The organism is Albidovulum inexpectatum (assembly GCF_002927635.1).
GTDB classification, from domain to species: Bacteria; Pseudomonadota; Alphaproteobacteria; order Rhodobacterales; family Rhodobacteraceae; genus Albidovulum; species Albidovulum inexpectatum.
The window spans coordinates 227,370-283,804 of record NZ_PRDS01000004.1 but is presented as its reverse complement, the minus strand read 5'-3'; the positions used below and the strand labels follow the sequence as shown (position 1 = coordinate 283,804).

At 67.5% G+C, this 56,435-nt stretch carries 52 protein-coding genes (1 of these 52 only partly in view); 39 read left to right on the top strand and 13 right to left on the bottom strand.

The genetic code is table 11. The features are described from left to right. From LV82_RS08405 to LV82_RS08390, 4 genes are all read right to left on the bottom strand, one after another. Window positions 1-742 carry the 5' portion of a taurine ABC transporter substrate-binding protein gene (locus LV82_RS08405; protein ID WP_211289185.1) on the bottom strand. Its footprint begins 251 nt before the window's first position, so the window shows 742 of its 993 coding nt (coding positions 1-742); it begins with the start codon at window positions 740-742; the stop codon falls past the left edge of the window. Between the two features lie 82 nt (window positions 743-824). After that, on the bottom strand, window positions 825-1,571 hold the full coding sequence (gene cuyB, locus LV82_RS08400; protein WP_104070732.1) for a cysteate racemase: 747 nt from the start codon (window positions 1,569-1,571) through the stop codon (window positions 825-827). Next, entirely contained in the window at window positions 1,568-2,776 is a 1,209-nt protein-coding gene (locus LV82_RS08395; RefSeq protein ID WP_104070730.1) for a DegT/DnrJ/EryC1/StrS family aminotransferase, read from the bottom strand. The genes cuyB and LV82_RS08395 overlap by 4 nt, the downstream gene beginning before the upstream one ends. Next, a complete protein-coding gene (locus LV82_RS08390; RefSeq protein WP_425427743.1) occupies window positions 2,773-3,804 on the bottom strand; it encodes a LacI family DNA-binding transcriptional regulator in 1,032 nt (343 codons plus the stop codon). The genes LV82_RS08395 and LV82_RS08390 overlap by 4 nt, the downstream gene beginning before the upstream one ends. Before the next feature lie 153 nt (window positions 3,805-3,957). On the opposite strand from LV82_RS08390, the gene LV82_RS08385 reads away from it, so the two are divergent. The 10 genes from LV82_RS08385 to LV82_RS08340 all read left to right on the top strand — a co-directional run bounded on the left by LV82_RS08385 (window position 3,958) and on the right by LV82_RS08340 (window position 12,457). Then, window positions 3,958-4,149, top strand: coding sequence for a hypothetical protein (locus LV82_RS08385; protein WP_104070727.1), 192 nt, complete (start codon window positions 3,958-3,960; stop codon window positions 4,147-4,149). Between the two features lie 18 nt (window positions 4,150-4,167). Then, window positions 4,168-5,316 carry a TRAP transporter substrate-binding protein gene (locus tag LV82_RS08380; protein WP_104070725.1) on the top strand — a complete coding sequence of 383 codons (1,149 nt, stop codon included), beginning with the start codon at window positions 4,168-4,170 and terminating at the stop codon, window positions 5,314-5,316. A gap of 101 nt (window positions 5,317-5,417) precedes the next feature. Next, complete coding sequence (locus tag LV82_RS08375; RefSeq protein WP_104070724.1) at window positions 5,418-5,933, top strand: TRAP transporter small permease; 516 nt, start codon at window positions 5,418-5,420, stop codon at window positions 5,931-5,933. A 9-nt stretch (window positions 5,934-5,942) separates the two neighbouring features. Then, window positions 5,943-7,274, top strand: a complete 1,332-nt coding sequence (locus tag LV82_RS08370) for a TRAP transporter large permease (RefSeq protein ID WP_104070722.1) — start codon at window positions 5,943-5,945, stop codon at window positions 7,272-7,274. A gap of 9 nt (window positions 7,275-7,283) precedes the next feature. Further along, entirely contained in the window at window positions 7,284-8,591 is a 1,308-nt protein-coding gene (gene hisD, locus LV82_RS08365) for a histidinol dehydrogenase (protein WP_104070721.1), read from the top strand. Between the two features lies 1 nt (window position 8,592). Continuing rightward, window positions 8,593-9,354, top strand: coding sequence for an SDR family NAD(P)-dependent oxidoreductase (locus LV82_RS08360; protein WP_104070719.1), 762 nt, complete (start codon window positions 8,593-8,595; stop codon window positions 9,352-9,354). Then, window positions 9,351-10,355, top strand: coding sequence for a zinc-dependent alcohol dehydrogenase (locus LV82_RS08355; RefSeq protein WP_104070718.1), 1,005 nt, complete (start codon window positions 9,351-9,353; stop codon window positions 10,353-10,355). The genes LV82_RS08360 and LV82_RS08355 overlap by 4 nt, the downstream gene beginning before the upstream one ends. Before the next feature lie 117 nt (window positions 10,356-10,472). Then, the gene (locus tag LV82_RS08350) at window positions 10,473-11,513 is read left to right on the top strand and encodes a YeiH family protein (protein ID WP_104070716.1); all 1,041 of its coding nucleotides are present in this window, start codon (window positions 10,473-10,475) and stop codon (window positions 11,511-11,513) included. Between the two features lie 17 nt (window positions 11,514-11,530). Next, a complete protein-coding gene (locus LV82_RS08345) occupies window positions 11,531-11,938 on the top strand; it encodes a universal stress protein (RefSeq protein ID WP_104070715.1) in 408 nt (135 codons plus the stop codon). Window positions 11,939-12,028: 90 nt separating this feature from the next. Beyond that, window positions 12,029-12,457, top strand: a complete 429-nt coding sequence (locus LV82_RS08340) for a thermonuclease family protein (RefSeq protein ID WP_170063385.1) — start codon at window positions 12,029-12,031, stop codon at window positions 12,455-12,457. Here LV82_RS08340 and modC read toward each other — a convergent pair. Genes modC through modA form a run of 3 tightly spaced genes read right to left on the bottom strand, consistent with a single transcriptional unit; the run spans window position 12,454 to window position 14,992 of the window. Then, entirely contained in the window at window positions 12,454-13,542 is a 1,089-nt protein-coding gene (modC, locus tag LV82_RS08335) for a molybdenum ABC transporter ATP-binding protein (protein WP_104070712.1), read from the bottom strand. The genes LV82_RS08340 and modC overlap by 4 nt on opposite strands. Next, entirely contained in the window at window positions 13,539-14,204 is a 666-nt protein-coding gene (modB, locus tag LV82_RS08330; protein WP_104070710.1) for a molybdate ABC transporter permease subunit, read from the bottom strand. Before modB ends, modC begins: the two co-directional genes overlap by 4 nt. Continuing rightward, a complete protein-coding gene (gene modA, locus LV82_RS08325) occupies window positions 14,204-14,992 on the bottom strand; it encodes a molybdate ABC transporter substrate-binding protein (RefSeq protein WP_104070709.1) in 789 nt (262 codons plus the stop codon). Before modA ends, modB begins: the two co-directional genes overlap by 1 nt. Window positions 14,993-15,212: 220 nt before the next feature. Here modA and LV82_RS08320 point away from each other — a divergent pair, with 220 nt between their 5' ends. The 3 genes from LV82_RS08320 (at window position 15,213) to LV82_RS08310 (ending at window position 19,759) form a co-directional block, all read left to right on the top strand. Further along, entirely contained in the window at window positions 15,213-16,334 is a 1,122-nt protein-coding gene (locus LV82_RS08320) for a metallophosphoesterase family protein (protein ID WP_245873124.1), read from the top strand. 1 nt (window position 16,335) lies between these two features. Then, window positions 16,336-18,957 (top strand): AAA family ATPase, encoded by a 2,622-nt coding sequence (locus LV82_RS08315; protein WP_104070706.1) that lies wholly within the window; start codon window positions 16,336-16,338, stop codon window positions 18,955-18,957. A 136-nt stretch (window positions 18,958-19,093) separates the two neighbouring features. Continuing rightward, complete coding sequence (locus LV82_RS08310) at window positions 19,094-19,759, top strand: L,D-transpeptidase (protein WP_104070704.1); 666 nt, start codon at window positions 19,094-19,096, stop codon at window positions 19,757-19,759. Window positions 19,760-19,764: 5 nt separating this feature from the next. On the opposite strand, the gene LV82_RS08305 is transcribed toward LV82_RS08310, so the two are convergent. Genes LV82_RS08305 through LV82_RS08290 form a run of 3 tightly spaced genes read right to left on the bottom strand, consistent with a single transcriptional unit; the run spans window position 19,765 to window position 24,941 of the window. Next, window positions 19,765-20,103, bottom strand: a complete 339-nt coding sequence (locus LV82_RS08305; protein ID WP_245873123.1) for a hypothetical protein — start codon at window positions 20,101-20,103, stop codon at window positions 19,765-19,767. Beyond that, on the bottom strand, window positions 20,100-23,399 hold the full coding sequence (locus LV82_RS08295; RefSeq protein ID WP_342750179.1) for a YbcC family protein: 3,300 nt from the start codon (window positions 23,397-23,399) through the stop codon (window positions 20,100-20,102). Before LV82_RS08295 ends, LV82_RS08305 begins: the two co-directional genes overlap by 4 nt. 24 nt (window positions 23,400-23,423) lie before the next feature. Next, window positions 23,424-24,941, bottom strand: a complete 1,518-nt coding sequence (locus LV82_RS08290; protein WP_104070703.1) for a proton-conducting transporter transmembrane domain-containing protein — start codon at window positions 24,939-24,941, stop codon at window positions 23,424-23,426. 100 nt (window positions 24,942-25,041) lie between these two features. Here LV82_RS08290 and LV82_RS08285 point away from each other — a divergent pair, with 100 nt between their 5' ends. The 11 genes from LV82_RS08285 (at window position 25,042) to LV82_RS08235 (ending at window position 36,931) form a co-directional block, all read left to right on the top strand. Continuing rightward, entirely contained in the window at window positions 25,042-25,920 is an 879-nt protein-coding gene (locus LV82_RS08285; protein ID WP_104070701.1) for a LysR family transcriptional regulator, read from the top strand. Between the two features lie 75 nt (window positions 25,921-25,995). Continuing rightward, a complete protein-coding gene (locus tag LV82_RS08280; RefSeq protein WP_104070700.1) occupies window positions 25,996-27,195 on the top strand; it encodes a pyridoxal phosphate-dependent aminotransferase in 1,200 nt (399 codons plus the stop codon). A gap of 75 nt (window positions 27,196-27,270) precedes the next feature. Next, window positions 27,271-28,050 carry a DeoR/GlpR family DNA-binding transcription regulator gene (locus tag LV82_RS08275; protein ID WP_104070698.1) on the top strand — a complete coding sequence of 260 codons (780 nt, stop codon included), beginning with the start codon at window positions 27,271-27,273 and terminating at the stop codon, window positions 28,048-28,050. Between the two features lie 191 nt (window positions 28,051-28,241). After that, entirely contained in the window at window positions 28,242-28,790 is a 549-nt protein-coding gene (locus LV82_RS08270; RefSeq protein ID WP_170063384.1) for a TRAP transporter small permease, read from the top strand. 9 nt (window positions 28,791-28,799) lie between these two features. Continuing rightward, window positions 28,800-30,386, top strand: a complete 1,587-nt coding sequence (locus tag LV82_RS08265) for a TRAP transporter large permease (RefSeq protein ID WP_104070695.1) — start codon at window positions 28,800-28,802, stop codon at window positions 30,384-30,386. A 29-nt stretch (window positions 30,387-30,415) separates the two neighbouring features. Next, a complete protein-coding gene (locus tag LV82_RS08260; RefSeq protein ID WP_245873122.1) occupies window positions 30,416-31,477 on the top strand; it encodes a TRAP transporter substrate-binding protein in 1,062 nt (353 codons plus the stop codon). Window positions 31,478-31,542: 65 nt separating this feature from the next. Continuing rightward, complete coding sequence (locus LV82_RS08255; protein ID WP_104070692.1) at window positions 31,543-32,433, top strand: PfkB family carbohydrate kinase; 891 nt, start codon at window positions 31,543-31,545, stop codon at window positions 32,431-32,433. Beyond that, the gene (locus LV82_RS08250) at window positions 32,424-33,455 is read left to right on the top strand and encodes a tagatose 1,6-diphosphate aldolase (protein WP_104070691.1); all 1,032 of its coding nucleotides are present in this window, start codon (window positions 32,424-32,426) and stop codon (window positions 33,453-33,455) included. The genes LV82_RS08255 and LV82_RS08250 overlap by 10 nt, the downstream gene beginning before the upstream one ends. A 1-nt stretch (window position 33,456) precedes the next feature. Beyond that, window positions 33,457-34,839 (top strand): L-fucose/L-arabinose isomerase family protein, encoded by a 1,383-nt coding sequence (locus LV82_RS08245; RefSeq protein ID WP_104070690.1) that lies wholly within the window; start codon window positions 33,457-33,459, stop codon window positions 34,837-34,839. A 2-nt stretch (window positions 34,840-34,841) separates the two neighbouring features. Next, on the top strand, window positions 34,842-35,933 hold the full coding sequence (locus LV82_RS08240; protein ID WP_211289184.1) for a Gfo/Idh/MocA family protein: 1,092 nt from the start codon (window positions 34,842-34,844) through the stop codon (window positions 35,931-35,933). After that, a complete protein-coding gene (locus LV82_RS08235) occupies window positions 35,933-36,931 on the top strand; it encodes an aldose epimerase family protein (protein ID WP_104070688.1) in 999 nt (332 codons plus the stop codon). The genes LV82_RS08240 and LV82_RS08235 overlap by 1 nt, the downstream gene beginning before the upstream one ends. Before the next feature lie 23 nt (window positions 36,932-36,954). Here LV82_RS08235 and LV82_RS08230 read toward each other — a convergent pair whose 3' ends face one another. After that, the gene (locus LV82_RS08230) at window positions 36,955-37,620 is read right to left on the bottom strand and encodes a DUF3047 domain-containing protein (protein ID WP_245873121.1); all 666 of its coding nucleotides are present in this window, start codon (window positions 37,618-37,620) and stop codon (window positions 36,955-36,957) included. 148 nt (window positions 37,621-37,768) lie between these two features. After that, window positions 37,769-38,479: a GntR family transcriptional regulator gene (locus LV82_RS08225; RefSeq protein ID WP_104070685.1), complete on the bottom strand. Its 711-nt coding sequence runs from the start codon at window positions 38,477-38,479 to the stop codon at window positions 37,769-37,771. A 129-nt stretch (window positions 38,480-38,608) separates the two neighbouring features. Between LV82_RS08225 and LV82_RS08220 the strand changes: the two genes are divergently transcribed. The 7 genes from LV82_RS08220 to LV82_RS08190 all read left to right on the top strand — a co-directional run bounded on the left by LV82_RS08220 (window position 38,609) and on the right by LV82_RS08190 (window position 46,650). Continuing rightward, window positions 38,609-38,899 carry a UxaA family hydrolase gene (locus tag LV82_RS08220; RefSeq protein ID WP_104070684.1) on the top strand — a complete coding sequence of 97 codons (291 nt, stop codon included), beginning with the start codon at window positions 38,609-38,611 and terminating at the stop codon, window positions 38,897-38,899. A 13-nt stretch (window positions 38,900-38,912) separates the two neighbouring features. Beyond that, window positions 38,913-40,094, top strand: coding sequence for a UxaA family hydrolase (locus LV82_RS08215; protein WP_104070682.1), 1,182 nt, complete (start codon window positions 38,913-38,915; stop codon window positions 40,092-40,094). Between the two features lie 7 nt (window positions 40,095-40,101). Further along, window positions 40,102-41,040 carry a hydroxyacid dehydrogenase gene (locus tag LV82_RS08210; RefSeq protein WP_104070680.1) on the top strand — a complete coding sequence of 313 codons (939 nt, stop codon included), beginning with the start codon at window positions 40,102-40,104 and terminating at the stop codon, window positions 41,038-41,040. Beyond that, the gene (locus LV82_RS08205) at window positions 41,027-42,037 is read left to right on the top strand and encodes an Ldh family oxidoreductase (RefSeq protein ID WP_211289183.1); all 1,011 of its coding nucleotides are present in this window, start codon (window positions 41,027-41,029) and stop codon (window positions 42,035-42,037) included. The genes LV82_RS08210 and LV82_RS08205 overlap by 14 nt, the downstream gene beginning before the upstream one ends. 46 nt (window positions 42,038-42,083) lie before the next feature. Continuing rightward, complete coding sequence (locus LV82_RS08200) at window positions 42,084-43,031, top strand: Bug family tripartite tricarboxylate transporter substrate binding protein (RefSeq protein WP_104070679.1); 948 nt, start codon at window positions 42,084-42,086, stop codon at window positions 43,029-43,031. A gap of 96 nt (window positions 43,032-43,127) precedes the next feature. Next, window positions 43,128-45,098 carry a tripartite tricarboxylate transporter permease gene (locus LV82_RS08195; protein WP_104070677.1) on the top strand — a complete coding sequence of 657 codons (1,971 nt, stop codon included), beginning with the start codon at window positions 43,128-43,130 and terminating at the stop codon, window positions 45,096-45,098. Window positions 45,099-45,393: 295 nt separating this feature from the next. Next, window positions 45,394-46,650 carry a DEAD/DEAH box helicase gene (locus tag LV82_RS08190; RefSeq protein WP_104070836.1) on the top strand — a complete coding sequence of 419 codons (1,257 nt, stop codon included), beginning with the start codon at window positions 45,394-45,396 and terminating at the stop codon, window positions 46,648-46,650. A 97-nt stretch (window positions 46,651-46,747) separates the two neighbouring features. Here the strand turns inward: LV82_RS08190 and LV82_RS08185 are convergent, their stop codons facing one another. Then, window positions 46,748-47,593, bottom strand: a complete 846-nt coding sequence (locus LV82_RS08185; protein WP_104070676.1) for a fumarylacetoacetate hydrolase family protein — start codon at window positions 47,591-47,593, stop codon at window positions 46,748-46,750. A 157-nt stretch (window positions 47,594-47,750) separates the two neighbouring features. On the opposite strand from LV82_RS08185, the gene LV82_RS08180 reads away from it, so the two are divergent. The 8 genes from LV82_RS08180 (at window position 47,751) to LV82_RS08145 (ending at window position 56,435) form a co-directional block, all read left to right on the top strand. Further along, on the top strand, window positions 47,751-48,416 hold the full coding sequence (locus tag LV82_RS08180) for a Crp/Fnr family transcriptional regulator (RefSeq protein ID WP_104070674.1): 666 nt from the start codon (window positions 47,751-47,753) through the stop codon (window positions 48,414-48,416). 153 nt (window positions 48,417-48,569) lie between these two features. Further along, complete coding sequence (locus LV82_RS08175) at window positions 48,570-49,001, top strand: YeeE/YedE family protein (RefSeq protein ID WP_104070671.1); 432 nt, start codon at window positions 48,570-48,572, stop codon at window positions 48,999-49,001. A gap of 3 nt (window positions 49,002-49,004) precedes the next feature. Continuing rightward, complete coding sequence (locus tag LV82_RS08170; protein WP_104070670.1) at window positions 49,005-49,442, top strand: DUF6691 family protein; 438 nt, start codon at window positions 49,005-49,007, stop codon at window positions 49,440-49,442. A 100-nt stretch (window positions 49,443-49,542) separates the two neighbouring features. Then, entirely contained in the window at window positions 49,543-50,424 is an 882-nt protein-coding gene (locus LV82_RS08165) for an MBL fold metallo-hydrolase (RefSeq protein WP_170063388.1), read from the top strand. Between the two features lie 36 nt (window positions 50,425-50,460). After that, the gene (locus LV82_RS08160) at window positions 50,461-52,140 is read left to right on the top strand and encodes a bifunctional protein tyrosine phosphatase family protein/NAD(P)/FAD-dependent oxidoreductase (protein WP_104070666.1); all 1,680 of its coding nucleotides are present in this window, start codon (window positions 50,461-50,463) and stop codon (window positions 52,138-52,140) included. 72 nt (window positions 52,141-52,212) lie between these two features. Then, window positions 52,213-53,949: a SulP family inorganic anion transporter gene (locus tag LV82_RS08155; protein ID WP_104070665.1), complete on the top strand. Its 1,737-nt coding sequence runs from the start codon at window positions 52,213-52,215 to the stop codon at window positions 53,947-53,949. A 288-nt stretch (window positions 53,950-54,237) separates the two neighbouring features. Continuing rightward, window positions 54,238-55,119 carry a TRAP transporter small permease gene (locus LV82_RS15130; protein WP_245873120.1) on the top strand — a complete coding sequence of 294 codons (882 nt, stop codon included), beginning with the start codon at window positions 54,238-54,240 and terminating at the stop codon, window positions 55,117-55,119. Beyond that, on the top strand, window positions 55,116-56,435 hold the full coding sequence (locus LV82_RS08145) for a TRAP transporter large permease (RefSeq protein WP_104070663.1): 1,320 nt from the start codon (window positions 55,116-55,118) through the stop codon (window positions 56,433-56,435). The genes LV82_RS15130 and LV82_RS08145 overlap by 4 nt, the downstream gene beginning before the upstream one ends.

Sequence of the window (56,435 nt, the reverse complement as noted above, 5' to 3'; positions counted from 1 at the left end):
TCCAGGCGGCGGGGTCATCAAGATACATCTTGTTCACCCGGTCGATCTCGCGCAGGAAGGCAACGATCTTGTCCTTGTTTTCCATGCCGAATTCGCGGTTGATGACCCAGGCGTCAAAGGTGGGATAGCCCCATTTCGCGGTCTCGTCGGCGCCCAGGATCAGCTTGCCGGTCTGCAGGATCTGCGACTGGACCGGCTGCCAGATCCACGCCGCGTCGATCACGCCCTGTTCCCAGGCGGCAGCGATCTGGTCGGGCGGCATGCTCATGATCGTGACGTCGCTTTCGGCGATGCCCTCGTGCTTGAGTGCACCCATCAGCGAATAGTGCGCGGTCGAACCGACAGGCACGGCAACGCGCTTGCCCTTCAGGTCAGCAATGCTTTCGATGCCCGAACCGTCATGCGCGATCAGCGATTCGGCCTTTCCGATGATGTCCGAAAAGGCGATCATCTGCAGGTCCACCCCCTGCGTGGCGGCGATTGCCAGCGGCGAGGAGCCGAGTTCCGACAGCACGACATCGCCCGAGGCCATGGCCGCGATCACGTCGGTCCCGGCCGCGAACTTGCGCCATTCGATATCCCAACCCGTGGCCTCTTCCAGCGCGTCCGAACTTGCCAGCAGCTGCATCGGCGTGGGGTTGCCGAAATGGCCGATGATGATCGTTTCGGCGCCGACGGTCCCGGCCACCAGGCCGCTGGCCAGGATGCCGCCGGTGAGGCCCCGCAAGACTATTCCGATCATGGTTTTCCTCCTCTGTTGTGATGGGCGCGGATTTTCTGGCGCCCTTGTGGCCGATGCCCCGGACCGGGACACCGGAATTTCTTCAGACTTCGCAGCCCGCATCCGAAGCGTGCGACGAAGGTGACGCAGGGGCAAGCGCGAAAGCGACGATTCCGCCGACCAGCGCGTCCAGCGTGTCGATCAGCGGGCCGCCCGGCGGCGCGGGTTCCATCGCCAGCGAAAGCTCGGTGCAGGCCACCAGGCTGACCCGCGCGCCGGACCGTTCCACCGATGCCCGGGCCGCGTCCAGCGCCTGGCGTTCGGTGTCGGTCACGCCGGCGCGCTTGATCGCGCGGATCGCCTGCAGCAGCCCGTCCTGCGCCTGTGGGTCGGGATGGACCGCGTGCAATCCCCGCGCGGCCAGCGCGGCGTCGAACACGCCCGTCAGCCGCACGGCCGGAGAGGCAAGGATGCCCACCGTGGCGCCCGGCCCAGCCGCGCGCAGGGCGGCATCGACGGACAGTTCGATCATGTCGATCAGGGGGATCGTGACCGCCCGGCGGATCGCCGGGGCATAGTGATGGGCGGTGTTGCAGGGCATGGCCAGCGCCATGGCGCCCGCCTGCTGCAACCCGCGCGCCATGGCGACAAGGACGGGCTCGGGGCTCGGGCCGGTGCCCTCGATCAGCGCGGCGATGCGCGATGGGACCTGCGGGTTCATGTCCACGAACAGGGGGATGTGATCGCCGTCATCGCGCGCCGGAACGGCGCGGATCAGCCGCTGCATCAGCAGGACGGTCGCCTCGGGGCCCATCCCGCCCAGGATGCCGATGCGGCGCGGAGCGGTCATGCACGCGCCCCGGCGGCCAGCGCCGTCGCTTCTTCGACCAGGATCTCGCCGATCGTCTGGCAATCGGCGACCGAGAAGGTCAGCGGAATGCGCATGTCGAACAGGGTGGACAGGATCTTGTCGGTGCGCGTCAGCGACTGGGGGGACAGATAGCGCCAGCTGCGCCAGGTCGAGGTATAGCCCGCCGGTTCGGCCGCGCCGAACCACTTGAGCTCGACCCCACGCGCGGCGGTGGCGTCCACGAAGCTTCGCGCGGCATCCGCATCGATGCCCGGCAGGCGGAACTGGATCGAGCTGCCGACCCGCAAGGCCTTGTCGGGACGGTCGGGCAGGGCAATCGCGGGGCAGGTGCGCAGGATGGCCTCCAGCGCCGCATGGCGTTCGTTCCATCGCGCGATATTGTCGTTCAGCCGCGCCAGTTGCGGTCGCAGGATCGCCGCGCGCAGATTGTCCATCCGGGCCGAGAGGTTGGGCATCTCGTATCGGGCATCGGCGAACGCCTCGGGCTCGGGCGGGGTGCCGTGGCGGTCATACAGCATGTACGACCCCGACAGGATGATGGCGCGCGCCATGATCCGCGGATCGTCGGTGACAAGAAGGCCGCCCTCGCCGGAATTCAGGTGCTTGTAGGTCTGGGTGCTGAAACAGCCGATCGTGCCGAAACTGCCGCTGAGCCGTCCGTCCCACCGCGCGCCCATCGTGTGCGCGCAGTCTTCGACGACCGTCAATCCGTGAGAGGTGGCGACGTCCATCACCCGATCCATGTCGGGAAGATGGCCGCGCATCAGCGACAGCATCAGCACCCGCGCGCCGCTGGCCGTGGCCTTGCGCGCAAGATCATCAAGGTCGATCACCAGGTCCGGCGTGATATCGACCAGAACGGGTTCGGCCCCGACCGCGTGGATCGCGCCCGGAACGGGGGCCAGCGTGAAGGCATTGGTCAGCACCCGGTCGCCCGGGCGCACGCCAAGCGCGCGCAGCGCGATCTGCAGCGCCGCGCCGCCAGAGGTCGTCGCCAGACAATGGCGGGCGCCCTGCCATGCGGCATATTCGCGCTCCAACAGGGCGGCGTGGGGCTCTTCGCCCGCGACCATGTTGTAGCGGTGCAGTCGGCCGGAACGCAGCACCTCGGTCGCTGCGGCGATCGCGTCTTCGGGGATCGGCTCCTGCTGGGTGAAGTTGCCCGAAAAGGTCTTGCCGTTCATGGTGCCGCCCCCAACGATTCGCGCCATAGGATCGAGGCTTTGAGCTCGACCGGCGGCACCGGGTCCTGCCCGTCACGCAGTTTCATCAGGATCTCGGCCGCGCCGCGGCCCATCTGGCGATGCGGCACATGCACGGTCGTCAGGCCGGGTGTCACGATCTCGGCCAGGTCGATATCGTCGAAGCCCGTGATCGAGACATCGCCGGGCACGTTCAGGCCCATCGCCCGCGCCTGACGCAGCGCGCCGGCCGCCAGAACGTCGTTGCCGCAGACGACGACCGTGGGCCGGGGGCGCCTTTGCATCAGCTGCGCGAAGCCGGCCGCGCCCGCGTCGATGGAATAGCGCGCCTCGACGGTCGTCAGGTTGTCGGCCGCAATTCCGGCCCGTTGCATGGATTCGGCCACGCCTTCGGCGCGCAGGCGGGCGCGGTCATTGCCATAGCGGACGCCCGAAAGCAGCCCCACATGCCGGTGTCCCAGCCGGATCACCTGCTCCATCAGCGCCATCATCGCCTTGCGGTTGTCGAAGCCGATCGAGGGATGGGGCTGCGAGGGATCGTGGCTCCAGGTCACGACATAGGGCACGCCGCGCCGCTGCAGCAGACGATAGCTGTCCTCGGGCCGGTCATGGCCGATCAGCATCACGCCATCGACGCCACGCGCGGCCAGGTTGCGGATCTGCTCCTGCTCGAGCCCCGGATCGTAGGACGAGCTGGCCACCAGCAGGGTGATCCCGTGCCGGCCCATCTCCTCCTGAAAGGCCTGAAGACCACGGGCAAAGATCGCGTTGTCCATCGTGGGGATCACCGCGCCGAAGGTGTCGGTCCGCCGCGCCGCCAGGGCGCGCGCGCCGAAATTCGGCGCATAGCCCAGTTCGCGCACGACGCGCATCACCCGCTCGCGCGTCTGCCTGGTCACGCGGTGCGGTTCGTTCAGACAGCGCGACACCGTGGCCGAGGACACCCGGGCCGCCCGCGCGACATCCGCAAGGGTCGGGACATGTCCAGAGCGTTGCGTGTCGTCGGCCATCGTCATGCCCCTTTCCCTGGCAGCCGGTCGGATCGGCGGTCGTGCCATGGGTAACATACATCATAAACGGAGGTCATGAAAGCGCTTGCATGACGCGATGTAAGCGCTTACAAGTAACAATGTTCGAATCGTGGCGCAGGAGGAGGCGCAACGATGTTCCTGGCAGCAGCAGCAATCCTGGCCTTGGCGTTCATCGCGAACGTCGTTTTCGGCGCATTCACCGGCATCGCCCTGCTGTCCGACGTGACCGAGATGCTGGTGCTGTTCGCCGCCTCGGTCCTTTTCGTGATCGAAATTCTCAGGCGCGAAGCCGCCGAACAGGAAAAAAGCGGCCGCGATCAATGATCTTCAGGGAGGAAGACAATGGATATCAAGCGTGACGAGCTGGAATCGGCGGAACGCCGCAATTTCTTCAAGCTCGTGGGGGCGGGCGGCTTTACCGCGGCGATGGTCGCGGGTGCGGCCGGCATGCTGTGGTCGGACGAGGCCGTGGCCCAGACCCAGCAGGAAGAGCGTGAGCGCGAGAAGGCCGCCGAATACACGATGACCATCGCCACGGCCTATGTGCTGGGCGCCTCGCGCAGCTATCCGATCATGCAGCTGGACCTGAAGGAAAACATCCAGAACGCGACGGATGGCAAGGTCTATGTCAAGCTGGCGCCGGGCGGACAGCTGGGCGCGGGCGGCGCGCTGGCTCAGGCCGTGCAGACGGGCACCATCCAGTGCGCGCAGCATTCACTGTCGAATTTCGCGCCCTTTGCCAGCGCGGTCGATCTGATCAACCTTCCCTATTTCTGCGGCTCGAACCAGCGTTTCGTGAACCTGGTGACCTCGGATGCCTGGAAAAACGAAGTGCACCCCAAGATCGAGGCCTCGGGCTTCAAGGCGCTGTTCTATGTCGTCATCGATCCGCGCGTCGTCGCGGTGCGCAAGGGCGGGCCGGGCCCGGTCATTCTGCCTTCGGACCTGAAGGGCGTGAAGTTCCGCGTGCCGGGCAGCCAGATGCTGCAGCAATATTACCGCATGGTGGGCGCCAACCCGACGCCGGTTGCCTGGGGTGAAACGCCCTCGGCCATCAAGCAGGGCGTGGCGGATGCGCTGGACCCGTCTGTCGGCGCGCTCTATGTCTTTGGTTTCAAGGATATCCTGAGCCACGTCACCTTTACCCAGGCGGTGCCCGACAGCCAGGTCTATTCGGTCAACCTGGAATGGTTCAACGCGCTGCCCGCCGATGTGCAAGAGGCCATCATGTGGGCGGGCGAGATGACCTTCCACCAGAACCTGGCCAAGGTGCCGTCGGCGCGGACCTTTGCGATGGCCGAGCTGCGCAAGGCGGGGGTCGAGTTCCACTCGCTGACCGAAGAGCAGCTGGCCGTGTGGAAGGAAACCGGCGGCTATCAGCGTCCCGAATGGGACCAGTTCAAGGTCGATCTGGCCGGTTCGATGGACGCCTTTGCCCGCCTGGAAGAGGCCGCGGGCACGCAGTCGAAATACTACGTGCACGACGCCTGAGCGAACGTCCTGCCGGGGCGCGGCGATGGTGCCCCGGCGCATCTTGAACAGGATGACGTCAATGATCGTGCGGTCCGCGTGGCCGCGCGGGGGAGGAAGTCATGCCGGAATGGCTGCGCAAGCTGGATCAGAACGCCGAACGCTGGGCGCTGCTGGTCTTCTATACCATGCTGGTCGGCACGATGTTCATCGAGGTCCTGCGGCGCGAGCTTCTGGCCTATTCCTCGATCTGGGGCGAAGAGATCGTGCGCTATTCCTTCATCTATCTTGCCTGGATCGGCGCGGCTGCGGCGGTCAAGGAACGCGGCCATATCCGCATCGACGTGATCCTGCATTACCTGGGCCGGCGGGCCAAGGCGCTGGTCTATATGCTTGGCGATATCGTGATGTTCGTCGTCGCGGTGATCGCCCTGTATTTCTCGTTCGAGACCGTTCTGGTGTCGGCCAAATTCGGGTCGGTCACCCACGGTCTGCGCATCAGCCAGGTCTGGTTCCTGTCCGCCGTGCCGATCGGCTTTGCGCTGGTCATCATCCGTCTTGTCCAGTCGTTCCTTCGGGATCTGGCCGACCTGCGCGCAGGCCGGCCGGTCTATGAAGGCGACAAGCTTTTCGACTGAGGGTCCGCCATGCTCTGGAACCAGCTTCAGAACCACACGGTCGATCTTGGCTGGGACTTCTACGGCCCGGTCCTGCTGTTCGTCGTGCTTGTGGCGCTGGCGGTGCCGGTCTGGGCGGCGATCGGGGCGGCGGCGATCCTGATGCTGGTCTGGTCTGGCGCGCTGCCGCTTGGCCTGGTGGGCGAGAGCCTGTTTCACGGCATCGACCATTTCGCGCTGACGGCGGTGCCGCTGTTCATCCTGACGGGCGACGTGCTGGTGCGCACGGGGCTGAGCCGCAAGTTCCTGGACGTGGCCGAGGCGCTGACCCAGTTCGCGCGCGGCGGCTTCGGTTCGGCCACGGTGCTGGTCTGCGGCATGTTCGCGGCGATCTCGGGCTCGGACGCGGCGGGCGCGGCGGCGGTGGGCCGCATGACGATCGACCGGCTGGTGGAATCGGGCTATCCGCGCCCCTATGCCTGCGCGCTGGTCGCGGCGGGCGCCTGTACGGGCATCCTGATCCCGCCCTCGATCGCCTATATCATCGTGGGACTTGTCCTGGGCATCTCGGCCTCGACGCTGTTCATGGCGGCCTTCATTCCCGGCCTTGCCATTCTTGTCTCGATCCTGATCACCAACATCATCATGAACCGGCTGTATGGCTGGGAGGGCGGCGGCAATATCTCGCTGTCCGAATACGGCACAAGGCTGTGGCGCGCGCTGAAATCGGGCTGGTATGCCTTCATCGTGCCGGGGATCATCTTCTATGGCATCTTCTCGGGCCGGCTGACCCCGACCGAGGCCGGCGCGACGGCGGTTGTCGTGACGATCATCATCGGCTTCATCCTGGGCACGCTGAAACTGTCGGACTTTCCGGCGATGCTGGTCAGCTCGGCCAAGGTAAACGGGGTGATCCTGCCGATCATCGCGTTTTCGCTGCCGCTGGCGCAGGCGCTGGCCATCATGGGGGTTCCGCAGGGCTTCGTGACCGCGGCGACATCGGTCAGCGACGAACCCTGGGTCCTGATCCTGATGATGATCCTGATCCTGATCGCCGCCGGCTGCGTGATGGAGACGACGCCAAACATCGTCATCCTGGCCCCGATCCTGAAGCCGCTTGCCGACAATATCGGCATGAACGAGATCCAGTTCTGCGTGATGCTGATCACCGCGCTTGGCGTGGGCTTCATCACGCCGCCGCTGGGGCTGAACCTGTTCGTCGTCTCGGGGCTGACCGGGGAATCGATTCTCAAGATCGCGTGGCGCGCGATCCCCTTCGTCTTCTTCATGCTGATCGTGACGTTGCTGATCGCCTATGTGCCCGCGATCTCGACCGTCCTTCTGCCCGACATCTACAAGTAGGAGCGCCCGATGGCCCGCGAATACCTCAAGAAAGCGCAAAAGCATTCCACCACCGATGCCTCGGAAACCCAGCGCATCGTGCGCGAGATCCTCGATGACATCGAGGCCCGCGGCGACGCGGCGGCGATGGACTACGCCCGCAAGTTCGACAAGTATGACGGCCCCATCCTGCTGGGGGCCGAGGATATCGAACGCGCCGCCGCCCAGGTGCCCCGGCAGCTGCGCCGGGATATCGAGTTCAGCCATGCCAATGTGAAGAAGTTCGCCGAGGCGCAGAAGGCCACGGTGAAGGACTTCCAGATCGAGGTCATCCCCGGCCTGACCGCGGGGCAAAAGGCGATCCCGGTCACGACGGCCGGCTGCTATGTGCCCGGCGGTCGCTACAGTCACATCGCCAGCGCCATCATGACCGTCACCACGGCCAAGGTCGCGGGATGCGAGAACATCATCGCCTGTTCGCCGCCCCGGCCCGGCATCGGGATCGCGCCGGCCATCGTCTATGCCGCCCATGTCTGCGGCGCCGACCGCATCCTTGCCATGGGCGGGGTGCAGGGCGTGGCCGCGATGACCTTCGGCCTGTTCGGCCTGCCAAAGGCCAATATCCTGGTCGGCCCGGGCAACCAGTTCGTGGCCGAGGCCAAGCGGATGCTGTTCGGCCGCGTGGGCATCGACATGTTCGCCGGCCCGACCGACAGCCTGATCCTGGCCGACCGGACGGCCGATCCGATTATCGTGGCGGCCGATCTGGTGGGCCAGGCCGAACATGGCTACAACTCGCCGGTCTGGCTGGTCACCGACCACCGGCCACTGGCCGAAGAGGTCCTGCGGCTGGTGCCCGGCCTGATCGATGACCTGCCCGAGCTGAACCGCGAAAACGCCCGCGCCGCCTGGCGCGACTATGCCGAAGTCATCCTGTGCGAGGGGCGCGAGGAAATGGCCGCCACCGCCGACGAATACGCCCCCGAACACCTGACGGTGATGGCGGCGGACCTGGACTGGTGGCTGAACCGGCTGAAATGCTATGGTTCGCTGTTCCTGGGCGAGGAAACCACCGTCGCCTTTGGCGACAAGGCTTCGGGCACGAACCACGTTCTGCCCACTTCGGGCGCGGCGAGCTACACCGGCGGGCTGTCGGTCCACAAGTTCATGAAGATCGTCACCTGGCAGCGGGCCACGCCCGAAGGGATGAAGCCCGTTGCCGAGGCGACCGCGCGCATCTCGCGCTTCGAGGGGATGGAGGGCCATGCCCGCACGGCCGACATCCGGCTGCGCAAGTATTTCCCGGACGAGGATTTCGTGCTGGCGGTCGAGGGCTGACATGGCACGCGTGGCGGAGCTGTTCGACGTCTCGGGGCGGGTCGCCTGCGTCACGGGCGCCAGTTCGGGGCTGGGGCGGCGCGCGGCGCTGGTTCTGGCGCAGAACGGCGCCCGCGTCGTGGGCGTGGCCCGCAGGGCCGAGGCGCTGGAGGACTGGCGCGCCGAGGCAGGCGAGGGAACGGCGGCGATCGCGGGCGACGTGGCCGACCGCGAGGGCCTGGACGATCTGGCGCGGCGCATCGCCGAACCCTTTGGCCCGCCTGACATCGTGATCCATGCCGCGGGACTCAACACGCGTGAAAAGGCCGACGAGGTCACGCCGCAGGGATGGGACCGTACGATCGCGCTGAACCTGACGGCACCGTTCTTCCTTAGTCAGAAGCTGGTGCCGGCCATGCGCAAGCGCGGCTGGGGCCGGATCGTGACCTTTGCCTCGCTGCAATCCTTCCGCGCCTTTCCCGGCGGGGTGGCCTATGGCGCCTCGAAAGGCGGGATCGCTCAGCTGACCCGCGCCATGGCCGAAGCGTGGTCGCGCGATGGCATCAACGCAAACGCGATCGCGCCGGGCTTTTTCCGCACGGAACTGACCGCGCCGGTCTTTTCCGACCCCGACCTGGCCGCCCGCAATGCCGCGCAGACCTGCATCGGCCGCAATGGCGAACCCCAGGATCTGGACGGGCCGATCCTGTTCCTGTGCTCGCCGGCTTCGAACTATGTCACGGGCCATGTGCTGATGCTGGATGGGGGGTTCACCGCGAAATGAAGGCACTGGTCTATACCGCACCGCACCATCTGGAGATGCGCGAGATGCCCGATCCGGCCCCGCGCCCGGGTGAGGTACTGGTCGCGGTCGAAAGCGTGGGTATCTGCGGCTCGGACATGCATGCCTGGGCGGGCCATGACGAACGCCGCCCCGCGCCGCTGATCCTGGGCCACGAGGTCGCGGGCCGCATCCTGACCGGTGCGCGCGCGGGCAGCCGGGTGGCGGTGAATCCGCTGGTCACCTGCGGCACCTGCCGGGCCTGCCGCGAAGGGCGCGACAATCTGTGCCCGGAACGCCAGATCATCTCGATGCCCCCGCGCGAAGGCGGCTTTGCCCAGCTTCTGGCCATGCCCGAAGGCAATCTGGTCGATGTGCCCGATCATCTGTCCTTCGACCAGGCCGCGCTGGCCGAGCCGATCGCCTGCGGCTGGCACGCAGCGCGGATCGCGCGCGCCCATCCCGCCGGCGCCGCGGCTGATGCCCGCGCGCTGGTCCTTGGCGGCGGGGCGATCGGGCTGGGCGCGGCCTTGTGCCTTGCCGCGCAGGGCGTGGCCGACATCCTGATGGTCGAGCCCAACCCCGCGCGCCGCGCCGTCCTGCAAGAGCGTTGCGGCCAGCGCGCCGTCACGCCGGACGATCCGGCCGCGCAGGGGCCGTTCGATATCGTCGTCGATGGCGTCGGAATCGCTGGGACGCGCGCGCAGGCTTCGCGCGTGGCGCGGCCGGGCGGGATCATCGTCCATATCGGCCTGGGCAGCGCCGAGGGTGGGCTGGACGTGCGGCGCATGACGTTGCAGGAAATCACCTTTGTCGGCACCTATACCTACACCGCGCAGGATTTCCGCGACACGGTGCAGGCCATGTCCGACGGCCGCCTTGGCGCGCTGGACTGGGCCGAGACGCGACCTCTGGATGCCGGGGCGCAGGCCTTCCACGACATTCGTCAGGCCCGCGTCGCCGCGCCGAAGATCATTCTGAAACCCGATCCCGCAAGGGGTTGAACCGATGTCCGATCCGTCGTGCAATTCGCGCCCGGAACGCGCCGCCTATGCCGCCACGGCCACGGGCTGTCCTGCCGGCACGGCGAAAGCAACGAAACCCAAGGCGATCGAACGGGGATGAGCAGTATTTTTCATTTCGAGGCGACACGGTTCGAGTCGATGCGGGCGATCGGCCCCGGCGTCCTGGTGGCCGGCATCATCGCGCTGGCCAGCCAGTTCGTGGCCGACCATTACGGCGCGCCGACCATGTTGCTGGCGCTTCTGTTCGGCATATCGCTGAACTTCCTGTCCGAAGAGGGCCGCGCCCGGCCGGGGATCGAGTTCGGCGCGCGGACGCTGTTGCGCCTTGGCGTGGCGCTACTGGGCGTGCGCATCAGCGCCGAGGTCATGACGGTGCTGGGCGCGCCCGTGATCGCGCTGGTCGTCGTGGGCGTGGCGGCGACGATCGGATTCGGCCTGGCCTGCTCGCGCCTGTTCGGATTCCATTATCGCTTTGCCTTCCTGTCCTCGGGCGCGGTCGCGATCTGCGGCGCCTCGGCGGCGATGGCGATCGCGGCGATCCTGCCGCGCGACGAACGGTCCGAGGAACGGCTGATCTTCACCGTGGTCGGGGTGACGCTGCTGTCCACCGTGGCGATGATCCTTTATCCCGTGCTGTGCGCTTGGCTGGGCTTTGACGATCGCATGACGGGCATCTTCATCGGCGCCACCGTACATGACGTCGCCCAGGTGGTGGGCGCGGGCTTTTCGGTGTCGGAAGAGGCCGGCAATACCGCGACGCTGGTCAAGCTCTTGCGCGTCGTCATGCTGGCGCCGGTCGTCCTGATCGCGTCGGTGGTGCTGCGCGCGGCTTCGCGCGAGGCGGCAATCGACGGCAAGAGGCCGCCCATCGTGCCACTCTTCGTGCTGGGGTTCATGGCGCTGGCCGTCGTGACGTCGGCGGGCTTCATGCCCGCGCCGGTGATCGAGCTCGCATCGGGCGCGTCGCGCTGGCTCTTGCTGACCGCGATCGCATCGGTCGGGCTGAAGACCCGGCCGCAGGACATCATGCAGGTGGGGCTGCCCGCGGCGGCACTGCTGGTCGCGGAAACCGCATTCCTGGCCGTGCTGGTGCTGATCGGGTTGAATGTCCTGGGCCCCGGCGTTGCCGCGCCCTGAAACACAAGGAAACAGCGATGTATCAACATGTCCTCATCCCCGTCGCGCTGGACCATGAATCGGTCCTGCCGCGCAAGCTGGAGATCGCCCGACGCCTGCAAGAGCCGGGCGGCCGCATAACGGTCATGACCGTGCTCGAGGACGTTCCGGCCTTCGTTTCCGAGTTCATCGACGTCAAACCCCCAAAGAACCTGTCCGAGCGCGTGCGCCAGCGCCTGCTGCAGGCCACTGGCGACCTGCCCAATGTCGAGGCCGTGGTCATCCGGGGCCGCGCGGGCCTGGCCATCGCGGAATATGCGCGGGAGAACGGGGTGGATCTGATCATCGTGGGCGCACAGAAACCCGGCGTGCAGGATTACCTGCTGGGCTCGACCGCGGCCCGCGTGTCGCGCCGCGCGCCCTGTTCGGTCTTCATCATGCGCTGACCCCGTGCCCTGGTCGGCCGCCTTTGGAGCTTGCTCATGCCGCGCCGGCAGGGCATCCATCCGGGAAAGCCAGGCCAGCGGGTCCCATCGATGAAGCGTTTCCTGATTCCCGTCCTTCTTGCGGTCGCGGTGCTCTCATGGCTGCGCGATGGCGGCGCGCCGCATGGGCAGGCAACTGCCATGTCGCGTGACAACACGATCTCGGGGCGCGTTGCGCGCGTGACCGACGGCGATACCTTCACGCTGTCCGGGCAAAGACGCCCGATCCGGGTCTGGGGGCTGGATGCCCCCGAATGGAACCAGCGTGGCGGCGCGGCGGCGACCCGGGCATTGAGGGATCTGATCGCCGGACGGCAGCTGACCTGCCGCGTGCGTGACATCGATCGCTACGACCGGATCGTGGGTCAATGCTTTCTGCCCGACGGCACCGACATCACGGCCTGGATGATCCGCAAGGGCGTCGCCCGCGAATATTGCCGCTTCAGCGGCGGATATTACGGAACCTGCGGGCGCAACTAGGCTGTCGCGCCGCGTGCCGCGACGTGATCGCGCGCGACCGACATGGTCTTGAGAATCGCGTGAACCGTATGTCCGGGCTGCAGCCCCAGCTGCGCCAGCGCGCGGCGTGTGATGCGGGCCAGGATTTCATGCCCGCCGACATCGACATGCACCATCACCCCCGGCCCCTGGCCCGGCACGATCCGGGCGATGCGCCCGGCCAGGATGTTCTGGGCCGACAAGCCTTCGGGTCGCGCGCGCGACAGGATCACCTCATGCGCCATGATGCGCAGCCGCAGCGTGTCGCCCACCGCGCCATCCAGCCGCGGCATCAGGATAGGGCCGGCCGGGCTGTCCAGCTGCGTCAGGCCGTCGGGCAGATGCGCCGCGATCGTGGCGGGCAGAAGCGAGGCCGCCTCACGCAGGCCGATCGCCCGAAGCGCGTCGGGATCGGCCATCACCTGCGCCACGCTGCCCTGCGCGATCATGCGGCCGGACTCGACCACGGCCATGCGGTCGGCCAGCAGCTGGGCCTCGTTCATGTCATGGGTGACAAGGACGACAGGCATCGTCAGATGGGCGCGCAATCGGGCCAACTCGGCCTGAAGGCGTTCGCGCGCGGTGCGGTCCAGCGCGGAAAAGGGTTCGTCCAGCAACAGCACGCGCGGCGCGCGGGCCAATGCCCGGGCCAGGGCCACGCGCTGCTGCTGTCCGCCCGACAGCGCGGCGGGGCGGCGGTGGGCCAGGTCGTTCATCCCCACCATTTGCAACAGCCGGTCGGCGCGGGCCGGGTCGGGCCGGTCCATCGCGGCCAGGACGTTGCCGCGTGCGTCCAGATGGGGAAACAGCGCCCAGGTCTGAAAGACCATGCCCAGCCGGCGGGCATGAGGCGGCAGGAAGATGCCCCGCGCGCTGTCCTGCCACGGGTCCCCATCGACCTCGATCCGGGCATGGTCGGGGCGCAAGAGCCCCGCGATCGCGCGCAGGATCGTGGTCTTGCCCGCGCCCGAAGGCCCGACTAGCGCCAGGATCTGGCCGGGCAGGGCCTCGAATTCGGCCGTCACGGGGATGGGCGCGCGCGCCTCCAGCCGGACGTTCAGGCTCATCGCGCCCCCCCGATCCGTGCGCTCAGACGATAGGTCAGGGCGATCGTCGCCAGCGAAAACAGCACCAGCACCGCCGACATCACACCCGCCGAGCGCATGTCGAAGGCCTGGACCCGGTCATAGATCGCGATCGCGATGGTCTTCGTTTCGCCCGGAATCGCGCCGCCCACCATCAGGACGATGCCGAATTCGCCCAGGGTATGGGCAAAGGTCATCACCATGCCCGTCAGCAGCCCCGGCCAGGCCAGCGGCATTTCCACGCGCCACAGCCGGCGCCACGGCGACATGCCGCAGGTTGCCGCGGCCTCGATCAGAACGGGGGGGATGGATTCGAAACCGCGCTGCGCGGGCTGAATGGCGAAGGGCAGGTTGAACAGGACCGAGGCCACGACAAGGCCCTGAAAGGTAAAGACCAGCTGATGCCCGAAAAGATCGTTCCACAACGCGCCGACGGGCGATTCCCGCCCCAGCGCAACCAGAAGGTAGAAGCCAAGGACCGTGGGCGGCAGGATCAGCGGCAGCGTCAGCACGGCTTCGACCAGCCCGCGGCCGCGAAACCGGGCCTGCGCCAGCGCCCGCCCGCCCAGGATGGCCACCGGCAACAACAGGACGACGGTCCAGCCCGCCAGCCGCAGCGACAGGAAAAGCGCCTGCCAGTCCATCACGATGCCCCGTCGGGCAGGGTAAAGCCATGGCGCGACAGGATTTCGCGCGCGGGCGGGGACTGCATGAAGTCGTGGAAGTCCCGCGCAACCCGACCCGCGCCACGCAAGAGCGCCATGCGCTGGCGCAGGGGCGCGTGCCATTCGGCCGGGATCAGCGCCTGACGCGCGCTTGCCCGGATGTCGGGCGCCATGGCCAGCGACAGCGCGATGATCCCGCCCTCGGCATTGCCGGACAACGCGAACTGCGCCGCCTGCGAGACATTTTCACCCAGCACCAGCGCGGGCTGGACCGACTGCCACAGGCCGCGTGCGATCAGCGCCTCGCGCGCCCGCGCCCCATAGGGCGCATGATCGGGATTGGCGATGGCAAAGCGCGTGATCCGCCGCTGCGCCAGCAGGCGTTCAAGATTGTCCAGCGCCGGGTCGGGTTCCAGGATGCTGGTCGGGGGCGCGACAAGGACGATCCGGCCAAGCGCATACAGCCTGCCCCGGTCCAGCGTCAGCCCCTGATCCGCAAGCGCCAGCACATAGGATTCGTCGGCGGCAAGGAACATCTCGAACGGGGCGCCGGCCCGGATCTGGCGCGCGAAATTGCCGGTCGAGCCAAAGACCAGCCGCAGCTCTGCCCCGGTGCGTTCGGTAAAGGCCCGCGCCACGTCGGGCAGGGCGAATTGCAGGTCCGAGGCCGCCGCAACGATCGGCGCGCGGCTGTCGCCCGCGGCGCGCGGCGCGGGCAGTCCCAGCGCGAAAAGGGCCGAGCTCACGAAATGGCGACGGTTCAACATGGGATCCCCGAATGGTCCAGCCCCACATTTCGCCGTCACGCGGCCAAGGTCAACCGTCACGCTGTCGCGGGGCCGTTCGTGGCCGCGTTCGGGCGAAAACGGCTTGCCGTCAGTCGCTTGTTGGGCGAACTTCCCCGCGGCGCCCCGGTTCCGGCGCGGCTTGCCTGCCGTTCAGGCTTTGCCGGGATCCAGTGCCAGATCAAGAGGAGGGTGTGTAAAGGTGTTTCGTTTCCTGCACGTATCCGACCTGCACCTGGGCAAGGCGTTCGGGTCGCTGCCCGAAGAGGTCCGCGGCCGACTGGTCGAGGCGCGCCACGAGGTCATCTCGCGCATTGCTGACGCCGCGCGGGCGCGCGCGATTGACCATGTCCTGGTTGCGGGCGATCTGTTCGACACGATCGGACCTTCGGACGCGGTGCGCCGTCAGGCCGCCGCGGCGATGAACGCGACGGGTCTGCAATGGTGGATCATTCCGGGCAACCACGACAGCCTTGCCGGCGAAGAGCTCTGGCGCCGCTTCGACGCGGAATCCAGCCCCGATGTGCATGTGCTGCGCGAGCCGGCGCCGGTCGAGATCGCGCCGGGCGTGGTGCTGCTGCCCGCGCCGCTGCCACGGCAGTTTCCAGGGATCGACCTGACGGCCTGGATGCCCGGCTGCGCCACGCCCGAGGGCGCGCTGCGGATCGGGCTTGCCCATGGCGGGGTGACCGATTTCGGCGAAGATTTCGACGCCTCTGCAATGATCCCGCCCGATCGCGACCGCAGCGCGGGTCTGGACTATCTGGCCTTGGGCGACTGGCACGGAAGGCGGCAGATCGGGCCGCGTGTCCATTACAGCGGCACGCCGGAACAGGACCGCTTCCGCCACGGCGGGCGCGGCCTTGCCCTGGCGGTGACCATTCCGGCCCGCGAGACGCCGCCCGAGGTCGAGGAGGTCGAGACCGGCCGCTTCCACTGGTCCGAGCCGACGCTTTCGCTTAGCCCCGGGCAGGATGTCGCGGCGGCCCTGGCCGGGCTGATGCCGGCCGACCGGCTGGCACGGCGCGACATGCTGATGCGGGTCAGGGCCGAAGGTTGGCTGCGCCTGCCCGAGCGCGGCGCGCTGAGCGCGGCGGCGCGCGACATCGCGCCCGATTTCCACTTCTTCGCGCTGGATGAAAGCCGCCTGCGCACCGAATACGGCGCCGAGGATCTGGACCTGATCGCGCCATCGGGTGCGTTGCGCCAGGCGGCCGAGATCCTGCAGGACGAGGCCCTTGGCAATGCCGGGCTGAGCGAAGACAACCAGCGCGTGGCCGAGGCGGCGCTGAACCGCCTGTGGTCGCTGGTCCGGGAGGAATAGGATGCGCATCACCGCCATCGAGCTGCGCAATGTGCGCCGTTTCGTCGATCCGGCGCGGATCGAGGGGATCGGCCCCGGTCTGAACGTGCTGACCGCCCCGAACGAGGCGGGCAAGTCCACCTTTTTCGACGCGCTTCATGCGGCCTTTTTCCTGTCGCATCGGTCATGGGACGCCGTGGCCCGCGGCCTGCAGCCCAAGGCGGGCGGAGATCCCGAGGTCGAGGTGGCGTTCGAGGCCGATGGCCGGCAGTGGACGATCCGCAAGGTCTGGTCCAGCTCGGCCGGGCGCAAGTCGGCCCGACTGACCTGCGACGGCGCGGCTGTGGCCGAGGGCGAGGCCGCCGAGACACGCCTGGCCGAGCTTCTGGGCCTCGGCAAGGGGGGCGCGGGCCCGGCGGGGCTGTTGTGGGTGCGCCAGGGTCTGGTGGGCGAGCCGGTCGAGAAGAAGATCCGCGAGGTCGAGGAAGCCGCCCGCCGCGACATCATGACCGAGGTCGCGGGCGAGGTGGAGCTGATGACGGGCGGCCGCCGGCTGGAACGCGCGCTGGCCGCCTGCGAGACGTTCCTGTCCAGCCAGCTGACCGGTTCGCAGAAGAAGGCCCGCGCCGGCAGCGATCTTGCCCGCACCGAGGCCGAGGTCGAGTCGCTGCAGGCGCGCGAGCGCGAGCTTGCCGAACGCGCCGACAAGCTGGCCCGCGATCTGGAGCGTCGCCGTGCGGTGCGCGCGGAACTTGCCACGCTGGAGGACCCGCAGGCGCAGGCCGATCTGCGGAAACGGCTGGCCGAGGCCGAGGCCGCGCTGGCCGAGGCGCGCGAGCGCAGCGGCCAGATCGAAACCGCTGAGCGCACGCTGGCCGAACTTGACGCGCGGCTGTCGGCGCATAAGGGACAGGCCGAGGCACTGCGCGCCGCGCTGACCGAGCGCGCCGAGGCCGATGCCGCGCTGAAGCGTGCCCGCATGGCTTTGGCCGAGGCGCAAGAGGCCGCCCTTGCTGCAAGCAAGGATCACCAGGCCGCCGAATCCGCCCATCGCCTTGCCGAGGCCGCCCACCGCAAGGCCCGCGATGTGGCAACCCGAGTCCTGCGCGCCGAGGCCGCGCGGTCGGCCGAAAGCCGCCGCCGCGAACTGATCGAACGGATCGGCCAGGCCGAATCCCTGCGCGGGCAGATCGAGGCACTGGAGGCCCGGCTGGCCGCCTTGCCCCAGGCCGCAATCCTGACCCGTGCCGTGCAGGCGCACCAGGAATTGCAGGCCGCCGAGGTCGCCCATGCCCGCGCATTGCCGGGCTTTACCGTGCGCCGCGCCCCCGCCGCGCGGGCCGAGGTCATGCGCGATGGCCAACCCGTTCCCGACGGCACGAGGCAGATCCTTGATGCGCCGGTGACGCTGGAGATCGAGGGGGTCGGGCGGATCGAGCTTGACCCCGGCGAGCTGGCCGGCGACGCGGCCCTTGACCAGGTCCGCGACGCGGCGGGCAAGGCGCTTGCCGCGACCGGCCTGTCCGATCTGGCCGAGATTCACCGCGCCATGGACCAGCGCGCGGCGCTGGACGCCGATTTGCGCGATGCCAAGGCCCGCCTGGCCGCCCTTGCCCCGAAAGGCATGGCCGAGCTGCGCCGCGAACTGGCCAGCCTGCCCGAGCCCGCCGAGGGCGTGAACGATCTGCCCGACCGCGCCACGGCCGAACGTGATCTGGCCGATGCCGAGCGCGCGCTGGACCGGGCCGCCGAGGCGCTGGCCGCAGCCCGCGCGCGCAGGGACGCCACACAACAGGCGCTTGCGCGGGCCGAGGCGCAGGAGAAATCCGCGCGCGAGCGGATGGATCGCGCCAAGGCCGCGCTGCGGGCCGAGGACCCCGAGGCCGAACTGGCCCGTCTGGATGCCGAGATTGCGACCCTGGGACAGGCCGCCGAGCGGGCCCGCGTGAATCTTGCGGATCTGCGGCGCAACGCGCCGGATCTGGCCATGGCCGAGGCCAGGGCTGAACGCGCGCGCGCGGCGATTGAAAATGTGCGCCACAGAAGCAGCGAGCTGAAGCTGGAGCTGGCCGCGCTGGACACGCGGATAGACCTGGAATCCGGCGAGGGCATCGAGGAACAGCTGGCCTTCTGCCGCGACAAACTGGACCGCGTGCGGGACCGCCTCGATCGGCTGCGCTTCGAGATCGCCGTGCACCAACGGCTGCGCGACGCCCTGCGTGCGGCCCAGGACGCGGCGCGCGAGGCCTATGTCGCGCCTGTGCTGCGCGAACTTGTGCCGCTGGTGCGCATGATCTGGCCGGATGCCGAGCCCGAGATCGACGCGGAAACCGGCATGATCCGCGCCATTCGCCGGCGCGGCGAGGCCGAGGATTACGACATCCTGTCGGGGGGCACGCGCGAGCAGCTTTCGCTGCTGGTCCGCCTGGCCTTTGCCCGGCTTCTGGCGCAGAAGGGCCGGCCGGCGCCGGTCATACTGGACGATGCCATCGTCTATACCGACGACCAGCGGATCGAACAGATGTTCGACGCCCTGACCCGCCAGGCACAGGATCTGCAGATCCTCGTCTTTTCCTGCCGCCAGCGCGCCTTCATGGCGCTGGGGGGCACGGCGATCGCGATCTCGCGCCCGACGGTGGCGTGAATCCGCCACTGTCGGTGATTCTCACATGGTCGTGACTAGACAGGGGCATCTGTCACATGCATGTGGCGGAACCCGGCCGGGCATGACAGCATTGTTCCTCTGCCAATACCGGCATGCGCCATCGGAGATCGCACCCATGCTGACCAGACGCCATTTCATCATCACCGCCGCGGCGATGTTCTCGCCTCCGATCGCGGCACCGGTCCTTGGCGCCTCGGCCGAGATGGAGCGGCAATGGGCGGAATGGGACGCGCTGGTCACGCCGCCGAATTTCGACCTGTACACGTCGAACCCGTGGGGGCTGCATCCGCGCTTTCTGCCGACGCTGGTCGAGGCGCGGCCGGGGCTGATCCCCGGCGATATCCATGTCGATGCCGTCGCCCGCTATCTGTACCATATCCGCGACGACGGTACGGCCATGCGCTATGGCGTGGCGATCGGGCGCGGCGATCTGTACGAACCGGGCACCTACACGATCGGGCGCAAGGCCAAATGGCCGCGCTGGACGCCCACGCAGGCGATGATCGAACGCGAACCCGAAACCTATGCGCGCTTTGCCGACGGGATGGACCCGGGGCCGAACAACGCGCTCGGCTCACGCGCGCTGTATCTGTATGTCGGCAACCGCGACACCTATCTGCGCATTCACGGGACGCCGCAGCCCTGGTCGATCGGGCTGCGTGCCAGCTCGGGCTGCGTGCGCATGGTGATGGCGCATATCAACCACCTGTACGACTTCGTCGATGTCGGTGTGACGGCCTATCTGTATCCCGCCGAGGATTCGATCACCGCGCAAAGCTGATCGTGCTAGCGCGGCGAAGGCAGCACCGCGCCCTGGGCGCGGGGCGATTCGGCCGTGCAGATCAGACGCCCGTCGCGCGAACGCAGCGGCAGAAGCGTGGCCTCGACCGGGCCCTGATGCAGGTACCAATAGCAGCCATCCTCGGGATTGACCTTGATGGTGGACAGGTTCTGACCTGGCGCGGCCACCTCCAGCACCCAGTCGGGCGTTTCGGTCAGAAAGCCGTCGGGATCCGTCTTGGGTGTTGATGCAACGCAGCCGCCAAGTGCCAGCGCCACAAATACCGGCCAGGCCCGGCCGAATTGCCCCGTGAAGCGCAAGGTCGTGATGCGTGCTGCGGTCATGCCGTCCTCGTGTTCCTGCGAAATCCCCGCGCATGATAGGCCGGATACCGGGCATGTCGAGCCGAAATCGACCCCGCCCCGCGGGCCAAGCCCTTGACGTCGCGCGCAATCGGGCTTCCTGATAGGGGAAAATGGCGGCAGGGAGACACGCGAAGGTGGCACAGGCATCCGTTCCAGGCAGACCGTTGCGCCATGCCCAGCTGAAGGCCCGTCAGCGTGCCTTGCGCAACGGCTTTCCAACCGACATGGCGCTGAAGGTTCACCGCGCGATCAGCTGGCTGGGCCGGGCCGAACGCGAAGCCGATGACCCGGACGCGGCCTTTCTGTTCTACTGGATTGCCTTCAACGCGGCCTATGCCGACGAATCCCTTGACCTGCCCGAACGCGACGCCCTGCAGACCTTCTTTCAGCGCCTGCATGACCTGGACACCGCGGGCGCGATCTATCGCGCGGTGTGGACGACCTTTCCGGGGCCGATCCGGGTCTTTCTGGACAACCGATATGTCTTTGCGCCGTTCTGGCGGCACCATCATGGCATTCCCGGAAATGAGGACTGGGCCGAGAAGTTCGAGCGGGCGCGCAAGAAGTTCCACATAGCCCTGGCCCGCAAGGATACCGCCGCGATCCTGGCGATGCTGTTCGATCGGCTTTACGTGCTGCGCAACCAGCTGGTCCATGGCGGCGCAACGTGGAATTCCAGCGTCAATCGCGATCAATTGCGCGATGGCGTGAAGATCCTGGCGACGATCGTGCCGATCGTGATCGACCTGATGATGGCCAATCCCCACGCCGATTGGGGCAGGCCGCACTACCCGGTGGTCGAGGGATAGGCCCCGTCGCCACGGGCCCCCAAAGCGCGTGCCAAGGGCGGGGCCGTGACGCGGGCAAGGCCGGGCCGCCGCACAATCCCCACGCTTGGGGTGGAACCCTGCCTTGCCCCAGCGCCGTGACAGGGGCCGGAAGCCGCGCCCCTTCTGCCAGCGCGCCACGGGGCGGCCGTCCTGCAGGGCCAGCAGATGAACCCAGCCATTATCGAACAGCGCGCGCAGATCGGGGTGGCGGTTCAGGATCTCGGCCATCGGCTCTTGCGGCGCCTCGATCAGCACGCTCAGGCGCAGCGGATCATGACGGCGCGCCTGCCCGTCATGAACCGCCTGCCGGGGCAGCCCGACGCGCAGCCTGCCGCCATTGCCCTCGACAACCCCGATGCCGCCCACGACATTGTGCAGCGTCTTGTTTCCGCCGCCGAAACTGTCGGGCGCCACGGTCGAGCCGTAGTATTGCAGCGCAATCCAGCTGGCCACGACCACTGGCGCGGTCAGGATCAGTTCCAGCGTGGCAAAGCCTTCGTCCGTTCGCCAGTCATAGGAATGCAGGAAGCTGCGCCCGCGCAGGTCGGCAAGCCGCGTGACCGACCGGGGCGCGGCGATCAGGCTGGCGCAGCCCGCAAGGCCCCATTCGGGGCGCAATTCGGCCCAGTCGCGCGCCCGCGCGAACAGCCCGTCGGGCGTGGCGCCGGGCAGGGACATGGCCCGTTCGGCCCGTGCAAGGCGTCCCGCCGCGCGCAGCCATTCGCGGGCCTTGGACAATGAATCGCCACCGTCGAACATGCCAGTGTCATCGAACAAGGTCACTTCGTCGGTCGTGGTGTCATGCAGCCCCGCGACAAAGCGCACATCCTCGGCCAGCGTCACGCCATGCGCGGCCAGCCCCGCCCGGGTTTCGGGATCGTTCAGCAGGATCGCCAGCGCGCGCGCCGAAACCTCGCCCGTATGGCCACCGCAAGCGCCGCAATGATAGGCGCTTTCATGCGGGTTGTTCTGCATCTGCGCGCCATGGCCGATCAGCAGGACCAGCGGCGCCTGGTTTCGCGCAAGGCCCATGGCCTTCAGCACGCGGGCCGCGATTTCGGCACGCGCGGGGCCGGGTATGGCGGACAGGATATCGGGCGCAGACGACGCGGCGCGATCGGTGCCCAGCCGCAGCGCCGAACGCAGCAGCTTGGCGCCATAGGTCAGGCCGGCGGCTTCGACAAAGGCGAACGAACTGACGGCGGCCTGCCGAAACCGTCCCCAGGCACGCGTTGCGCGGGCGCGGATCCGGGAATCGGCCTCGTCCGGGCTGTGGGAACAGGTCCGGATCTGCGGCACCAGAAGGGCGGGCAGGTGATCTTCGACCACGTCCGACCCCGCCTGCTGATGTGCCAGCGGCAGGCCGAAGAAGCCGGCAAAGCCCAGCGTCTCGATCCCGGCATCCTGCGCCTCGAGCGCGCGGCGGAAGATTTCCGAGCGCGTATCGATGCAGAAGGCGGCCTGCAGCGCGGGGCGCGACCGCACGGCGGCCGGGGCTGACAGGCGCCGCGCGAGGTCACGCTGATGGGCGCGCTCGGCGGCGTCCTGCAGGATCGCGTCGATCACCTGATCGGGGGTGGGGACCACCGGCGCGGCATGGGCCGCAACGACACGTGCCCATTCGGCGCCGATCTGCGGCACATGCGTCAGCAGCGCCTCTTCCCAGATCAGGCGAATGGCCAGCAGGCCAGCCAGGTCCCGATCGGTCCCGCCGCGCAGCTCGGCCCGCCACAGGGCGCCACGGGCCAGTTGGGCCCAGCCGCCCAGATCCATCAGCAGCCGGTGAAAGGCCGTCGGCGCGGCCTGTTCGTCCAGGCCCAGCCGTTCGGCGGCGCGCAGGATGGCCCGTTCGGCGGTATCGGGCGCCGCCGCGACATGAGCGCAGAAGCCCGGCAGCCCGGCGATTTCGGGCGTCAGGTCATGGCTGGCCCATTCGCGCCAGGCGGTATAGGCCTCGCGCCCCGGCGTGGGCGTCCACAGGGCCTGGCCGCGATCGTAGTGACCCGCCGCCCACAGGCCCAGGCTGCGGGCGATCACGGCGGGCCAGTCGGTTCCCGTGACCCTGGCCGCCAGATCGGCCACCGTCGGCAGCGGGTTCACCGGGGGCGCATCCGTGCGGGCGCGGGCCTTCAGCATCGCCAGATCGACGGGCTTGAACGGAGATTCACACGCGATCAGCGCGGCGGCCAGGTCGTCGTCGCTGATCTCGCCCCGGGCGATCATCGCGGCGAATTCCGCGCGCGGGCGGGTCAGGCTTTCGCCCGCGACCCGGGCCATCAGGGCCGAGGCCGTGGCAAGATCGGTTCCCGACTGGCCAAGGAAGGGGTTGACCGCAACCGTGGCCTCCAGCCCGAAGGCGGGCGGGATCGCGCGCAGGGCGGATTCGGCCGCGCGCAGGATTTCCGGCATCCGGGCCGGGGCGATGACATCGTGTTTCATGAACATGGGGAGTCCTCCGGGGAAAGCGGGTCAACGGGCGGTGCGCAGGCCGCCGATCAGGCGGTCGAACAGCGTGTTCAGATACAGCCCGTTCGCCAGGTGGACCCGCCAGCCGGCCGAGGCCGGGTGATGTGCCCAAAGCGGGAACAATGCCTGCGCAAAGGCCACCAGGCCGAACGACCCCACGGCCAGCACGATCAACGCCCATTCCAGCGCGCCGACCTGCGGCGTGGGCGGCAGATGGGGGCCCCACAGCGCCTGGGCCGCGACCTGAAAGCCGAAATAGCCGAACGCGGCGGCGACCGAGGCCGTGACCGTGCGGCGGGTCAGCGCGGCTGGGGCCGCCCCGGCCAGGCCCTGGGCCACCAGATAGGCCACGCCGAACACCAGCATCGCCCCCAGCGCCAGCGCCTGCGGGCTTTTCGGCCCCGCGATCAGCGTGAACAGGGCGGCCATGGCGGCATAGAGCCCCAGCGCCAGAAGGAAGGACCGGCCGACGGCCGCAAGGTCGGGCACGGCGACGGGCCCGGGCCGGCGCGTTGCCAGAACCGCGCGCACCGCGCCACCCGAGCCAAGGAAGGCATAAGCCTTGTACAGCGAATGCGCCAGGATATGCAGCAGCGCCAGCGCCCACAGGCCCAGCCCGCATTGCATCAGCATGAAGCCCATCTGCGCCACCGTGGACCAGGCCAGCGCGGTCTTGATCGCGCTTTGCGTCAGCATGACGACCGCGCCGAACAGGGCGGTGAATCCCCCGATCAGCACCAGCGCCGCCATCGCGCCCGCGCTGGACTGCACCGCATCCGCCATGCGGATCAGCAGGTAGCCGCCGGAATTGATGATCCCCGCATGCAGCAGGGCCGAAACCGGGGTCGGGGCCTCCATCACCTCGGTCAGCCAGCCATGCAGCGGGAAGGCCGCCGTCTTGAGCAGCGCCGCCACGACCAGCCCGATGGCCGCGATCTGCAGCGCCCAGCCCGGCATGGCCGCCGCCGTCAGATCGGCCGAACCCGAGGCGCGCCAGAAGGCAACCGCCGCCACGATCAGCGCCAGATCGCCCGCATGCCAGACCAGCGAGAACTTGGCCGCAGCGCGCCGCGCCTCGGGCCGGTCGGGATAGAACAGAAGCAGCGCGCGCGGCCCCAGGCCCACCGCCACGAACGCGGCGACCAGAACCGCCAGATGCGCCGCCTGGACCAGAACCAGCACGGCCGCCAGCGTGGCCAGCATCCGGGAATGAAACAGGCCTTCGCGGCTTTCGCCGTCCAGATAGCGGCGCGAATAGCGCATCACGATCCAGCCCACGAAGCCGACGAGCAGCGCCATCGTCGCCGATACGGCGTCAAGGCGAACCAGGGTTCCCGAAATGGGTCCGGCCACGATCAGCTGGACGACGCCACCAAGGCCCAGAGCCAGCGCCGCAAAAGCCGCCGCTTCGGACAGGGGCGGGATCGGACGAGGCCGGCAGCCCGGCCGCAACGCCGCCATGCCCGAGGTGGCCAGAAGGATCAGCGGCGCGAGGGCGGGAAGGGGAATCGAGAAAGTCATCTGCGTCTCCGGTCGGGTCCTGTTCGACGCATCGGATACAATCTTTGAAACTTCCAGAAAATTACATATTATCTATTCAACCATTCTATCAGATGGAACAATGGCCCCGCTGAACCTGCATCATCTGCGCCTGTTCCGGGCAGTTGCGCGCGAAGGCACGCTGACGGGTGCCGCGCGCATGCTGAACCTTTCGCAATCGGCGCTGTCCACGCAGATCAAGGCGCTGGAGGATTCGCTGGGCCATGACTTGTTCGAACGCCGGGGCAGGGGTCTGGTCCTGACCGAGGCCGGGCGCATCGCGCTGGATCATGCCGATGCGATCTTTCGTGCGGCCGAAGATCTGACCGCCACGCTGCGCCAGGCGGGGACCGCAAGGCGCAGCCTGCGCGTGGGGGCGCTGGCGACGCTGTCGCGCAACTTCCAGATCGCCTTTGTTTCCCCGTTGATCGGGCGGCCCGATGTCGAGGTCATCCTGCGATCCGGCAGCCAGGACGAATTGCTGCGCGGGCTACGGGCCATGGCGCTGGACGTGGTGCTGACGAATCTGCCGCCCGCGCGCGACGCGGCCAGTCCCTATCTGGTCCATGAACTGGACGAACAGCCCGTCAGCCTGGTCGGCCCGCCCCCCGGCCCGGACGCGCCGACCGATCTGGCCGGGATTCTGGGGGCCGAGCCGCTGATCCTGCCCACGCCGGAGACCGCGATCCGGGCGGGATTCGACGCGCTGGCCCAGCGGTTGGGCGTTGTTCCCCGCATCGCGGCCGAGGCCGATGACATGGCCATGCTGCGCCTTCTGGCGCGCGAAGGCGCGGGCCTTGCAGTCATTCCGCCGATCGTCGTGCGCGACGAGCTGGCCTCGGGCCGGCTGGTGGAACGTGCGCGTCTTGACCCCTTGCGCGAGCGCTTTCTGGCCGTGACGATCGCGCGCCGCTTCCCCAACCCCCTGGTTGACGAGATCCTGCGCGCAGCCCACGCCTAGAACCCATCCGGGGCCTTTATCTGCACCGCTTTCGTGGTCTAACAGTGACCACAAGACCATCAGGGGGGAGCGAAGATGAACACGGCATCCGGCGCGGATCTGAAATTCGCCGCCAGCCTGTCGCGGCTGGGAACGGAATCGGCCTTTGTCGTTCTGGCACGGGCGCAGGAACTGGCCGCGCAGGGGCGCGACATCATCAATCTGGGCATCGGTCAGCCGGATTTCCGCACGCCCGACCACGTGGTCGAGGCCGCGATCCGCGCCCTGCGCGACGGGGCGCATGGCTATACGCCCGCCAACGGCCTGCCCGCCCTGCGCGAGGCCGTGGCCGCCGATCTGAACCGCCGCCATGGCGTCGAGGTCGATCCCGATTGCGTGGTCGTCGTGCCCGGGGCCAAGCCCACGATGTTCTTTGCCGTCCTGATGTTCGGCGAGCCCGGCGCCGAGATCATGTATCCCGACCCCGGCTTTCCGATCTATGAATCCGTCATCCGCTACAGCGGTGCCCGGCCCGTCCCGATCGTCCTGCGCGAGGAGAACGGCTTTGCCTTCTCGGCCGAGGAGGTGCTTTCGCAGATCACCGAACGCACGCGGCTGATCATCCTGAATTCGCCCGCCAACCCGACCGGCGGCGTCGTGCCCAGGGCCGAGATCGACAGGCTGGTCGAAGGGCTGATGCGCCATCCCCATGTCGCGATCCTGTCCGACGAGATCTATTCCTGCCTGCTGTATGACGGCCGCCGGCATGTCTCGCTGCTGCAATATCCCGAGCTGCGCGACCGCCTGATCATGCTGGACGGCTGGTCCAAGACCTATGCCATGACCGGATGGCGGCTGGGCTATGCGGTCTGGCCGAAATCCTGCGTCGAGCATGTCGTGCGCCTGTGCATCAACGACCATTCCTGCGTCAATGCCGCAACCCAGTTCGCCGGCATCGCCGCGCTGACCGGTCCGCAGGACGCGGTGGACGAAATGCGCGCGCGCTTCGACGAACGTCGGCGCATCATCGTGCAGGGGCTGAACGCGCTGCCCGGGATAGGCTGCCTGGAACCGGGCGGCGCCTTCTATGCCTTTCCCAACATCACCGGCACCGGTCTGACCTCGCGCGAGGCGCAGGATCTGTTCCTCGAGGAGGCCGGCGTGGCGACCGTTTCGGGCACGTCCTTCGGCGCGCATGGCGAGGGATACCTGCGCTTTTCCTATGCCAGCTCGGCCGAGAATATCCGCGAGGCGCTGGACCGCATCCGCCAGCTGCTGGAGCGGCGCATGGGCTGACCGATCGGCCGCATTCCCGTTTTGAGATTTTCGTTTTCCGCGCTAAAAGGAAAACGAACGGACGGGAGCGAACCCATGGCGGGACCTTTCAACGCGCGCCAGAAGGCGATACTCAGCCAGATCCGGCAAGAGGGCCGCGTTTTGGTCGAGGATCTGGCCGCCGCCTTTGGCACCACGCCCCAGACGATCCGCCGTGACCTGCGCCTGCTGGAGGAAACCGGCGAGGTGATGCGCTTTCACGGCGGTGCCAGCCTGCTGCCGGGCACCGAATATACCAGCTTCGAGATCCGGCGCACGATTCAGGCCGAAGCCAAGGAGCGGATCGGCCGCGCCGTTGCCGCGCGCATCCCCGACAATACCATGCTGATGATCAACGGCGGCACGACGACCGCCGCCTTCGCGCGGGCGCTGGCCACGCGCACCGGGCTGCGCATCATCACGGACAACCTGGAAATCGCGAATGATCTCAGATCGATAGGCAATTTCGACATCATGGTTCCCGGTGGCACGGTGCGCCGGTCGGACGGCACCGTGACCGGGGTGGCGGCGCTGGAATTCCTGCGGGGCTTTCGCGCCGACATCGCCGTGATCGGCGCGGCGGCGGTCGATTCCGATGGCGCGCTTCTGGATTTCGACCTGGCCGAGGCCGCCGTCGCACGCGCCATGATGGACTGCGCCAAGCATGTCATCCTGGCCGTCGATTCGACCAAGTTCGACCGCTCGGCGCCCGTCGTGGTGGGCTGGCTGCGGCAAGTTAATACGCTGGTCACCGACCGCTGCCGGTCCGAGCGTATCCGTGCGCTGTGCGAAGCCCAGGATGTCGAACTGGTCGAGTCCGACCCGGTTCCGGCATGAGCGGGAATCGTTGACAGGTATTTTCGTTTCGGTAACTCTATCGAAAAATTCGCGCACGATATCGCGCATCCATGCCAAGGGGAGGACGGCGTGGGATCACATGACGGATTGCTCGAACTGCCCCACGGGGCATCGCGGCCGGCCTTCGCGCCCGGTCGGGCATGCATGGCCTTGCGTCGGAGGGTCGCCTGATGCAGGCTGCACTGCGCTTTCTCGATCTTCTGGGGGCGCTCAACCGGAGCGTCGCCGCGGTCGGTCTGTGGCTGGCCATGGCGCTGGTGGCGCTGATGACGGGGATCGTCCTGACCGGCGTCTTCTTTCGCTATGTGCTGAACGACTCGATCACCTGGGTCGAGGATGTCGCGCTGATCATGATGGTCTCGACCGCCTTCATCGTGGCGCCGCATGCCTACCGGACCGGCGCGAATGTCGCGATCGAGATGGTGACGGCCGTCCTGCCCGCCATGCTGCTGCGGGTGCTGCGTGTCGTGATCAACATGCTGATCCTGTGGCTGATCTGGCGGTATTTCCTGGAAAGCCTGGCGCTGGTCGATCGCGGCTGGGGCATCAGGGTCAACACCGTGCCGATCCCCTGGGCCTGGCCCTACATGATCCTGCCGGTGGCCTTTGCCGCCATGGTCCTGGTCGCGGTCGAGCTGATCGGGCGCGACCTGTGGGCGCTGATCTTCCGCTCTGACGCGGCGGACCTGCCGCATGTCGCACCGATCGAGCCGGAATAGGGGGCGGGCATGGGTCTGGCATTCTTCTGGATCTTCTTCGTCCTGATGGCGGTCGGCATGCCGGTGGTCTTTGCGCTGCTGGTGGCGCCCGCGCTGTCGCTGGTGATCGACGGCAAGGACGGGCTGTTCTTCGCCAAGCTGCTGAGTTCGGTCTATACCGGCATCTATTCCTTCCCGCTGATGGCGGTGCCGTTCTTCATCCTGGCCGGAGAGCTGATGAATTCCGGCGGCATCACGCGGTCGATCGTGAAGTTTTCCGAATCCATGATCGGCCATGTCCGGGGCGGGCTGGCGCAGGTGAACATCCTGTCGTCGATCCTGTTCGCGGGGCTGTCGGGCTCGGCGGTGGCCGATACCTCGGCGCTTGGCAAGATGCTGATCCCGGCGATGGAGAAGAACGGCTATTCCCGGCCCTTTGCCGCGGCGGTCACGGCGGCCTCGTCGGTGATCGGGCCGATCATTCCGCCCTCGGGCATCATGATCCTCTATGCCTTCGTGATGAATGTCTCGGTCGCGGGGCTGTTCTTGGCGGGCTTCGTTCCGGGGCTGATGGTGGGTCTGGGGCTGATGGCGCTGACGGCGTGGCTGAGCCGCCGGCGCGGATACCCCGTGGCCAGCCATCGCGCCAGCTGGTCGGAGCGGTCGGTTGCCTTTCTGGAGACCTATCCGGCGCTGCTGACGCCCGTGCTGCTGCTGGGCGGCATCCTGTCGGGCATCTATACCCCGACCGAGGCGGCTGCCGTCGCCGCCTTCTATGCGCTCTTTGCCTCGGCCCTGATCCGCACCGAGGCCTGGGCGCGCTTTGTTTCGCGCCCCGTCCATGCCTATCTGCACATCCTGCCGCTGACGGTGTTCCTGTTCGCGGGTTTCACCGATTACGTGGGCTTCCGGCTGTTCGCGGGTCTTTCGCTGGGCTGGGTCGTGGTGGCCGAGATCCTGTGGCGGCTGACCGCATCGAAGGCCGCGCGGGGGGTAACCCATGCCGAACCGCCGCGCCGCGCATTGTCGGCCGATCTGCGCATCGCCGGGGGAGAGACGGCCCGGCGCCTGCCCGACGTGCTGCGCCAGACCGCAATCCAGTCGGGGATCATCCTGCTATTGGTCGGCGCGGCCGTGACCTTCGGCTGGATGGTCACCGTTTCGGGCCTTGCGCGCGAGGCCGCGGGCCTGATCAACGACACGACCGACAACCCCTATATCCTGCTGTTCCTGGTGAACATCCTGCTGTTCGTGGTGGGCATGTTCCTGGATGCTGGCCCCGCCATCCTGATCCTGGGCCCCGTTCTGGGCCCGATCATGACACAGGCGGGTGTCGATCCGCTGCATTTCGCCATCGTGATGTGCGTCAACGTCACGGTGGGCCTGGCCACGCCGCCGATGGGGCTTGTGCTGTTCGTGGCGGCCTCGGTGGCCAATGAGCGGCTTGAACGGATCGTGCAGGCGATCCTGCCGTTCCTTGTGGTCGAGTTCGCGGTGATCTTCCTGATCACCTATTTCCCGAGCCTGACCATGACGATCCCCGCGCTTGCGGGATTTGCCAGATGCCCCTCCGGTGCCACGCTGTGCGAGGCATTGGTGGGGTGGACCGGGAACTGACCCGGAAACGACATCAAAGGGAGGACATGATGAAACTCAATTTCAAGGGAGTGCTGGCGGCGACCGCGATCGCGGCCCAGGCCGCCTTCGGCTGGGCCAGCGCGGCGCAGGCGGCGGATTACACGATCAAGGTCGCCTTCCTCGGCTCGCAGGATGACGAGGATTACGACGGCGCGATGGTCTTCAAGAACTATGTCGAGAGCGTCTCGAACGGCGCCGTCGAGGTGCAGATCTATCCATCCGGCCAGTTCTGCGGCAACGAAAAGGAATGCCTGGAAAACCTGCAGGCCGGCATTCTCGAGGTTTTCATCACCACGATCGGCGGCTTTGGCAATGTCTTTGGCCCGGGCCAGGTTCTGGACCTGCCCTACATGTTCAAGGACGATCGCACCGCGGAATGCGTCTTTGACGGGCCCTTCACCGATCAGCTGCGCGATGGCGTGCTGCAGGCCGGCATCCCGATGCGCCTGATGGTCGTGTCGAATACCGGCGGCTGGCGCAACTTTGCCACCACGACCAAGCTGATCAAGCGGCCCGAAGACATCAAGGGCATGAAGATCCGCACCATCGCCGCCGAGATCCAGCAGGAGCTGGTGCGCCAGCTGGGCGGCAACCCGACCCCCGTCGCCTGGCCCGAGGTCTATACCGCGCTGGCCACCGGCGTGGTCGAGGGCACCAAGAACGGCATCACGGACATCATGAACATGAAGTTCCCCGAGGCCGGCCTGAAATACCTGACCCTTGACGGTCACGCCTATATGGGCGCGCTGTGGTGGTATTCGGATGTCGCCTGGCAGCAGCTGCCCGACGACATCAAGCGGATCGTCTTTGACGGGATGAACCATCTCAAGACCGTCACCCGCGCCATGCCGATGCGCCGCCAGATCGAGGCCTATGAAGCCTTCAAGGCTCAGGGTGGTCAGATCTATGTGCCCAATGCCGAGGAAAAGGCCGCCTTCCAGCAGGCGACCTCGGGCATGCGGCAGTGGTATATCGACAAGTATGGCGAAGAATGGCTGAACAAGCTGGACGCGGCTGTCGCCGAATGCACCCAGAAGATCGACGCGGAATTCGCGGCTGCCGCGAAGTAAGGCGCTGATCGCATGAAATCCCGGGGGGCGGCATCGCCCTCCGGACGGACAAGCCGGACAATTCCATGACACCCATTCTGATCGCCGGCGTGGCGGTGGCCGATATCGTGATGCAGGTCGCCGAGCTGCCCCGCCGGGCCGAGAAATATCGTGCCCAGGCCGCCACCGTGACGGTGGGGGGGTGCGCGGCCAATGCCGCGATCGCGGTCGCGCGCCAGGGCGGCCGGGCGATGCTGGCCGCGCGGCTGGGCGACGACCTGATCGGTCGCCTGATCCATGACGCGCTGCGGGACGAAGGCGTGGACCTGTCGCTGTGCGACATGCGCCCCGGCGCGCGGTCGTCCTTTTCCTCGATCCTCGTGGATGCGCGGGGGGAACGGCAGATCGTCAACTTCCGCGGCCAGGATCTTGCGCCGACGCTGGACCTGTCGGCCGCGCCGCGGCCCGCGGCGGTTTTGGCCGACAACCGCTGGCCCGCGCTGACCCGCGCCGCGATCGCGGCCGCCCGGGCCTGGGGCGTGCCCGCCATCGTCGATGCCGAGGCCCCCTTCGAGGCCGAGGCCGTGCAGGGCGCCTCGCATCTGGCCTTCTCGATGCAGGGTCTGCGCGCCTATGCGCCCGATCTGTCCCCCGAACGCGCGCTGGAACGGGCACAGGCGGAATTCGGCGCCGTCGCGATTGTCACGGACGGCGAACGCGGCGTGTGGTTTGCCGAAGGCGGTCGGGTCGCGCATCTGCCCGCCTTCGCGGTGCCCGTCGTCGATACGCTGGGTGCGGGTGATGTCTGGCACGGCGCCCTTGCGCTGCGCCTTGCCGAAGGGGCCGACCTGTCCGCCGCCATCCGCCACGCCAACGCCGTGGCCGCCCTGAAATGCCGCGCCTTCGGCGGCGCACAGAGCTGCCCCACGCGCACCGAAACCGAACATTTCCTGAAGGAGAACGCATCATGCAGCTGACGCCCGGCAAATTGTGGGGCCTGCGGCGAATGGCCGACGAGAACGGCATCTTCAAGATGGTCGCCGTCGATCAACGTCCCCCGATCAAGCAACCGATCGCCCGCCATCTGGGCGTGGAGGAAGCCCCCTGGGGCGAAGTGGCGCGCTTCAAGCGGATGCTGATCGAGACGCTTCAGGATCGCGCGACCGCGATGCTGCTGGACCCGCATTACGCCATACCGCACGGGATCGACGCGCTGTCGCCCGAAAAGGGGCTGATCGTGACGCTGGAGGATTCGTTGTTCCGCGAAACGCCCGGCGGGCGGCTGTCGGATTCGATCGACGACTGGTCGGTGGACAAGATCAAGCGGATGGGCGGCGATGCGGTCAAGGTGCTGGTCTGGTACCGCCCGGATGCCGACCCCGACATCTGCCGCGCCCAGCAGGATTATGCCAAGCGCGTGGGCGAGGCCTGTGCGCGCCACGACATCCCCTATCTGCTGGAACTTCTGGTCTATCCGCTGGCCGCCGACGCCCACCAGACCCGCGACTATGTCGAGATGAAGGCCAAGCGCGCAGATCACGTCCTGGAATCGGTCGCGGAATTCGCCCGGCCCGATTACGGCGTCGATCTGTTCAAGCTGGAAAGCCCGGTCAATGCCGAGGATGCCGATGGCTCGAACGACGTTCAGGCGCTGTTCGACGAGATGGGCCGCCTTGCGGGCCGCCCCTGGGTGATGTTGTCGGCCGGCGCGGGCAAGGACGCGTTCCGCAACGTGCTGGCCCATGCTTTCCGCGCGGGCGCTTCGGGCTTTCTTGCCGGAAGGGCGATCTGGGCGGATGCCTTTGCGCATTACCCCGACTGGGACGCGATCCGCGCCGGGCTGCAGGGCGATGCGGCGGCCTATCTGGACGATATTTCGACGCTGGCCGAAACCCACGCCGCCGATTGGCGCAGGCACCCGGCCTACGGACCGGATGGCGCGGTCTTCCAGCCGCAGGGCCCCGAATTCCGCCATCTCTATGCCGGACTGGAGGCCTGACGTGTCGATCGGACTTCTTCCCCTGGGTCGGCCCACCTTCGACGTCCCCTATGCCGAGGAACGCCTGGCCGCGATGCTGGCGCGGCTGGACGAAAGCGGGGCGGATTTCGTCGGCCCCCGGAAGCTGCTTCTGGACGCGGCCGAGGCCCGCGCGGCGCTGGACCGGATCGTGGATCAGGGCGCCACGCGGATCCTGATCCTTCAGGTGACATTCACCGATGCGGGCATGGCGGTCGAGGCCGCAAATACGGGCCTGCCGGTGGCGATCTGGGCGGTGCCCGAACCCCGGCTGGGCGGGCGGCTGCGTCTGAACGCCTTTTGCGGGCTGAACCTTGCGGCCCATGCGCTGGGGCGGTCGGGTATTGCGCCCGACTGGGCCTATGGCGCGCCCGAAAGCCTGACCGGGGACGACATGGCCGCGCTGCTGCACGGGCGGGGCGGGCAGGATCGCCCCGAACCGGTTCCCGCCGGCCCGGTGGGCCAGACTGGCCGAAGGATCGCCGCTGCGCTGTCGGGCCGCCGTATCGGGCGCATCGGCGCCCATCCCGATGGATTCGACACCTGCCGCTATGACGCCCGCGCGCTGGCAGATCTGGCCGGTGTCACGGTCGAGGCGATGCCTCTGGAAACCCTGTTCGAACGCGCCCGCGCCACCGCGCCCGAGCGGCTGGAGCCGATCCGCGCGCGGGCCAGGGCCGAGCTGACCGGGCTGGACACGGTGGACCAGGACCAGCTCGACCGTTCGCTGCGCCTTGCCGCCGCGCTGCAGGACCTGCGGGCCGAAGGCGGCTATGACGCCTTTGCGATCCGCTGCTGGCCCGAAACCTTCACCGAATACGGCGGCGCGGTCTGCGGCCCGGTGTCGATGCTGGGCGAGGCGCGCGTGCCCTGTGCCTGCGAGGCCGATACCTATGGCGCGCTGAGCCAGATGATCCTGCAAGAGGCCTCGGGCGGGCAGGCGGTCTTCCTGACCGATCTGGTCGATGTGGACATCGAGGACGGCACGGCGGTGGTGTGGCATTGCGGGCAGGCGCCGATCTCGATGCGTGACCCCGAGGCCCCGGCCGAGGCGACGATCCACACCAATCGCCGGATGCCGCTTCTGTATCAGTTCCCGCTTCGGCCCGGGCGCGTGACGCTGATGCGCGTCTCGCAGGCCGGTGGGCGGCCGATGATGGTGATTTCGGGGGCCGAGATGCTGCGCCGCCCGATGGCATTCACCGGAACCTCGGGCGTTCTGCGGCCCGACCGGCCCGCCGACCGCTTCATGGCCGACCTTATCGATGGCGGCCTGGAACATCACCTGTGCATCGCCTATGGCGATCATCGCGCGGCCCTGCGCGAGACCGCCGCGGCACTGAACCTTCCCGTACTGGAGATCTGACCATGATCCGCTATGGACTGATTGGCGCGGGCATGATGGGGCAGGAGCATATCCGCAACATCGCGCTGCTGGAGGGCGCCGAGGTCACGGCGCTGGCCGACCCGGACGCCGCCATGCTGGCCGAGGCATTGCGCCAGCAGGGGGGCACGGCGCGGGCCTTCGCCGACTGGCGCGAGATGGTCTCGGCCGATCTGTGCGACGTGTACCTGATCGCCTCGCCCAACGATGCCCACCACGCCACGCTGATGCAGCTTTTGCCCACCAACAAGCCGATCCTGTGCGAAAAGCCCATGTGCACCACGGTCGAGCATTGCCGCGAGGTCGTGGCCGCCGCGCGGGGCCGCAGCGCGCCGCTGTGGATCGCGATGGAGTATCGCTATATGCCGCCGGTGCAGCGCCTGATCGCCGAATTGCGCGCGGGCCGGGCGGGTGATCCGGTGATGATGGCGATCCGCGAACACCGGTTTCCCTTCCTGCACAAGGTCGGCGACTGGAACCGCTTTTCCGCCCGGACCGGCGGAACGCTGGTCGAGAAATGCTGCCATTTCTGGGACCTGATGCGGCTGGTGCTGCAATCCGACCCGGTGCGGGTCTATGCCTCGGGCGCGATGGACGTCAACCACCGCGACGAAAGCTATGACGGCCGGGTGCCCGACATCATCGACAATGCCTTTGTCGTGATCGACTTTGCCAATGGCACGCGGGGAATGCTGGACCTGTGCATGTTCGCCGAAGGCTCGCATTGGCAAGAGGTGATCTCGGTCACCGGACCGAAGGCGCGGATCGAGGCGCGCGTGCCCGGCCCGTTGCGCTTTGATCCCGAGGGGAGCGAGAAACACGCCCAGATCGCCATTGCCGACCGGGCCAGCCGCCGCGAATGGGCCGAAGAGGTCGCCGTCGATCCCGCGCTCTTGCGCGCGGGCGACCATCATGGTTCGACCTTCTACCAGCATCAGCGATTCCTTGACCTCGTCCGCCGGGGCCACGGTCAGCCCGAGGTCAGCGCCGAGGACGGGCTGTGGTCGGTGATGGTGGGCGCGGCGGCCGAAGAATCGGCCCGGACAGGGCAGGCGGTCGAACTGAGGGGGATCTGATGACACGCGAAGCATTCGGCCAGCTTCCCGACGGGACCATCGTCGAGCGCGTGACATTGCGCGGCGGGGGGCTGACGGCGCGCGTCATGACCTGGGGCGCGGTGGTGCAGGATCTGCGGATGCAGGGCCACGAGCCGCCGCTGGTCCTTGGCTTCGACCGGTTCGAGGACTACCCGGCCCATTCGCGCTATTTCGGCGCGATCGCGGGCCGTTGCGCCAACCGCATCGCCGGTGCGCGTTTTGAACTGGACGGACAGGAATTCCGGCTGGACCCGAACTTCCTTGGCAAGCACCACCTGCATGGCGGCAGCCTGGGCACGGGCAAGCGCCCGTGGCGGATCGCCGATCTTGGCGAGTCCCACGTGACGCTTGCGATAGAGCTTGCCGATGGCGAGATGGGCTATCCCGGCGCGATGCGGGTCCAGGCGACCTATGCCCTGCCGGGCGAGGGCGTCCTGGATATCCGCATTCGCGCCGAAACCGATCGCCCGACCCTGTGCAACTTCGCGCCACACAGCTATTTCAACCTCTCGGGCGAGCCCGACATCCTGAACCACAGCCTGCGCATTGCCGCCGATCATTACCTGCCCGTGGATGCCGAGCTGATCCCGACCGGGCAGGTGGCAGCCGTCGAGGGCACCGATTTCGACCTGCGCGCGGGTGTGCGGCTGGGCGATGTCTGTGCGCGCCTGCGGCTTGACCACAATTTCTGCCTGTCGGACCGGCGCTTGCCGCTGCGCGAGGTGGCCGAGCTGAGCGCCGGCGCCCTGCGCATGGGCATCCGCACGACCGAGCCGGGGCTGCAGGTCTTCGACGCCGCGCCGTTCGATCTGCCGGTGCCGGGTCTGGGCGGGCGGCGGATCGGCCCCCATGCGGGCCTGGCGATCGAGCCGCAGGTCTGGCCGGACGCGATCCATCATCCCGGCTGGCCGCAGGCCGTCCTGCGGCCCGGCGAAACCAGCGAACAGCACAGCCAGTTCATCTTCGAACGGTCCTGAGCGGCGCGTCGGCCCGGCCGGGATCAGTCCAGCTCCAGTTGCTCGATCGTCGCGCGGATCGCGCTGGCGGTGTCGTCGCTGTCGGCCGACACGGCCAGCCCCACCAGCGCGCCCGGCGGGGTGCCGAAGGCGCGGGCATGATCCGCGGCCAGATCGACGCTTTCCGCATGGCTGCCCGTGCCCGACGATCGCAGGATCACCGTCTTGCCGCGCCTGTCCAGATAGGGGCTGGGAAGGATCTGTCCCCGTCGATGGGCACCGCCCCAGACATAGACCAGCACCCGTGCCTCCGGGTTCTGCAACAGCGACCGGATCGAGCCGCTTCCGGCCAGACGCTCGGCCTCGGCCTGCGGCAGAAAGACGAAATAGAGCGCCAGGTTGCGGTCGTCGCCGCCCTTCCGCGTCAGGTCGGTCGCAGGCACGGACCGGGTGACGTTCCACCGCCACGAGGCGCGCCGGGCAGACCAGTCCGCCCGGTCCACCGGCCGCCACAGCATCGAAACCGTCCCATCCGAGATAACGTCGAGGCGCGCCCCGCGCGCCTTGTAGGTGTTGGAGGAAAACAGCCGGAACTTCTGTTCCTTCCAGCCCGCATCGAAGGAAACCGGCGCCGCCCCCGCATGCCCGGCGGTCACGCAGGCGGCACATGCGGCAAGCAAGGTCATTCGCAGGATCTGGCGTCGATGCACGATCTATCTCCCGGGCTGTGGCGCATCACAGGCAACTGGCAAGGGGATACTGGCGCCGCAGCCCCCTTGCGGCAAGGGGCGCGGGGTTGAACAGATCGTGACCGGCGGCTCCGATGCGTGCGGCGACATCGCGACGTCAGGCCCGGGATCAGGACAGGGTCACGAAATAGCGATACCCGTCGCAGCGGAAATTGAAGCTGCGCAATTCGATCGCGCGGTCGAGCGCGTCGAAGGCCACGCGCTCGACCTGCATGATGGGGTCCGCCGGCGCGCAGCCCAGCCGCGCTGCCATCGCCGCCCCTGCGGTGGTCGCGTTCAGTCGCTCTTCGGCGCGCAGGACGACGATGCCGTAAGCCTGCTGGTACAGGACATACAGGTTGTTCGGCAGGGGCCGGCGATCCATCAGGCCGGGAAACAGCGACACCGGCACGACCGAGACTTCGTGAATCCTTGGCCCGTCGGGCAGGGCGCGCATCCGGGTGATCTCGACGACATCCCCGGGCGCATCGACCAGCTGGCGCCGCTCGTCGGCCCGGGCCGGACGTATCCGCAGCTCTTCGTCCAGCAGGATGGGCGTCTCGAGCCGTCCATCGGGGCGGCGCAGGCGGAAGAAATGGAACAGGGCCTCGTTCGGCGTCCGCAGCGTCACGAACGTGCCCTTGCCCTGCACCCGGCGCACGATGCCGCGCGCCTCGAGCTCGCTGACCGCCTTGCGCGCCGTGCCCTGGCTGACGCCGAATTCCTCGCCGATCTGGAACTCGCTGGGCAGCATCGATCCCGGCGGCAGGGCGCCGCTGGCGATGCGATGGATCAGGCCGTCGATGACCTGCCGATACAGGGGCACATTCGTCTGGTTCATTGGCAAACTCTTACCCTGACACGCGACGCTCGCAAGTCCTGATGCACAATTCTTATATAAGAGTGCTTGTATAAGAACAGAGTTGCGTTACCATGGGTTCAGATTCGTTCAATCGTGGGAGCCGAAAAGATGTCTGAGATACCGCACCTGCTGGTTCACGATCATGCCGACAATGTCGGCGTGGTCGTGGTCGAGGGGCTGACCGCCGGGACCGACATGCTGTGCTGCGTGACGGCGGACAATTCGACCTTTCGCCTGACCGTCCGCGACGATGTGCCGATCGGCCACAAGGTCGCGCTGAAGGACCTGAAGGCGGGGGACACGGCGATCAAGTATGGCGAGGATATCGGCCGGATCGTCGCGGACGTGCCGAAGGGCGGCCATGTCCATACGCACAATCTGAAGACCAAGCGCTGGTAAGGGGGGCGCAACCATGGCGACGAAATATTCCGACCTGACGGTCAAGGCCTATCGGCGCGAAAACGGCCGCGTGGGCGTGCGCAACCACGTGGTGATCCTGCCGGTGGACGACATCTCGAACGCGGCCTGCGAGGCCGTGGCGAACAATATCAAGGGCACGCTGGCGATCCCGCATGCCTATGGCCGCCTGCAATTCGGCGAGGATCTGGACCTGCATTTCCGCACGATCATCGGCACCGGCGCCAACCCCAACGTGGCCGCCGTGGTGGTGATCGGGATCGAGCCGGGCTGGACCCAGCGCGTGGTCGATGGCATCGCCGCGACGGGCAAGCCTGTCTGGGGCGTGTCGATCGAACAGAAGGGCGATCTGGAGACGATCCGCCAGGCCAGCTGGAAGGCCAAGGAATTCGTCCATTGGGCCAGCGAGCTGCAGCGCGAGGACGTGCCGCTGTCCGAGCTGTGGATCTCGACCAAATGCGGCGAAAGCGACACCACCACGGGGCTTGGCTCTTGCCCGACGGTGGGCAACATGTATGACAAGCTGATCCCCGAAGGCATCTATGGCGTCTTTGGCGAAACCTCCGAGATCACGGGGGCCGAGCATATCTGCAAGGCGCGCGCGATCAACGAAGAGGTGGGCGAACGCTGGTACAAGATGTGGAAGGCCTACCAGGACGAGGTGATCGAGGCCCACAAGACCGACGACCTGTCCGAAAGCCAGCCCACCAAGGGCAATATCGAGGGCGGTCTGACCACGATCGAGGAAAAGGCGCTTGGCAACCTCGAGAAGATCGGCAAGACCTCGCGCTATATCGATATTTTGCAACCGGCCGAGACGCCGAAATCCGGCCCGGGGCTGTATTTCATGGACACGTCCTCGGCGGCGGCGGAATGCGTCACGCTGATGGCCGCGGCGGGTTACGTGATCCACACCTTCCCCACCGGTCAGGGCAACGTCGTCGGCAACCCGATCGTGCCGGTCATCAAGATCACCGCCAATCCGCGCACCGTGCGCACCATGTCCGAACATATCGACGTCGATGTCTCGGGCATCCTGCGCCGCGAGATGACCATCGACCAGGCGGGCGATGCGCTGATCGACATGATCGTGCGCACCGCGAACGGCCGGAACACGGCGGCAGAGGCGCTTGGACATCGCGAATTCTCGATGACCAAGCTTTATCGCAGCGCGTGAGGGCGCGATGCGCGTCGTCATCTCGGAGTTCATGGACGAGTCGGCGCTGAAGGGCTTTGGCCCGGATGTCGAGGTCGTCTACGACCCGACGCTGGTCGACGACCGGGCCGCGCTTCTGGCGCGGCTCGCGGATGCGGACGGCCTGATCGTGCGCAACCGCACGCGGGTGGATGCGGCGCTGCTGCAGGCGGCCCCGCGGCTTCGTGTCGTGGGGCGTCTGGGCGTCGGGCTGGACAATATCGATCTTCAGGCTTGCAAGGCGCGCGGGGTTGCGGTCTGCCCGGCGACGGGTGCCAACACTTTGGCGGTGGCCGAATATGTCATCTCGGCCGCGCTGCAGCTGGTGCGCGGGGCGTTCGGCCCGTCCGCCCATGCGGCGATGCTGGCCGGGGAATGGCCGCGCACGCAGCTGATGGGGGGCGAGATATCGGGCCGCGTCATGGGGCTTTACGGCTTTGGCGCGATCGCGCGTGCGGTGGCCGAGCGGGCACGCGCATTGGGGATGCGGGTGGCCGCGCATGACCCGTTCCTGCCGCCGGACGATCCCGCCTGGCAGGGCGTGCAACGCTGCGATGCGCGTGAGCTTCTGGCCGAGGCGGACGTCCTGTCGCTGCATGTGCCGCTGACCGATGCCACGCGCAAGCTGATCGACGCGGGCGCGATTGCCCGGATGAAGCCCGGCGCGGTGCTGATCAACACCGCGCGCGGCGGGATCGTGGATGAAACCGCGCTCGCCGATGCGCTGCGCGCCGGGCATCTCTCGGGCGCGGCGCTCGATGTCTTCGAGACCGAGCCGCTGACAGCCGAGGCCGCCCGCCGCTTCGACGGCCTGACCAATATCATCCTGACACCCCACATCGCCGGCGTGACGCAAGAGGCCAATATCCGCGTCAGCCGCGTTACAGTTGAAAACGTCATGAAGGAGCTGGCGCGTGCAGACCGATGACACGATCCTGTCGATCGCCGAGGCCGAAGAGCTGATCGCCGACGTGCTGCGGGCCAGCGGGGCGGCCGAGGCGGCGGCGCGCAGCGTGGCCCGCGCCCTTGTCGCGGCCGAGGCCGACGGGCAGGCGGGGCATGGATTTTCCCGCATCGCGGCCTATGCCGCGCAGGTCCGGTCGGGCAAGGTCGACGGTCACGCGACCCCTGTCGTCGCCGCGCGGCGCGGCGGCATGATCGCGATCGACGCGGCCAGCGGCTTTGCCTATCCGGCCATCGACCTTGCCATCGAGGAACTGGCGCGCCTTGTGCCCGAAACCGGGCTGGCCGGCGCGGCGATCCGGCGGTCGCACCATTGCGGCCAGCTTGGCGCGCATGTCGAAAGGCTGGCGAGCAGGGGGCTGGTCGCGCTGATGGTCGCGAATGCGCCCAAGGCGATCGCGCCCTGGGGCGGCAGCGCGGCGCTGTTCGGCACGAACCCGATCGCCTTTGCCGCGCCACGCGCCAGGGGCGAGCCGCTGGTCATCGACCTGTCGCTGTCCAAGGTGGCGCGCGGCAAGGTCATGGCCGCCGCCAAGGCCGGTCAGCAGATCCCCGAGGGCTGGGCGCTGGACCGCGAGGGGCGTCCGACGACCGACCCGAGGGCCGCGCTGGAAGGCACGATGATCCCCATGGGCGATGCCAAGGGCGCGGCGCTGGCGCTGATCGTCGAGATACTCTCGGCCACGCTGACCGGGGCGAACCATTCCTTCGAGGCTTCGTCCTTCTTCGACGCCGAAGGTCCGCCGCCGGGCGTCGGCCAGCTGATCCTTGCCTTCGATCCGGGCGTGACAGCCCCGGATTTCTGCGACAGGATCGAAGTGCTGCTGGGCGCGATCCTTGCGCAGGATGGCACGCGGCTGCCGGGCACAAGGCGGCTGGCAGCGCGCGAGCGGGCCCGCAGCGAAGGGCTGCGGATGCCCGCGCATCTGATGGCCGAGATCGCGCAATTGCGGGCAGGCTGACAACAGGCGACCGTCGGGCAGGAACAACAAGGACAGGGAGGAAGACATGAAACTCATGACACTTGCCGCGGCGGCCTTCGGGCTGATCGCCGGCGCCGCCGCCGCGCAGGACTGGCCGCAGGGCGATGTGCAATACATCATCCCCTTTGGTCCCGGCGGGGAATCCGACATCACCGCGCGTCTGCAGCAGCCCTATTTCAAGGAACTCTACGGCAAGGAATTGGTCATCAGTTACCAGCCGGGCGGTGGCGGCGCGGTGGGCTGGTCGCAACTGAACACGATGCCCGGCGACGGATCGGTCATCATGGGGGTGAACCTGCCCCATATCATCCTTCAGCCCGCGCGCGGCAATGTCGGCTACCAAACCGACGACATCACGGCGGTCTACATGTTCCACTTCACGCCGGACGCGATCGTGGTCAACGCCGACAGCCCCTATCAGACGCTCGAGGATCTGGTCGCCGACGCCAAGGCAAATCCGGGCCGCGTGACGTTTTCGGGTTCGGGCAAGGGCTCGGCGAACCACCTGGCGCAGCTGCTGTTCGACGAAATGGCGGGCATCCAGACGACCTATGTCGCCTTTGGCGGCACGGGTGAGGCGGTAACCGCCCTTCTGGGCAACCAGGTTTCGGCCGAATGGGGGTATACGACCGTGGGCAAGGCACAGGGCGATCAGGTACGCATGCTGGCCGTCGCGATGGAAGAGCGTCACCCCGCCTTCCCGGATGTCCCGACCTTCCGCGAGCTGGGCTATGATCTCGTCTCGGGCGCCTATCGTGGCGTCGCGGTCCCGAAATCCGCCCCCGAGGAGGTGCGCAAGGCCGTCTCGGACGCGATCGGGGCGATCAACGCCAATCCCGAATTCCGGCAGCGAATGCTGGACGGGGGCTTTGCCCTGATCGACATCCCCTATGGCGAGGCGATGGACGCCTTCATGGCCGAACGCAAGACCACCTATCTGAACGCCGCGCAGCGTGCCGGCCTGATCCAGTAGGCGCATGACCGCATCCGGCGCGCCACGCGCGTGCCGGATGCCTCTGACGGGCAGGGTCCATCCAGGGAGCGGCCCCGTGGCCGATGGTTTGTTGCGATGATCGAGCATCTTCTTGCGGCCCTGTCGCCGCTGAACCTGGTCTTTGCGCTGTTGGGGGTCGCCGCGGGGACGATCATCGGCGCGATCCCGGGGCTGACGGCGACGATGGCCGTCGCGGTCCTGGTCCCCATCACCTTTGGTCTGCCGCCGCAAAGCGCGCTGATCCTGCTGGGGGCGATCTATACCGGCGCGATCTATGGCGGCGCCTATGCGGCGATCCTGCTGAACACGCCCGGGACGCCTTCGGCCATCGGGACCACGTTCGACGGCTACCCGATGGCGCGCCGGGGCGACGGCGATCTTGCGGTGTCGGTGGCATGCCTGTCGTCGGTCATAGGCGGCCTTGTCGGGGCATTGGCCCTGCTGCTTCTGGCACCACCTTTGGCGCGTGCGGCCCTGGCCTTCGGCCCGACCGAATATTTCTGGCTGGCCATCTTTGGCCTGTCGCTGATCGCGGCCCTGTCCACGGGCGATTTCATCAAGGGCATGATCGGTGCCTGCCTTGGCATCCTGATGGCCATGATCGGCCTGTCCGAAACCAGCGGCGAGGTCAGGTTCACCTTTGGCTCGCAGACCCTGCTGGGCGGGATCGAGGTCGTCTCGGCCCTGATCGGGCTGTATTGCATTCCCGTGCTGATCGACCTTGTCGCCCGACCCGACCGGCACCTGGAGCACCCCCCCGAAACGCGCGGCTTCCGCCTGCCCGAGGCGCTGCGCATCCTGTGGGTCGAGCGCATCAACGCCCTGCGCAGCTCGGCCATCGGCACGCTGGTCGGCGCGTTGCCGGGGGCGGGCGGATCGATCGCGGGGCTGGTGGCCTATTCCGAGGCTCGCCGCGTGAACCGGCGCCCGCCACCCTATGGCGAGGGCAATCCCGGCGGGATCGTCGCGACCGAGTCGGCCAACAACGCCACCGTCGGCGGCGGCTTCATCCCGACGCTGGTGCTGGGCATTCCGGGCACCCCGCCCGATGCCGTGATCCTGGGTGCCCTGCTGGTCCAGGGCGTGCGCACCGGCCCGGCCCTGTTCAGCGGGGCCTCGGATATCGTGTACACCTTCATCTTCGGGCTGTTCCTGGCCACGGTCCTGATGCTGCCCGTCGGCCTGCTGATCGGCCGCTTTGCCTATGGCGCGATCGTGCGCGCGCCGAAATCGGCGCTGGTGCCCGTGGTGGCCTTCATGACCGTCATCGGCACCTTCGCGATCCGCAACAGCATGTCGGATGTGCTGCTGATGATCCTCTTGGGCGTGATCGGCTGGCTGTGCAAGCTGCGCGGATTTGCCGTGTCGCCCATCGTCCTTGGCCTGATCCTGGGGCGGATCGCGGAAAAGGGCTTTGTCCAGAGCTGGACGATCGGATCGGCCATCGGCGATCTGCCCGGCCAGTTCTTTGGCCGGCCGCTGTCGCTGGCCATCATCGCGATGACGGCCCTGGGCTTCATCTATCCCTTCTGGCCCCGCATCTCGGCCTGGCTGCGACGGCGGCCGGCCGCGCCACGGGCCGCGCAGGAAGCGCCGTCCCGGGCCCGCGTGCTTCTTGACCTGGGCGCCATCGGAATCATGGCGGCGGTTGCCATCACGGCGCTGGTCCAGTCCGCCGGGCTGGGCCGAGATGCCGCCGTCTTTCCGCGCACGATCGCCATCGCGATGCTGGTCTTCTGCGCGCTTGCGGCCTTGCGCACGCTGGTCGCGCGGATCGTGACGGATGAGCCATCCAGCGGGTCGTGGCCGCGCAGGATCGCCTTGCCGCTGGTCATGCTGATTGCCGCCATGCTGGTGCCGCAAATCGGCTTTCTGGCGTCCGGGCTGCTGATGGGCCTGGCGCTGATGGTGGTAGCAGAGTATCGCCCCCACCGCCCATCGGGCTGGCTGATCCTGGCGGTCAGCGTCGCCGTGGCGATCCTGGCCTTCACGCTTGCGTTTCGCGACCTGCTGGCCGTGCCGCTGCCGGCGGGGCGGCTGTTCTAGCCTGCGGAATCGCGAAATTTCAATTCATTGCTTGACACAGGGCGCCACAACGGGCATCTGGTCCCCAGCGCTGCGCTGCCGCGTGAGCATGCCGTGTCCCGCAAGATGAAAATCCCGGGGCCATCAGCGCGACAAATTCAGTTTCCCATCACGCGGGGTTCCTGACGCATCGGCCAAACGGCTGGGGTCTGTTCCCATGCCCGCCGGCCTTCGCGAACCCTCACCGGTTGCCCCCGGGCAATCAAACGTCATGGCCATGCCGGCATCGCGCCGCATGGTTCCTGAAGGAAATACCTTGTTCGATTTTGACATGCTTGGCCTTGCGCCGACGCTCAACGCCGCTCTGCAGCGCGTGAAATTCTCCAAACCCACCCCGATCCAGGCCCAGGCGATTCCGCTTGCGATGGAAGGGCACGACATCCTGGGACTTGCCCAGACCGGCACCGGCAAGACGCTGGCCTTTGGCCTGCCGCTGATCAACCATCTTCTGGCCCAGCCGGGGCGGCTCGCACCGCGCAGCGCCAAGGCGCTGATCCTTGCGCCGACCCGCGAGCTGGTAAACCAGATCGCCGACAACCTGCGCCCGCTGGTGGCCGGGTCGAAGCTGCGCATCAACACCGTCGTCGGCGGCCAGTCGATCGGCAAGCAGATACACAACCTCTCGCATGGGACGGATATCCTGGTGGCCACACCCGGCCGCCTGATCGACCTGATGAACCGTGGCGCGGTGGATCTGGGGCAGGTCCGTCACCTGGTCCTGGACGAGGCCGACCAGATGCTGGACATGGGCTTCATCCACGCGCTGCGCAAGATCGCGCCGCGCCTTGGCACGCCGCGCCAGACCATGCTGTTCTCGGCCACGATGCCCAAGCAGATGGAAGAACTTTCGCGCGCCTATCTGACCGACCCGCGCCGGGTTCAGGTCGCGCCTCCGGGCAAGGCGATCGAGAAGATCACGCAGTCGATTCACTTCCTTGACCGCGCCGGCAAGCCCGCCAAGCTGCGCGAGATCCTTTCGCGCGACCCCGAGGCCACGACACTGGTCTTTGCCCGCACCAAGCATGGCGCCGAGAAGCTGATGAAGGATCTGGTCCGCGATGGCTACAACGCCAGCTCGATCCACGGCAACAAGAGCCAGGGCCAGCGCGACCGTGCCATCCGGGCCTTCCGCAACGGTCAGATCAATGTCCTGGTGGCAACCGACGTGGCCGCGCGCGGGATCGACATTCCCGGCGTGAACACGGTCGTCAACTATGACCTGCCGGACGTGCCCGACAATTACGTCCACCGGATCGGCCGGACGGGCCGTGCCGGGCGCGAAGGCGAGGCGATCGCCCTGTGTTCGCCCGACGAGGCCAACCTGCTGCATCAGATCCAGCGGCTGATGAAGGTCGACGTGCCCGTGGCCAGCGGTGCAAGCCCGCTGGACGACGATGGCCGGGCCCCGCGTGCCTCGCGTGGTGGACCGCGCCGCCGCGGCGGGCGACCCAATGCCGGCAACCGCAGCGGCGCGCCCAAGCGCCGCCGGTTCAGCGCCCATTCCGCGGCCTGATCCGGGCCGAAAGGCAAGGGATCGATGAAACCGACCGGGGCGATCGCCCCGGTCTTTTCATGCCTGTCCTTGCGTTTCAGTGTGCCCGGATCGGACGTCAGTCGGCCGCGATCACTTCCTGGCGCTGTTCGCCCAGCCCCTCGACACGCAGGGTCACGACATCGCCCGGGCGCAGGAAGCGCTGGGGCTTCATCCCCATGCCGACGCCCGAAGGCGTGCCCGTCGCGATCACATCGCCCGGCATCAGCTTCATGAAGCGGCTCATGTAGGACACGATCTGCGCGACCGAAAAGATCATGTCGTCGGTCGAGGAGTCCTGCACGCGCTCGCCATTGAGGTCGAGCGACAGGTTCAGCGCCTGCGGGTTCGGCACCTCGTCGGCGGTCACGAGCCACGGGCCGATCGGGCCGAAGCCGGGGGCGGACTTGCCCTTGATCCACTGGCCGCCACGCTCGATCTGGAAGCTGCGCTCGGACACGTCGTTTATCGTGCAGTAGCCCGCGACATGGTCCAGCGCCTGGTCTTCCGAGACATACAGCGTCTCGCGCCCGATCACGACGCCCAGCTCGACCTCCCAGTCGGTCTTTTCCGAACCGCGCGGGATGACGATGGGGTCATTCGGCCCCGACAGGGCCGAGCTGGCCTTGGAAAAGATGATCGGCTCGGTCGGCGGTTCGGCCCCCGCCTCGGCCGCGTGGCGGACATAGTTCAGCCCGATGCAGTAGAAATTCGGCACCCAGGCAAGGCAGGGTCCGATCCGGCCCGGTGTCTCGACGATGGGCAGGGCCGAAAGGTCCAGTTCGCGCAGCCGGTTCAGCGCGGAAATCTCGACCGCGCGGCCCGCAAGCTGGGGCACATGCGCCGAAAGGTCGCGCACGCGGCCCTGATCATCCAGGATACCGGTACGTTCCTGGCCTGCCGGGCCAAAACGCAAGAGCTTCATCTTCTCTCCCTTCCCTGAGACATGCAGACATGGCAGGCCGCGCCCGCCGGCACCAGATTGGTAGCGACGCCCTGGCGGCCTGTCCAGCGACCGAACGCCGCCTTGCGCGCCGCGCGCGATCCGGTGCATCCTGCGCCGCGCGCAACAGGAAACACGCATGGATATCGAAAACTGGCCAGACCGCTTCGTGGGGCTTTCGCGCCTGTCGCCCGAGCTCAAGCGCAAGCTGAACCAAAGCGCGCGGATACGGCGGATCAAGGCGGGCACCCGCATCTTCGGCGCCGGGGAAGAGCCCCAGGGAATGCTGTTCCTGATCGAGGGCACGGTGCGCGTCCATCAGCAGGGCGACAATGGCCGGGACATCGTGCTGTACCGGGTTACCGGGGGCGAAAGCTGTGTCATGACCACGGCCTGCCTGTTCACCCATCACACCTATATGGCCGAGGGCATCGCCGAAACCGATGTCGTCGCGGCCGAGATCCCGCGCGCGACCTTTGACGCGCTGGTGTCGGATTCGCCGCAATTCCGCGACTTCGTCCTGTGGGCCTATTCCAACCGGATCGTCGATCTGTTCCGCCTGATCGACGACGTGGTCTTTGGCCGGATGGACCTGCGCATCGCCGAACGCCTGGTGCAGCTGGCCGACGAAAACGGCGAGGCCCGGCTGACGCACCAGGAACTGGCCGCCGAACTGGGCACCGCGCGCGAGGTCGTCTCGCGCCAGCTGCACGAATTCCAGAGGCGCGGCTGGATCGAACAGGGCCGCGGCCGCGTCCGCCTGCTGGATGCCGACGCGCTGGCGGCCTTTGCCGCATCGGGCTGAGCGCGCCCGACCGGCACGAGATTGCTGGCCGGCACAAGACTGCCGAGCAGCACGAAATTCCCGCTTGTGTGATCTTGTCACTGAAGAACGCCCTGCCTTGCCCCATTTACGGTGCAACGAACACACAAGACACAGAACGGGAAACGCGAACACATGGAAACTGCATTCACCCCCGTGGTCTCGGCCGCGGGCGGCGCACTGATCGGTCTGGGCGCCGTCCTGCTGATGGCCGGGCTTGGACGCATCCTTGGTGCGACCAGCATCATGGCTGGCGTCCTCTTCCCCGACAACCGCGACGAATTTTCCTGGCGGGCGGCAATGGTGCTGGGCATGGTTCTGGCGCCGGGGCTGATCCTGCTGGCAACCGGCAGCTGGCCCGATCTGCAGATCCCCGTCAGCCCCGGGATGATCGCCATCGGCGGCGTGATCGCCGGAATTGGTGCCAGCTTCGGCTCGGGCTGCACCTCGGGCCACGGCGTGTGCGGACTGTCGCGGCTGTCCGTGCGCTCGCTGGTTGCGGTGCCGACATTCATGGCCACCGCCGCCGCCACCGTCTTTGTCATCCGTCACGTGCTGGGGGGCTGAGCCATGCGTCTGATCCACGCCTTCATCACCGGACTGATCTTTGGCATCGGCATCGCGATTTCGGGCATGATCAACCCGGCCAAGGTGCTGAACTTCTTTGACATTGCCGGCAGCTGGGATCCCAGCCTGATCTTCGTCATGGGCGGCGCGCTGGTCGTCACCGGGATCGGCTACCGGCTGGTCTGGCGGCGAGGGCGGCCGCTGTTCGCGGACCGCTTCGACATCCCGAATTCGAAGGTGATCGATGCCCGACTGATCGGCGGCGCCGCGTTGTTCGGCGTGGGCTGGGGCATCGCGGGCTTCTGCCCGGGCGCGGCCATTCCCGCGCTTGGTACCGGGCGTTGGGAGGTCGCGCTGTTCCTGGCCGCCTATGGTGTGGGCCTTGCCCTTGCCCGCCGGCTGAAAGGCCAACCCATCTTTCCGGCCCTTGCCCGCGCCTGAGCGCATCGGGGCCGGCATAATCGAACGGAGGACCACCATGAACGACCAGACCCGAATGGATGCGCATAACGAACGCATGGCCGAGGCGATCGCCACGTCGATTGCCAACTATCCCGTGGACCTGAGCGTCAAGCCCGTGGTTCAGGGCTTTTACGACGAGGACACCGCGACGATCAGCTATATCGTCAAGGATCCCACCTCGAACGCGGCCGCGATCATCGATTCGGTGATGGACATCGACTATGCCGCAGGCCGCATCACCTTTACCCATGCCGACATGCTGATCGCCGAGATCGAGAAGCAGGGTCTGAAGCTGGAATGGATCATCGAAACCCATGCCCATGCCGATCACCTCTCGGCCGCGCCCTATATCCAGCAGAAGCTGGGCGGCAAGATCGGCATCGGCGAGAACATCAGGATCGTGCAGGAGGTCTTTGGCAAGATCTTCAATGAAGGCACCGAGTTCCAGCGCGACGGCAGCCAGTTCGACGCGCTCTTCAAGGACGGCGACACCTACAAGATCGGCAACATGACCGCCTTTGCCATGCACACGCCCGGCCATACGCCGGCCTGCATGACGCATGTCATCGGCGATGCGGCCTTCGTGGGCGACACGCTGTTCATGCCCGATGGCGGCTCGGCGCGGGCCGATTTCCCGGGCGGCGATGCGGGGCAGCTGTATGACTCGATCATGAAGGTGCTGTCGCTGCCCGACGAGATGCGGCTGTTCATGTGCCACGACTACAAGCCCGGCGGGCGCGAGGTGAAGTGGGAAACCACCGTGGCCGAGGAAAAGGCCCACAACATCCACATCGCCGGCAAGACGCGCGAGGAATTCGTCCGAATCCGGACCGAGCGCGACAAGACGCTGGCCATGCCGCGCCTGATTATCCCCTCGATCCAGGTCAATATCCGCGCCGGCCACATCCCCGAGGACAAGGACGGCAACCAGATGCTGAAGGTGCCGATCAACAAGCTTTGATCGGCAAACCGAAACGCACAGCAAGGGAAACGCGCCATGGACATCCGCAAGATCGATGACCGCCTGTCGGTCGCGCCTCAGATCGCGATCGCGGATCTCGAACGACTGAAACAGGCAGGCTTCCGCGCCGTCATCTGCAACCGGCCCGACGGCGAAGCGCCCGATCAGCCCAGCTTCGAGGAGATGCGTCAGGCCGCCGAGAAGGCCGGGATCGAGATCCGGCATCAGCCGGTCACCTCGGGCAAGGTCACCGACGAGGATGCCCAGGCATTCGCGCGCCTGATGGCGGAACTGCCGGGGCCCGTGCTGGCCTATTGCCGCACGGGCACCCGGTCGGCCACGCTGTGGGCGCTGTCGCAGGCAGGCAAGCGGCCACTGACCGAGATCCTCGCCACCGCCAAGGCCGCGGGCTATGACCTGTCCGCCGTGGCGCGTCGCATCGCCAACAGGGGCCGCACGCCCGAAGACGCCACCGATGCGCACCATGCCGTGGTCATCGTCGGCGGCGGCGCGGCGGGTATTGCCACGGCCGCCAGCCTGAAGAAGCGCAAGCCCGATCTGGATGTCGCGATCATCGAACCGTCCGACGTGCATTATTACCAGCCCGGCTGGACGCTGGTCGGCGGTGGCGTGTTCCGCCCCGAACAGACCGCGCATCTCGAGGCCCGCCTGATCCCCGACGGTGTCAAATGGATCAAGGCCGCCGTCGTGGCCTTCGAACCCGAACGCAATGCCGTCATCCTGGAAGGCTGCCGCGTCGTCACCTATGACCGGCTGGTCGTTTGCCCGGGCCTGAAGCTGGACTGGGGCGCGATCGAGGGGCTGGAAGCCACGCTGGGCAAGAACGGCGTGACCTCGAACTACCGCTATGACCTGGCGCCCTATACATGGGAGCTGGTCCAGGGCCTGAAACGCGGACGCGCCATCTTTACCCAGCCGCCGATGCCGATCAAATGCGCCGGCGCGCCGCAAAAGGCGATGTATCTGTCGGCCGACCACTGGTACCGGACCGGCGTGCTGAAGGATATCGAGGTCAACTTCAACAACGCGGGCGGTGTCCTGTTCGGAGTCAAGGATTACGTGCCCGCGCTGATGGAATACGTGAAGAAGTATGACGCCAGGCTCAACTTCTTCCACAACCTGGTCGCCGTGGACGGCCCCGCGCGCAAGGCGATCTTCGAGGTCAAGGAACCCGAGAAAGAGCCCCGCCGGGTCGAGATGGAATTCGACATGATGCATGTCTGCCCGCCGCAGACGGCGCCCGATTTCATCCGCGTCTCGCCGCTGGCCGATGCCGCGGGCTGGGTCGATGTCGATCAATCCACGCTGCGCCACAAGCGCTTTGACAACATCTGGTCGCTGGGCGACGTGATGAACGCGCCCAATGCCAAGACTGCCGCCGCCGCGCGCAAGCAGGCCCCGGTCGTGGCCGCCAATATCGTTGCCGATATCGAAGGCCGCGCACCCGTGGCCGATTACGACGGTTATGGATCGTGCCCGCTGACGGTCGAACGCGGCAAGATCGTCCTGGCCGAATTCGGCTATGGCGGCGTGCTGAAGCCGTCCTTCCCGAAAGTCCTTCTGGACGGCACGCGGCCCTCGCGCCTGGCCTGGATGCTGAAGGAAAAGATCCTGCCGCCGATCTACTGGCACGCCATGCTGAAGGGCCGCGAATGGCTGGCCGAGCCTGAACCGCACAAGATCGCGGCAGAGTAACTTCCGTCACTCACGGAACCGGGGTGGGCGCGCATTTCACGCCGCCCCACCATGTCCATCGGAGCCCGAACGATGTTCGACCGTCTTGCTCGTTATCTTCCGGTCCTTGACTGGGGCCGGCACTATGACCGGAACGCATTTGCCAACGACATGGTTGCGGCGGTGATCGTGACCATCATGCTGGTGCCGCAATCGCTGGCCTATGCGCTGCTGGCCGGGTTGCCGGCCGAGGCCGGGATCTATGCCTCGATCGCGCCGATCGTCCTGTATGCGATCTTCGGCACCAGCCGGGCGCTGGCCGTGGGGCCGGTTGCGGTCGTGTCGCTGATGACGGCCTCGGCGGTCGGACAGGTCGCCCAGACGGGCACGGCGGGCTATGCCGCGGCGGCGTTGACGCTGGCCTTCCTGTCGGGCGCGTTCCTTCTGGTGCTGGGGATCATGCGCATGGGGTGGGTGGCGAACTTCCTGTCGCATCCGGTGATCGCGGGCTTCATCACCGCCAGCGGCATCCTGATCGCGACCAGCCAGCTCAAGCACATCCTTGGCATTTCTGCCTCGGGGCACAACCTGATCGAAATGGTCGGTTCGCTGCTGGAGCATCTGAACCAGGTCAACCTGCCCACGCTGGTGATCGGTGTGGCCGCAACGGCCTTTCTGTTCTGGGTGCGCAAGGGGTTGAAGCCCCTGCTGATCGAGGCCGGGCTGGGCCCGCGCATGGCCGACATCATTGCCAAGGCCGGCCCCGTCGCCGCCGTCGCGGTGACGACGCTGGTCACCTGGGCGTTGGGGTTGAAGGATGCGGGCGTCAAGATCGTGGGCGAGGTGCCGCAGGGCCTGCCGCCGCTGACGATGCCCGATTTCGCGCCCGACCTGGTGGCACAACTGGCACTGCCCGCGGTACTGATCTCGATCATCGGCTTCGTCGAGTCGATCTCGGTCGCCCAGACGCTGGCCGCGAAAAAGCGCCAGCGCATCGACCCGGACCAGGAGCTGATCGGTCTGGGTGCGGCGAATATCGGCGCGGCCTTCACCGGGGGCTACCCCGTCACGGGCGGGTTTGCCCGTTCGGTCGTCAATTTCGATGCCGGCGCGGAAACACCGGCCGCCGGCGCCTTCACGGCGATGGGGCTGCTTCTGGCCTCGCTGTTCCTGACTCCGCTTCTGTATTTCCTGCCCAAGGCCACGCTGGCGGCCACGATCATCGTCGCCGTGCTCAGCCTTGTGGACCTGTCGATCCTGCGCAAGACCTGGGGCTACAGCCGGGCCGATTTCCTGGCCGTGGCGGCGACGATCCTGGTCACGCTTGGCGCCGGGGTCGAGGCAGGCGTTGCCTCGGGTGTGCTGCTGTCGATCGGGCTGCACCTTTACAAGTCTGCGCGCCCCCATGTGGCCGAGGTCGGCCTTGTTCCCGGCACCCAGCATTTCCGCAACGTGCAGCGCCATCGGGTCGAGACGCGCCCGCACCTGCTGACGCTGCGGGTCGATGAAAGCCTGTTCTTTGTCAATGCCCGGTTTCTCGAGGACATGGTGCTGGAACGCGTGACCGAGGGCTGCCCGATAACCGATGTCGTGCTGATGATGTCGGCGGTGAACGAGGTGGATTATTCCGCGCTCGAGACGCTGGAAGAACTGAACCGCCGCCTGCGCGACATGGGCGTTCGGCTGCACCTGTCCGAGGTCAAGGGCCCGGTCATGGACCGGCTGGAACGCAGCCACCTGATCCGGGATCTGAGCGGACAGGTCTTTCTGTCCCAGTATGATGCGTGGCGCGAACTGTCCGACACTCCGAAGCACCGCGCGGCGGAATAGGGCCGGCATTCGTCGCAGGGCCGCCTTTTATCCCGAAATCCGTCACCGAAGACGCGCCCTTGGCGGCCCGCCTTGTGGGGGCCATTTCTGCACGCGCGCCAGCGGGCGCGCGACCCCGCTGGCCAGTCGGCGTATCCCGCGCGCCGTTCCAACCGACGGCCGGACCGTGGCCGGTCGTCACCGGTTCCGCCGCGTGGGACGGTCCGCTCGGCGTCCGGGCACCACTTGTAAAGCCTGATTAAATCTGTCAGTTACTTTCGCCACCGTTCAGCCATGCAAGGGTCGCGCATGCGAGCGCCTGTCCAGTTTCGTCCGCGCATGAAGGCACAGACCCGCGCCCTGCGCACGCTTGAACCGCTGGCGTTCCGCCCCCTGGACGGGGCGGTGGCCGATGTCTGGTCGGTTCAGGGCGCGACGGGCGGTGGCGGTCATTACATCGCACCGGATCCCCGGATCGTGGTCTTTCTGGATGACGACCCGCCGCCCCTGGCCTTGCATGCCGGATCTCCCGCGGCCGATCCCGTGCGGGCGCGGGCCTTCTTCATGCCGGCCGGCATTCCCTTGTGGAGCCGGATGGAACGCGCCGGGCGCATGACGCATCTGGATGTCCATCTTGATTGTGCCGCCCTTCAACGCAGGCTGGAAGCGGGCCGGGTGCGTGCCGATCTGACGCGGCCACGGATGCTGGAAGCAAGCGCCACGCTTGTCACGCTGGGACGCCTTGCCGCTACCGAGATTCGCGCGCCACGCAGCGGGGCGATGCTGCTGGTGACGGTGGCCAGCGTGACGCGCCGCACCCTGCTGGGCGCGCCCGTTCCGGGGGATTTCGAACTGGTCGAGATCGGCAGCGCGATCGCGATCTTCTGCTTCCTGCCCTGGGCGCAGGCCAGCGGCGCGAATGTCGTGGTCGATTTCTTCACCCAGAGGGCCGGCGCCCGGCTGACCCACCTGCTCGAGGCCATCGGCGATCTTCTCTACCTGCTGATCGCGGCGCTTCTTTTGTGGCGCATGCTGGATGGGGCGGCCGAGATGCGCGAATACGGAGAACAGACGATGGTGCTGCGCATTCCGCTGTGGTGGAGCTTTCCGGTGATCCTGCCCGCCATGGCATTGCTCGTCGCGACCTGCGCGGCCACGATGGCCGGCCATGTGCGAAAGGCGCTGGCATGAGCGGGGTCGCCGCCGGGCTGGGCGGGTTCGCGGTTCTTCTGGTCCTGATGGCGCTGCGCGTGCCGATCGGCGTGGCGATGCTGGCCACGGGGCTGGGCGGCTATGCCGCCTGGACGGGCACGACGCCGCTGGTGGCGTTTCTGAAGACCTCGACCTATTACCAGTTCTCGACCTATTCGCTGTCGGTCATTCCCCTGTTCGTGCTGATGGGCGAATTCGCCACCCGCGCGGGCATGAGCCGGGCGCTGTATCGCACGGCGGCGGCCTTCCTGGGGCACCGGCGTGGCGGGCTTGCGATGGCCTCGATCGGGGGCTGCGCGGCCTTCGGGGCCATCTGCGGATCGTCGCTGGCGACTGCGGCGACGATGGGGCAGGTCGCGCTGCCCGAGATGCGGCGCTATGGCTATAGCGGTGCGCTGTCCACCGGGTCGCTGGCCGCGGGCGGCACGCTGGGCATCCTGATCCCGCCTTCGGTGATCCTGGTTCTGTATGCGCTGATGGCAGAGATGAGCATCGCCAAGATGTTCGTCGCCGCGCTGGTTCCCGGCGTGCTGGCCGCGCTTGGCTACATGGCCGCGGTGGCGATCTTCGTGCGCCGCCGCCCGCAGGACGGCCCGGCGGGGCCGCGCGCGGACTGGCGCGAACGGCTGGCGGCCCTGCGCGAGACCTGGTCGCTGATCGTGATCTTCGTGCTGGTTATCGCCGGCATGTATCGCGGCTGGTTCACGCCGACCGAGGCCGCAGCGGTCGGCGCCTTCGGCACGGGCTGCCTTGCGGTCCTACATGGGGGGATGCGCCTGTCGGGGATCGCGGCCTGCCTGCGCGGCACGGCCGCGACCTCGGCCATGATCTTCCTGATCCTGCTGGGTGCCGAGACCTTCAACGCCTTTCTTGCGCAGACGCGCACGCCGGTCCTTCTGGCCGAGGCGATCGGCGAGGCCGGGCTGCCGCCAATCCTGGTCCTGCTGGCGATGCTGGCATTGTACCTGGTTCTGGGCTGCGTGATGGATTCGATGTCGATGCTGCTTCTGACGGTGCCGATCTTCTATCCGATCGTGGCGGGGCTCGATTTCGGCATGAGCCGCGAGGAGACGCTGATCTGGTTCGGCATCCTGGCCGTCGTCGTAGTCGAGGTCGGGCTGATCACGCCGCCCGTCGGGATGAACGTCTTTGTCATCAACGGGCTGGCGCGCGACGTTCCGATGATCGAAAGCTTCCGTGGCGTGCTGCCCTTCCTGATCAGCGACGGGCTGCGCATTGCCGCGCTGATCGCGTTTCCCGCGATCTCGCTGGGGCTGGTCCGGCTTCTGGGATAG

What these genes read in the sequence shown, in the direction of transcription:
- LV82_RS08255 (WP_104070692.1), top strand. Translation starts at nt 31,543, where the DNA reads ATGACACCCATTCTGATCGCCGGCGTGGCGGTGGCCGATATCGTGATG.
- LV82_RS08200 (WP_104070679.1), top strand. Translation starts at nt 42,084, where the DNA reads ATGAAACTCATGACACTTGCCGCGGCGGCCTTCGGGCTGATCGCCGGC.
- LV82_RS08310 (WP_104070704.1), top strand. Translation starts at nt 19,094, where the DNA reads ATGCTGACCAGACGCCATTTCATCATCACCGCCGCGGCGATGTTCTCG.
- LV82_RS08265 (WP_104070695.1), top strand. Translation starts at nt 28,800, where the DNA reads ATGGGTCTGGCATTCTTCTGGATCTTCTTCGTCCTGATGGCGGTCGGC.
- LV82_RS08290 (WP_104070703.1), bottom strand. Translation starts at nt 24,941, where the DNA reads ATGACTTTCTCGATTCCCCTTCCCGCCCTCGCGCCGCTGATCCTTCTG.
- LV82_RS08170 (WP_104070670.1), top strand. Translation starts at nt 49,005, where the DNA reads ATGCGTCTGATCCACGCCTTCATCACCGGACTGATCTTTGGCATCGGC.
- LV82_RS08260 (WP_245873122.1), top strand. Translation starts at nt 30,416, where the DNA reads ATGAAACTCAATTTCAAGGGAGTGCTGGCGGCGACCGCGATCGCGGCC.
- LV82_RS08385 (WP_104070727.1), top strand. Translation starts at nt 3,958, where the DNA reads ATGTTCCTGGCAGCAGCAGCAATCCTGGCCTTGGCGTTCATCGCGAAC.
- LV82_RS08145 (WP_104070663.1), top strand. Translation starts at nt 55,116, where the DNA reads ATGAGCGGGGTCGCCGCCGGGCTGGGCGGGTTCGCGGTTCTTCTGGTC.
- LV82_RS08395 (WP_104070730.1), bottom strand. Translation starts at nt 2,776, where the DNA reads ATGAACGGCAAGACCTTTTCGGGCAACTTCACCCAGCAGGAGCCGATC.
- modC (WP_104070712.1), bottom strand. Translation starts at nt 13,542, where the DNA reads ATGAGCCTGAACGTCCGGCTGGAGGCGCGCGCGCCCATCCCCGTGACG.
- LV82_RS15130 (WP_245873120.1), top strand. Translation starts at nt 54,238, where the DNA reads ATGCGAGCGCCTGTCCAGTTTCGTCCGCGCATGAAGGCACAGACCCGC.
- LV82_RS08180 (WP_104070674.1), top strand. Translation starts at nt 47,751, where the DNA reads ATGGATATCGAAAACTGGCCAGACCGCTTCGTGGGGCTTTCGCGCCTG.
- LV82_RS08370 (WP_104070722.1), top strand. Translation starts at nt 5,943, where the DNA reads ATGCTCTGGAACCAGCTTCAGAACCACACGGTCGATCTTGGCTGGGAC.
- LV82_RS08390 (WP_425427743.1), bottom strand. Translation starts at nt 3,804, where the DNA reads ATGGCCGACGACACGCAACGCTCTGGACATGTCCCGACCCTTGCGGAT.
- LV82_RS08215 (WP_104070682.1), top strand. Translation starts at nt 38,913, where the DNA reads ATGGCGACGAAATATTCCGACCTGACGGTCAAGGCCTATCGGCGCGAA.
- LV82_RS08380 (WP_104070725.1), top strand. Translation starts at nt 4,168, where the DNA reads ATGGATATCAAGCGTGACGAGCTGGAATCGGCGGAACGCCGCAATTTC.
- LV82_RS08270 (WP_170063384.1), top strand. Translation starts at nt 28,242, where the DNA reads ATGCAGGCTGCACTGCGCTTTCTCGATCTTCTGGGGGCGCTCAACCGG.
- LV82_RS08315 (WP_104070706.1), top strand. Translation starts at nt 16,336, where the DNA reads ATGCGCATCACCGCCATCGAGCTGCGCAATGTGCGCCGTTTCGTCGAT.
- LV82_RS08305 (WP_245873123.1), bottom strand. Translation starts at nt 20,103, where the DNA reads ATGACCGCAGCACGCATCACGACCTTGCGCTTCACGGGGCAATTCGGC.
- LV82_RS08175 (WP_104070671.1), top strand. Translation starts at nt 48,570, where the DNA reads ATGGAAACTGCATTCACCCCCGTGGTCTCGGCCGCGGGCGGCGCACTG.
- LV82_RS08250 (WP_104070691.1), top strand. Translation starts at nt 32,424, where the DNA reads ATGCAGCTGACGCCCGGCAAATTGTGGGGCCTGCGGCGAATGGCCGAC.
- LV82_RS08340 (WP_170063385.1), top strand. Translation starts at nt 12,029, where the DNA reads ATGAAGCGTTTCCTGATTCCCGTCCTTCTTGCGGTCGCGGTGCTCTCA.
- LV82_RS08210 (WP_104070680.1), top strand. Translation starts at nt 40,102, where the DNA reads ATGCGCGTCGTCATCTCGGAGTTCATGGACGAGTCGGCGCTGAAGGGC.
- LV82_RS08225 (WP_104070685.1), bottom strand. Translation starts at nt 38,479, where the DNA reads ATGAACCAGACGAATGTGCCCCTGTATCGGCAGGTCATCGACGGCCTG.
- LV82_RS08355 (WP_104070718.1), top strand. Translation starts at nt 9,351, where the DNA reads ATGAAGGCACTGGTCTATACCGCACCGCACCATCTGGAGATGCGCGAG.
- LV82_RS08360 (WP_104070719.1), top strand. Translation starts at nt 8,593, where the DNA reads ATGGCACGCGTGGCGGAGCTGTTCGACGTCTCGGGGCGGGTCGCCTGC.
- LV82_RS08155 (WP_104070665.1), top strand. Translation starts at nt 52,213, where the DNA reads ATGTTCGACCGTCTTGCTCGTTATCTTCCGGTCCTTGACTGGGGCCGG.
- modA (WP_104070709.1), bottom strand. Translation starts at nt 14,992, where the DNA reads ATGTTGAACCGTCGCCATTTCGTGAGCTCGGCCCTTTTCGCGCTGGGA.
- LV82_RS08240 (WP_211289184.1), top strand. Translation starts at nt 34,842, where the DNA reads ATGATCCGCTATGGACTGATTGGCGCGGGCATGATGGGGCAGGAGCAT.
- LV82_RS08285 (WP_104070701.1), top strand. Translation starts at nt 25,042, where the DNA reads ATGGCCCCGCTGAACCTGCATCATCTGCGCCTGTTCCGGGCAGTTGCG.
- LV82_RS08295 (WP_342750179.1), bottom strand. Translation starts at nt 23,399, where the DNA reads ATGTTCATGAAACACGATGTCATCGCCCCGGCCCGGATGCCGGAAATC.
- LV82_RS08185 (WP_104070676.1), bottom strand. Translation starts at nt 47,593, where the DNA reads ATGAAGCTCTTGCGTTTTGGCCCGGCAGGCCAGGAACGTACCGGTATC.
- LV82_RS08195 (WP_104070677.1), top strand. Translation starts at nt 43,128, where the DNA reads ATGATCGAGCATCTTCTTGCGGCCCTGTCGCCGCTGAACCTGGTCTTT.
- LV82_RS08375 (WP_104070724.1), top strand. Translation starts at nt 5,418, where the DNA reads ATGCCGGAATGGCTGCGCAAGCTGGATCAGAACGCCGAACGCTGGGCG.
- LV82_RS08345 (WP_104070715.1), top strand. Translation starts at nt 11,531, where the DNA reads ATGTATCAACATGTCCTCATCCCCGTCGCGCTGGACCATGAATCGGTC.
- LV82_RS08235 (WP_104070688.1), top strand. Translation starts at nt 35,933, where the DNA reads ATGACACGCGAAGCATTCGGCCAGCTTCCCGACGGGACCATCGTCGAG.
- modB (WP_104070710.1), bottom strand. Translation starts at nt 14,204, where the DNA reads ATGGACTGGCAGGCGCTTTTCCTGTCGCTGCGGCTGGCGGGCTGGACC.
- cuyB (WP_104070732.1), bottom strand. Translation starts at nt 1,571, where the DNA reads ATGACCGCTCCGCGCCGCATCGGCATCCTGGGCGGGATGGGCCCCGAG.
- LV82_RS08350 (WP_104070716.1), top strand. Translation starts at nt 10,473, where the DNA reads ATGAGCAGTATTTTTCATTTCGAGGCGACACGGTTCGAGTCGATGCGG.
- LV82_RS08280 (WP_104070700.1), top strand. Translation starts at nt 25,996, where the DNA reads ATGAACACGGCATCCGGCGCGGATCTGAAATTCGCCGCCAGCCTGTCG.
- LV82_RS08220 (WP_104070684.1), top strand. Translation starts at nt 38,609, where the DNA reads ATGTCTGAGATACCGCACCTGCTGGTTCACGATCATGCCGACAATGTC.
- LV82_RS08160 (WP_104070666.1), top strand. Translation starts at nt 50,461, where the DNA reads ATGGACATCCGCAAGATCGATGACCGCCTGTCGGTCGCGCCTCAGATC.
- LV82_RS08275 (WP_104070698.1), top strand. Translation starts at nt 27,271, where the DNA reads ATGGCGGGACCTTTCAACGCGCGCCAGAAGGCGATACTCAGCCAGATC.
- hisD (WP_104070721.1), top strand. Translation starts at nt 7,284, where the DNA reads ATGGCCCGCGAATACCTCAAGAAAGCGCAAAAGCATTCCACCACCGAT.